The following is a 55,153-nucleotide window of genomic DNA, read 5'->3' on the forward strand; positions in this document are numbered from 1 at the left end:
GCCTTCATCGCCACCGAGGACTGGTTCTTCGCGTCGCATTTCCTGCCGATGGCGCGGGCGGCGGTGTCGATGGACTTCGACGTGACGGTGATTGCAAGGGTGCGGGCGCATGGTGCGATCATCGCCGCGACGGGTGCGAGGGTCGTCCCGTTGGAGGCGGAGCGGTCGAGTCTCAACCCCATGGCGGCGGGTTACGCGGCGGGGCAACTCGCCGCGATCCTCAAAGCCCTCAAGCCCGACATCGTGCATTGCATCGCCCTGCGCTCGATCCTCGTTGGGGGAACGGCGGCGGCGATGGCGGACATTCCGCGCCGCGTCTTCGCGGTGACGGGGCTTGGCCTGATCGGCGCCCGAGACGATCGGGTCGGTAAGGCGGCCCGTCTGACTCTTCGTGCGCTGATCCGCGGGCCGCTGGCCTCCAAGCGGACGCGCTTTCTGTTCGAGAACCCCGACGATGCCCTCGCTCTCGGGCTCGACCCGTCGGACCGTACGGTGACGGTCGTGGGAGGCGCCGGTATCGACCCAGCAGCGTACAGTCCCGGTCCGATGCCGCCGCAGCCTCCCTTGAAGGTCGCCGTGGTCGCGCGGATGCTTTGGTCGAAGGGGATCGACATCGCCGTCGAGGGCGTCCGCCTCGCCCGGAGCCGCGGTGCCCTGGTCGAGCTCTCGCTCTACGGAGCGCCCGATCCCGACAACCGCCGTGCGATCCCGGAAGCGACCCTGCGCGGTTGGACAGGGGAGGGGATCGCATGGCACGGGGCGACGACGGATGTGGAAGGGGTCTGGGCCGCTCATCACGTCGCCTGCCTGCCCTCCCGCGGCGGTGAAGGGTTGCCGCGCAGCCTGCTGGAGGCCGCTTCCTGCGGACGGGCCTGTGTCACCACGGACGTTCCGGGTTGCCGTGCCTTGGTGCGGGATGGGATCGAAGGCTTGCTCGTAGCCCCCGGCGATCCCGAGGCACTGGCGGCGGCCCTCGTTCGGCTCGCCGACGATCCCGCCCTCGTGGCCGAATACGGCGCGGCCGCGCGCCGGAGGATCGATACGGACGGTTTTTCCGAAGCCGCCGTCACCGATGCCACATGCCGTCTCTGGCAAGACCTTCTGGACGAGTGACCATGCCCCCGCTCGACGATCCGGAAGGCTTCATCACTGCCAATACGCGGGTCTTGCCCGTCCCGCATGCGCCGGAGATCCGTCTGCATGTCGCCGACGAAGCGACGGAGCTGTGGCAGCGGACGGAGGACGAGCTCCAGGAAATCGGTCTGCCGCCGCCCTTCTGGGCCTTCGCCTGGGCGGGTGGGCAGGCCCTCGCCCGCTACATCCTCGATAACCCGACCCTCGTCGCCGGCCGGCGTGTCGTCGATTTCGCCTCCGGCTCCGGGCTCTGCGCCATCGCCGCCGCCATGGCCGGCGCACGGCATGTGATCGCGAGCGATCTCGACTCCTTCGCGATCGCTGCGATCGGTCTGAATGCCAGGCTGAACGATGTGGCCGACTGCATCGAGGCGACCTCTACCAACCTGTTGGGGACGGACAGCGAGGCAGACCTCGTTCTGGCCGCCGACGTCTTCTACGAACGCGACCTCGCCGGAGCGGTCACGCAGTGGCTGTCCCGGATCCATGGCACGGGGTGTGCCGTGCTGATCGGCGATCCCGGCCGCACCTACCTCCCGAAGGATCGACTCGACTGCCTGGCCACATACACCGTGCCGGTGATGCGCAGCCTTGAGGATGCGGAGGCGAAGCGTAGCCACGTCTGGCGTCTGCGGGCCTGAAGCTCAGGCCGCTGCGCTTCGCATCACGCCGCCGATGCCCTACCTATTGTGGTGCGGCCCGAACCTTGCGCCACCGGCCCCACCTGACCCGAAGGTGTACCATCGTGACACTCCCGCCGCGCCTTCCCCGCGTCGTCGCATTCGCCGCCAGTGCCAAGCGTCCGGCCCGGTCGCGGTTTCTCGTGGAAGCCGTCGCGACGGAACTGTCGCGCCTGCGCCGGATCGATCTGCGGGTTTACGATCTTCTCGACGCAGGGCCCGGCCTCGGTGCTCCCCGGCGTGAGGATCTCACCCTGCCGGCGGCGCGCATGGTCGACGAGATCGAGAGGGCGGATGCCCTGATCCTCGGCACGCCGGTCTACCAGGGCGGTTATGCGGGGCTGTTCAAGCACGTTTTCGATTTCATCGAGCCGGCCAAGCTCGCCGGCAGGCCGGTGGTGCTGACCGCCACGGGCGGCGGGCTGCGCCATTCGCTGGTGGTCGAACATTCTATGAGGCCGCTGTTCGGCTTCTTCGCCGCCCATGTCGCCCCGACATCGATCTATGCCGGGCCGGATTGCATCGCCAACGACGCGGTGCTCGACCCCGCCATCGGCAATCGGATCGCGGCGGCGGCGTCTGAACTCTCAGCGCTGATCGACGTCGCCCGCGCGGCGAAAGCGGGTGCGGCTGCATAACGCGGGCCGCCATTTTCGCGGCGCTCTACCTGAGCAGTAGGCGAGCCGACACACCGTCGAAACATCGGCGGGCCACCGTGTTCATTGCACGACCGCTCACATGGCTCGGGGGCGGCGTGTCATCTTTCTCGGGGGCGGCATGTCTGGTTCCACGGCGACTTCGCGGCAAACGACCGGATCGGTTCTGCCGGCGACCTACGTGACCGCGGCGGGCATGCCCCGCTACAACCCAATCTCACAGCTCCTGCACTGGTTGACGGCCGCCTTCGCCCTCGCGGTGCTGCCGCTGGCCTGGGTCGCCATCAGCCTTCCGCCCAGCGAGACTAAGGGCGCGATGTTCGTCCTGCACAAGTCGGTCGGCATCACGATCTTCGCCATCGTGGCGATCCGCATCCTGTGGCGGGCAGTCCACCCGGCTCCCGCGGACCCGAACACGCCTCGGGCCCTGGAATTGATCGCTAGGGTCAATCATTGGTTGCTTTACGCGATCTTCCTGATCATGCCGGTTAGCGGCTATCTGCTCAGCGCCCTTTCCGGGCGGAGCACGCCGTACTTCTGGCTGTTCACGATCCCCGGACTCGAGAAGAACGAGTCGCTTCAGAAGACATTCGAGGCGATCCACGTCTTTGGGCAGTACGCGGTCTACCTGCTCGTGCTCCTGCACATCGCCGGCACCGTGTGGCACCTCGTGATCCGCAGGGACGGTATCCTGGAGCGGATGCTGCCGGTCCAGGACGGCCGCGGGATGCGCCGTTAATTCACCTGGTTACGGCTCGGTGCGGCGCAGGACGAGCGTCGTGCCGACCTCGGGGTCGCGCCGCCAGTTCCCCTCTCCGTTCGCGACGAGCTCGATCGTGTGGCCCCGCTTGGCCACAAGCGTCATCCGGCCGTTGGCGAAACGCCAGCGCACAGGATTGAACACCTCGATCCCCTCGTCCTGACATCCGGGGAGGAGCTTCACGATGCCGCCCTCTGCAAGGCCGAGGCGGCAGGTGCCCTGTTGGCGGAAGCGGTCGAGGGCGTAGGTGCCCGGCTGAGGGGCACCCTCCTGGACCAAAGGCCGTGCCGCCGGCTGGGGCGCGGGCGGGGCCAGGGCCGCCGGCTGAGCGAGGTCCGGAGCGGGCGCAGGCGCAGCCACCACGGCTTCGGCCTGGGGCGGCTCGGATCCGGGCGGACGCATTCCAATGATATCGAGGGGGACGAGGCTGTAGGTCTCCCCCTGCTCGGTGGCGACGTAGCTCCGCCGGTCCGGTCGCCGCTTGAACAGCAGGACGGGGCGGACGTTGGCATCGACCAAGCGAACGGCTTCATCTGAATAGAGCCAGCCGGCCACCGCTCCCATGAGCGGAAGAGCCCGCCGGCATCCGGCCGGGAAGTTCACCTTCTGCCCGGCTGGTCCGCGATCCCGCAGGAGGGTCATCACGCAACGCCGGGTCGTCCCGTCGCGGGACAGGTCCCACGTCCCCGGAACGTCCGCGACCTTGGTGGGCAACGTCTCCTCGGGGAAGGCGGGCGCGGACGGCGGTGGGCTGGCCGCCGGCATCGTCGCTCCCGGTGCCTCGGGCTGATCCTCCTGAGCGCGGCCCGGTACGGGAACCGCAGCCAGCAGGACGGACAGGGCCGCGGCGTGGAATCGCCTCACGTTCCGGGGCTCCAGGGAGTCTCGGCCACCGGTGTGATCGGCCCGCGTCCCTCGAACCACGACAGGACGTTATCGACCACCAGTTGCGCCATGGCGTTCCGCGTATGCTCCGAGGCAGAGCCGACATGCGGCAGAAGGACGGTGTTGTCCAAGGCCGCGAGGTCGGCCGGGACATGGGGCTCGTTCTCGAACACGTCGAGCCCAGCACCGAGGATCGTCCTGGCCTTGAGGGCTGCGATCAAAGCTGCCTCATCCACGACGCTGCCGCGGGCCACGTTGACGAGGATCCCTTCCGGCCCGAGCGCATCCAGCACGTCCGCATTCACGAGCCCCTTCGTCTCGGCCCCGCCGGGGGCCACCACAATCAGCACATGCACGGCCGCCGCGAGGCTGACCGGCGTCGCGTGATAGGTGTAGGCGACGCCGGCTTGGCGGGTTCGCCCGTAGTAGTCGATCGCCACATCGAATCCTTCGAGGCGCCGGGCGATGGCACGGCCGATCCGCCCGAGGCCCAGGATCCCCACCCTCCGGCCACGCAGGGACGCGGTGAGGGGGAACGGCGAATGGGGCCACCGGCCTTCGCGAAGGTAGCGGTCCGCCTGCGGAAGCCGGCGGATGGTCGCCAGGACAAGGCCGATGGCGAGGTCTGCAACCTCGTCGGTCAGCACGTCGGGCGTGTTCGTTACGATGATGTTCCGCCGGGCGGCAGCGCCCGCGTCAACGGCATCGTAGCCGACGCCGAAATTGGCGATGAGTTCGAGCTTCGGGAGCCGGTCCATCAGCGACCCGTCGATGGCGCCGCCGACGCATACGGCCCTGACGCGCGGGCCAACGCCCCGCAGCAGGGCGTCCGGGTCGGCGGCGTGCTCCAGGCGATGAACCGTGAAGCGGCTGTCGAGCGTTCGCTCGACCAGGGGATGCATCTTGCGCAGAAGCAGGATGTCGGCGGGCGGGGCTCCGGTCATCGGTGCTTAGCTCTTCCCAGAGTTCGATCCGGCGGGATCAGCGAGGCCATACGCCCTGGCGGGCCGGGGGCGCTAGCGTCAGGATGCACGCTTCCTGACAGACGCGACCCTTTCGCCCTTCAACTCTCCCCTGTGTAAGGCCGGCGCCCCTTTCGAAACGCGCCGCCGGTCCTTACTAAGGGGGCTCGGACAGAAGCGACAGCGCTGAACCGAGGCCATCTCCGAAGACAGCAAGACCATGACCAGCCCACGCACCCTCTACGACAAGATCTGGGACGAACACGTCGTCGATGTTCAGCCGGACGGCACGAGCCTCCTCTACATCGACCGCCACCTCGTTCACGAGGTGACGAGTCCCCAGGCGTTCGAAGGGCTTCGCGCCGCCGGCCGGAAGGTCCGGGCGCCGGCCAAGACGCTGGCCGTGGTGGACCACAACGTCCAGACCTCCGACCGCAGCAAGGGCATCGACGACCCCGACAGCCGCACGCAGCTCGAGGCTTTGGCCGAGAACGTCCGTGACTTCGGCATCGAGTTCTACGATGCCCTCGACCGGCGTCAGGGCATCGTCCACATCATCGGGCCGGAGCAGGGCTTCACCCTGCCGGGCCAGACCATCGTGTGCGGCGATTCCCACACCTCGACCCATGGGGCCTTCGGGGCGCTGGCGCACGGCATCGGCACGTCGGAGGTCGAGCACGTGCTCGCGACGCAGACGCTGGTGCAGAAGAAGGCCCGGAACATGCGCATCACCGTCGACGGCAGATTGCCGGCGGGGGTGACGGCCAAGGACATCATCCTGGCGATCATCGGCGAGATCGGCACCGCCGGCGGCACCGGCCACGTGATGGAATATGCCGGCGAGGCGATCCGCGCCCTCTCGATGGAGGGGCGGATGACGATCTGCAATATGTCCATCGAAGGCGGCGCCCGGGCCGGCATGGTCGCCCCGGACGAGACTACCTTCGCCTACGTGAAGGACCGGCCGAAGGCGCCGAAGGGCGCGGCCTTCGACCGGGCCCGGGCCTACTGGGAAAGCCTCGTCACCGACGAGGGCGCGCATTTCGACCGGGAGGTTCGCCTCGACGCGGCCAACCTGCCGCCGCTCGTGAGCTGGGGCACGAGTCCGGAGGACGTGATCTCGGTCCAGGGTCGGATCCCCGATCCGTCGGAGATCGCCGACGAGAACAAGCGGCAATCCAAGGAGAAGGCCCTGGCCTATATGGGCCTGACGCCGGGCACCCGGATCACCGACATCGCGCTCGATCGTGTCTTCATCGGATCGTGCACGAACGGCCGGATCGAGGATCTGCGCGAAGTCGCCCGGGTGGTCGGCGAGCGGAAGGTCCATCAGAGCGTCTCGGCGATGATCGTGCCGGGTTCGGGCCTCGTGAAGGCCCAGGCGGAGGCCGAGGGTCTCGACAAGATTCTGAAGGCGGCGGGCTTCGACTGGCGGGAGCCGGGCTGCTCCATGTGCCTCGGCATGAACCCGGACAAGCTCCGGCCGGGCGAGCGTTGCGCCTCGACCTCGAACCGTAATTTCGAGGGCCGGCAGGGACCCCGCGGGCGGACGCACCTCGTCTCGCCGGCGATGGCGGCCGCGGCGGCCGTGGCTGGACGCTTCGTGGATATCCGCGAGTGGCCCCACGCCTGACGACACGAAAATGACGGCGCGGCGGAATCGCGATTGACGCAGGGCCCCGCGCCGCCTAAACGAACCCGGTCGCCGGCCAAGGCCGACGGCATGCCCAGGTGGCGGAATTGGTAGACGCGCTGGTTTCAGGTACCAGTCTTGCAAGAGGTGAAGGTTCGAGTCCTTTCCTGGGCACCATCAGCCGCCTAAAGCGCTGATCCGCACGACATCATCAGAACAATTTGAGCGACGCAGGCACCATTCGGTAAGCGAATGCGTTCCCTGCCGTTGTGACGTCGTTTGGCCCTCACAGAGCCATTTACATGACGTCGATACACCTCATTTGAGTCCAATATTTTTTCAGATATGTTCGATATTAATGGGATTGTATAGGTTGCTTGACCAGAGCTAATCGGATGTTTTGCCGATCAGCGCGGCCATTGAGCTCAAAATTTGCGTAAACGAGTGATTTACGTACTCCGAACGACTTGCAGAATCGCTCGGTGTTCACCGAAGATGAGCTGAATATCATCTTTGCCGGAGCGATTCTTGCACCCCGCGATCCGCTCACTCGCCGCTGCGATCCTGGTCGCGGCGATCGCGACACCCTCCTTCGCCAGCCCACGCAGCGGCATGTCAAACCGTGGGCGAGATGCAATCGAACGGGATGGGGAGTCCGTCCTGGCCAGGGAGTCGGCGACGGTGGATCGCCAGGAGAAAATGTGGACGCACCTCTCGGCATCCATTTGCGTGGGATGTATCACCGCGGCCAACCGGGTCGCGCCCTCGACGTATGAGCGGACTGCCGCGAACCCCATTGCCGGGGCGAAGGTCATCGCGGCGGGGAATGTCGAGCATATCAAGACGATCCTCAGCCAGAACCCGACCCCGCGTCGGTTCGTCAACATGAAGAAGCGCGTGGCCAAGCTCCACCGGCGGGACCGCAGGCGCCTGGCGGCGCGGGCGCATCGGCTCCGGCTCGCCATGCGCGTGAAGCGCCATGCCGCCCACCTCGCAGCGTTCAGGGCTGCCCCGGCTACCCGGCCGCACCGGATCGGAGCCGTGCAAGCCATATTCCTCCCGGTCTACAAGGCGGGTATGGAAAGCCGCGTCTATCGCATCCCCGTGGACCAACCCTGGGCGCCGCAGGACGATGGGCGTATCTTCGAGACGTTCCGTCCCGTCCCCCCCCGTTTTCGGCGGAGTTGAAGGCGTACCCCGCTCCGGCGAAGGGGGCGGGCGTGATGCCGCGCAGAGGAACCCCACCCGGCATCGCTCCTTGACCGGTCACCGCACTGATGCGGTCGGAGCCCATGTGATGCGATATTCCCCGGCGGCTGCCCTCGGGCTGGCCTTCACCCTGCTGCCTGCCATCGCCCTGGCGCAGGGCAAGCCGCTGCCGCCGCCGTCGAGCGACGTCACGCCACCCATCGAGATGACGATCAGCATGAAGGATGGAAAGCCGGATTGCGCGCCGGCCGAACTCCTCGTTCCGGCGAACACGAACATCACGCTGACCCTCGTCAGCCATGCCGATGCCGAGGTGACGCTCACCATTCCAGGCCAATTCTCGAACGGTCTTGTGCTCCATTCGGACGGTGACTTGGTCCACGTTGAGAGCGAGAAAGGTTATCTCGTCAAGCGCAACGGCAAGGGCACCCTCAAATTGCGTACGGAAGCGCCCGGCAAGGTCGAATACGCCTGCACAAGCACGACGAACCAGAAGGCGCCGTTCATCGGCAATTACGTGCGCAAGTCGCCGAACGGTTGAGTGGAATAAGTCCTCAGAGATCGTCCGGACGCCGATTTAAGGCGACCTCCGGCTCGTCGTCACCCATGGGGATCGGCTCGTTCGTCATTCCGGCCTCGGCATCCGCTTCGGTCCCGGCCCGATCCATCGGGCCATCCTGAGCTTGGACGCCTCCAGTGACGGTGCCCCGCGGCGTGACGGCAAGCCCCTCCCTGTTTTGCGGGCCGCAGGCGGTGTTGCTGTTCGGGTCGGGGCGCATGGGGTCTTCCTGGCTCGTGCGGACGTCATGCCGTCAACATGCTGCGGCCGTCGGCGTTTCCCGAGGCCGCAGCGAGGCGAACGGTCCCGGCTCTGTAAGCGGAGCCCTCAACGTGACGGGTTACAGGTGGGGACGCTGCCGTCTGACCTAGCCTGAAAGGTCTTCCCCTTGTCGGCGCCCGGGATCTTGATCTCTCGAGGGACTGACTTCCCGTCCTTCGAGACCTCGGCTTCGAAGGCCTTCCCGCCGTCGGCCACTTGTTGCATCGGTTCGTGACCAGCCGGCGCCGATGCCGCCGGGGATCCTGATGGGATCCTAATGGGAACGGCCGCCTCTCCCTCTCGAACCCTCACGCGGTTCGCGGCCAGTATGGCCGTCGGCGGGGATCGGTCGCGGAATGGCCGCGGCGGCCCGCCGAACGGACTGCGTGACCATGCTCGATGTCGTTTTCATCGCCGGGGGGCTCGCTTTCTTCGCGGCCAGTGCCGGCTATGCCGCCCTGTGCGAGCGGCTGTGAGGCGGCGGCCATGACCCTCGACCTCGCCCTCGGCGCCCTCGTGACCGCCGGCCTCCTCGTCTACCTCACCTACGCCCTCGTCCGCCCTGAGCGGTTCTGAGCGGCCCGCCGGACCAAACTCCCATGACACTCAACGGCTGGATCCAGATCGCGCTCTTCTGCGTGGTCGTGCTGGCGCTCGTGAAGCCTCTGGGCTTCTACATGACCCGAGTCTTCACCGGGGAGCGCACCTTTCTCTCGCCCGTTCTCGCTCCCATCGAGCGCGGCCTCTACCGCGCGGCGGGCCTCGATGAGCGCCAGGAGCAGACGTGGCTCGGCTATGCCGGCGCCCTGGTGCTGTTCCACGTCTTCGGGTTCGTGCTGCTCTACGCGATTCTGCGCCTGCAGACGCTCTTGCCGCTCAATCCTGCGGGGCAGGGGGAGGTGGCGCCGGACCTCGCCTTCAACACGTCCACGAGCTTTCTGACCAACACCAACTGGCAATCCTACGGCGGGGAGACGACGCTCTCCTACCTATCGCAGATGCTGGGGCTGACGCATCAGAACTTCCTTTCGGCTGCTTCCGGCATCGCCGTGGCGGTGGCGATGATCCGCGGCTTCGGCCGCGCCTCCACCCGAACCCTCGGCTCGTTCTGGGTCGATCTCACCCGGGCGACCCTCTACCTGCTGCTGCCCCTCTGCGTGATCTACACGCTGTTTCTCGTCTGGCAGGGCATCCCGCAGACGCTGGGCGCCTCCGTCGATGCCACGACCCTGGAAGGGGCGACGCAGACGATCGCCCTCGGGCCGGTGGCGAGCCAGGTCGCCATCAAGATGCTCGGCACTAACGGCGGCGGCTTCTTCAACGCCAACGCCGCCCATCCCTTCGAGAACCCAACCGCCCTGGCGAACTTCGTGCAGATGGTCACGATCTTCGCGATCGGGGCCGGCCTGACGAACGTCTTCGGCCGGATGGTCGGAGACGAGCGTCAGGGCTGGGCGATCCTGGCGGCGATGGGGGTCCTGTTCCTAGCCGGCGTCGCCGTCACTTACTGGGCCGAGGCCCAGGGTAGCTCCGTGCTAAACGGGCTCGGCCTCACCGGCGGCAATATGGAGGGGAAGGAGACCCGCTTCGGCATAGCAGCCTCGGCCCTGTTCGCCGTCATCACCACCGCCGCCTCCTGCGGCGCGGTGAATGCCATGCACGATTCGTTCACCGCGCTCGGAGGGCTGGTCCCGCTCATCAACATGCAGCTCGGCGAGGTGATCGTCGGCGGTGTCGGCGCCGGCCTTTACGGGATGCTGATCTTCGTTCTGATCGCGATCTTCGTCGCCGGCCTGATGGTAGGCCGCACCCCGGAATACCTCGGCAAGAAGATCGAGGCGAAGGAGGTGAAGATGGCCATGCTTGGCATCCTCTGCCTGCCGCTGATGATGCTGGGCTTTACCGCGGTGGCGACGGTGCTGCCGGCGGGCCTCGCCGGCCCGGCCAATGCGGGGCCGCACGGCTTCTCGGAGATCCTCTACGCCTACACCTCCGCGGCCGCCAATAACGGATCCGCCTTCGGCGGGCTCACGGCCAACACGCTGTTCTACAACACGACCCTCGCTATCGCGATGCTGGTGGGGCGGTTCTTCGTAAAGATCCCGGCGCTCGCCATCGCCGGCTCCCTCGCGGCCAAGAAGACGCTTCCCGCTTCGGCCGGCACTTTCCCGACCCACGGTGGCCTGTTCGTCGGGCTGTTGGTCGGCGTGGTGCTGATCATCGGCGGCCTGACCTTCTTCCCATCCCTCGCCCTCGGCCCGGTGGTCGAACACTTGGCCGGCAGTGCCGGGCAGACCTTCGGCACGGGCGGCTGACCCCCCCCCCCGGGTCGCCGCCGCCCCATCCTTCCCCATTCGGACATCCGCCATGTCTCGTCCCTCGACGTCCCTGTTCAGTGCCGCCCTCGTCGGGCCGGCCCTCCTTGGAGCCGCCGCCAAGCTCGATCCCCGCGCCATGATCCGGAACCCGGTCATGTTCGTGGTCGAGGTGGTAGCCGCCCTCACGACGGTCCTGTTCCTCCGGGATCTGATCGCCGGGGGATCGGACCTGCTCTTCTCCGGCCAGATCATCCTCTGGCTGTGGTTCACCCTTCTGTTCGCCAACTTCGCCGAGGCCCTGGCCGAGGGGCGGGGCAAGGCGCAAGCGGAATCCCTCCGGCGCACCCGCACGGAGATGACCGCCAAGAGGCTGACCGGTGCTAACCGCAGCTACGAGACCGTTCCCGGCACGTCCCTGAAAGTCGGCGATCTAGTGCTGGTGGAAGCGGGCGACCTCATCCCCTCCGACGGTGAGGTCGTGGCTGGCGTCGCCTCGGTGAACGAGGCGGCCATCACCGGGGAATCGGCCCCGGTGATCCGCGAATCCGGCGGCGACCGGTCGGCGGTGACCGGAGGCACGCAAGTGCTTTCCGACGAGATCACCGTGCGCATCACGGCGGCGGCCGGCTCCACCTTCGTGGACCGGATGATCGCCCTGGTGGAAGGCGCCTCCCGACAAAAGACCCCCAACGAGATCGCCCTGAACATCCTGCTCGCTGGGCTCACCCTCGTCTTCGTCTTCGCGGTAGCGAGCATCCCGAGCTTCGCGAGCTATGCCGGGGGCAGCATCCCCGTGGTGGTGCTCGTGGCATTGTTCGTCACCCTCATTCCCACGACCATCGGCGCGCTGCTCTCAGCCATCGGCATCGCGGGCATGGACAGGCTGGTGCGGTTCAATGTGCTGGCCATGTCGGGCCGGGCCGTCGAGGCGGCCGGAGACGTGGACACGCTGCTCCTCGACAAGACCGGCACGATCACCCTGGGCAACCGGCAGGCGACGGAGTTCCGGCCGATCCGCGGCATCGGCGAGAAGGACCTGGCGGACGCGGCGCAGCTCGCCTCCCTCGCCGACGAAACTCCCGAGGGCCGCTCCATTGTGGTCCTTGCCAAGGAGAAGTACGGCATCCGCGCCCGGGATATGGGCGGTTTGAATGCCACCTTCGTGCCCTTCACCGCGCAGACGCGGATGTCCGGTGTGGACCTTCAGGGTTCGTCGATTCGCAAGGGCGCCGTCGAGGCCGTGATCGCGTCCTTGACCGAGCAGCCGGCCGCCGCCCGCGGACAGGGTGCCGGGCTCGCCGTCCTCGAGCGGGAGCCGGCCGCCGCCGCGGAGGTCCGGGCCATCGCCGAGGACATCGCCAAGGGCGGCGGCACGCCGCTCGCCGTCGCCCGCGACGGACGCCTGCTCGGGGTCGTCTACCTCAAGGACATCGTGAAGGGTGGCATCCGCGAACGCTTCGCCGAGCTGCGGCGGATGGGCATCCGGACGGTGATGATCACCGGCGACAACCCTATGACCGCCGCCGCCATCGCTGCTGAAGCGGGCGTGGACGATTTCCTCGCCCAGGCGACGCCCGAGGACAAGCTGGCGCTCATCCGCCGGGAGCAGGCCGAAGGCAAGCTCGTCGCCATGTGCGGAGACGGCACCAACGATGCCCCGGCCCTCGCCCAGGCCGATGTCGGTGTCGCCATGAACACCGGCACGGTCGCCGCCCGCGAGGCCGGCAACATGGTGGACCTCGACAGCGATCCCACGAAGCTCATCGAGATCGTCGGCATCGGCAAGCAGTTGCTGATGACCCGGGGTGCGCTCACCACCTTCTCCATCGCCAACGACGTGGCGAAGTACTTCGCCATCATCCCGGCGATGTTCCTCGCGCTCTATCCCCAGTTGCAGGCATTGAACGTCATGGGCCTCGCCTCGCCGCAGAGCGCGATCCTGTCGGCGATCATCTTCAATGCGCTGATCATCATTGCCCTGATCCCGCTCGCCCTGAAGGGCGTCGCCTACCGGCCGGTCGGCGCCGCCTCGCTCCTGCGCCGGAACCTCCTGATCTACGGCCTCGGTGGGATGATCGTCCCTTTCATCGGCATCAAGGCCATCGACCTCGCCGTCAGCGCCCTGCACCTCGCCTGATGCCCCGCCACCGTCATAGCCGCCCGGTGCGCGCGATGACGGCGAGGGGACTGAAACGACGCCAGTGAATCGTGAAAGCTTCCGTCATGCTCACCCATCTCCGCCCCACCCTCGTGATCGGCCTTGCCCTGACGGTGATCACGGGTCTCGCCTACCCCCTCGCCATGACCGGTCTGGCCGGGGCCCTTTTCCCCGCGAAGGCGGCCGGCAGCCTTATCGAGCGCGACGGTCGCGTCGTCGGCTCCGGTTTTATCGGCCAGAATTTCACGAAGGCCGGCTATTTCCACGGGCGTCCCTCGGCCACCACCGCGCCGGACCCGGCCGATGCGACCAAGACCTTGCCCGCCCCCTACAACGCGTCGAACTCCGCGGGCTCGAACCTCGGACCGACCAGCAAGGCCCTGGCCGAGCGCGTGAGCGGTGACCTCGCTGCGCTCAGGGCCGAGAACCCCACCGATGCCGTCCCGGTGGATCTCGTCACCACCAGCGGCTCGGGGCTCGATCCGGAGATCTCACCCGAGGCAGCCCTGTTCCAGGTACCCCGCGTCGCCAAGGCGCGCGGTGTTCCGGAGGAGAGTCTGCGCGCCCTGGTGACGTCGCGTGTCCAGGGACGTACCCTCGGCATCCTCGGCGAGCCGCGCGTGAACGTTCTGGCGCTGAACCTCGCCCTGAATGATCTCGCTCGCCCCTGAACCATGCCAGAGACCGGCCGCGACCCGAACCGCCCCTCGCCCGACGCCCTGCTCGAAGCAGTCCGTCGGGAGGAGCGGACGCGTGGCCGGCTGAAGGTCTTCCTCGGCGCCGCCCCCGGCGTCGGCAAGACCTTCGAGATGCTGACCATCGGCCGGGCGAGGCTGACCGCCGGAACCGACGTGGTGGTCGGCGTAGTCGAGACCCATGGCCGGGTGGAGACTGAGGCGCTGCTCGAGGGATTCGAGGTCATCACCCGGCGGAGGGTACCCTATCACGGTGCGACCCTGGAGGAGATGGATCTCGACGCCATCCTCGCCCGCAGGCCGGCCGTGGCTTTGGTCGACGAACTCGCCCACACCAACGCGCCGGGTTCGCGCCATCCCAAGCGCTACCAGGATGTGGAAGAGTTGCTGGATGCCGGCATCGACGTCCTGACGACCCTCAACATCCAGCATGTCGAGAGTTTGAACGACGTGGTGGCCTCGATCACCCGTATCCGCGTGCGTGAGACCGTCCCCGATAGCGTCTTGGACCGGGCCGACGACATCGAGGTCGTGGACCTCAACCCGGACGATCTCATCCAGCGCTTGAAGGACGGCAAGGTCTATGTGCCGGACAATGCCGAACGGGCGCTCAAGCATTACTTCTCCCGGGGCAACCTCACTGCCCTTCGCGAACTAGCCCTGCGCCGCACCGCAGACCGGGTCGATGACGAGTTGCTCAGCCACATGCGGGCCAACGCCATCGCCGGTCCCTGGGCGGCGGGGGAGCGCGTCCTCGTCTGCCTCGACGACGATCCCCGGGCGGGCAACCTTGTCCGGTATGCCAAACGCCTCGCCGACCGCCTGCACGCCCCCTGGACTGCCCTGGTCGTCGAAGGCCCGCGCTCGGCCGCGCACAACGACGTCCAGCGCGACCGCATCGCCGACGCCCTGCGCCTCGCCGACCGGCTCGGGGGCGACGCCGTCACGGTCCCGGGGGGGCGCCGGATCGCCGAGGACATCGTGGCCTATGCCCGGACCGCCAACGTCAATCACATCGTGGTCGGCAAGGCGTCCCGCTCGTGGCTGTTCGAACTGGTGAACGGCTCGGTGGTCCACGACCTCGTGCGGCTGTCGGGGGCGATCAGCGTCCATGTGGTACCCGGCGAGGCGATGGCGCTGGAGCCTGTGCGGCCCCGGAATATCGCTGTGGCGGAAACGGTGCGTGGCCCGGGCGCGGCGCCCTACGCCTTCGCGATGCTGGTCACGGCCATCGGCCTCGGCCTCGCCCTCCTGCTTCAGCCCTTCCTGGGGTCGGAGAACGCGGACCTGTTTCTGCTGACGGGGGTCGTGTCCGTGGCGATCCGCTGGGGCCTCGGCCCGTCCCTCGCCTCGGTGGTCGCGGCGTCACTCGCCTACAACTTCTTCTTCCTGCCGCCCCTTTACACCTTCACGATCGCCGACCCGTCGAACGTGGCGGCCTTTATCCTGTTCACCATCGTCGCCGTCCTCGTCTCCAACCTCGCGGCGCGCTCGCGCCTGACGGCGGTGATCAGCCAGTCCCGAGCGCGGGCGACCGAACGGCTCTACGGGTTCTCCCGGAAGCTCGCCGGCTGCGGGACCCTGGACGACGTGCTGTGGGCGACCTGCGCCCAGATGGCGGCGATGCTGAAGGTCCGTACGGTGATCCTCCTGCCTGAGGGCGATACGGTCACGGTCCGGGCCGGCTATCCGCCAGAAGACCGCCTCGACGGGGCTGACCTCGCCGCCGCCCGCTGGGCCTTCGACAACGAGTGTCCGGCGGGGCGCGGGGCCGACACGCTGCCCGGTGCGCGGCGGCTGTTCATCCCCATGCGGACCGGCCGCGGCATCATCGGCGTCGTCGGCCTCGACGCGGACAGGACGGGGCCGATCCTCACACCGGAGGACCGGCGCCTCCTTGATGCCCTGGCCGATATGGGGGCGCTGGCGATCGAGCGCGTGCGTCTCGTCGAGGACCTCGACCGGGCCGAGAGGGCTGCCGAGACGGACCGCCTGCGGCAGGCGCTGCTGACGTCGATCAGCCACGACCTGCGCACGCCCCTGTCGTCGGTGCTGGGGGCGGCGAGCACCCTGAGAGACCTCGATTCCGCCCTCGGGCCGGAGGCGAAGGCCGAGCTCCTGGGCACCATCATCGCGGAATCGGAGCGGTTGAACCGCTTCATCGCCAACCTCCTCGACATGACGCGCCTGGAAGCCGGGGCGGTGGCGCCGAATCTTGTGCCGCAGGACTTCGCCGAAACGATCGATACCGCCTTGCGCCGGGTCGAGAAGGTGCTCGACGGCCACGAGGTCGTCCTCGATATCGAGCCGGATCTGCCGGCTTTATCCCTTGATCCGGTGCTGTTCGAACAGGTGCTCGTGAACATCCTGGACAACGCCGCCAAATACGCCCCCGAAGGATCCGCCGTGACGGTGAAGGCCCGCGCCGATGCCGGCGCGGTGCGGATCGACCTGATGGACGAGGGCGAGGGGTTGCCCGACGAGGAGACCGAGCGGGTGTTCGATAAGTTCTATCGCGCCCGGAAGGGAGACCGTGTCCGGGCCGGGACCGGGCTCGGCCTCGCCATCTCGCGCGGGTTCGTGGAAGCCATGGGGGGCACCGTCACCGCCGCCAACCGGCGCGACCGCTCCGGTGCCTGCTTCACGGTGACCTTCCCGGTCCCGGCCGGAGCCGCCCGCAGGGATATCGCCGCATGAGCGCCACCGTCCTCGTGATCGATGACGAGCCGCCGATCCGCAAGCTCCTGCGCATGGGGCTTTCGACTCAGGGCTACGCCATCCTGGAGGCGCCGGACGGGCGTACCGCCCTCGACCTGCTGGCGCGGGAGGGGGCCGACCTTGCGATCCTCGATCTCGGACTGCCCGACATGCGCGGACACGACCTCCTAAAGGCGATCCGCGCCGCCTATCCGGCCCTTCCCGTCGTGGTGCTCTCGAGCCGTGATGATGAGACCGGAAAGGTCGAAGCCCTCGACCTCGGAGCCGACGACTACGTCACCAAGCCTTTCGGCATGGCTGAACTCCTGGCGCGCCTGCGGGCGGCTCTGCGCCACCAACTCGCCACGCAGGGCGAGCAGCCGATCTTCCGCGTCGAGGGTCTCACCGTCGATCTCGTGAGGCGCATCGTCAGGGTGGGCGAGGACGAGGTGAAGTTGACCCCACGGGAATACGATTTTTTGCGGGTGCTCGTGCTCCATGCCGGTAAGGTTCTGACCCATGCTCAACTGATGCAGGCGGTCTCGACCTCGTCCGATCCACAATATCTGCGGGTATACATGCGCCAGCTCCGTCAGAAGCTCGAAGCGGATCCCGAACGACCCCGCCTCCTCCTGACGGAGACCGGGGTCGGCTACCGTCTCCGCGCCCCCGATACGCCGTGACGTCGGTCAGGTGGCAAGCTCGATTTTGTCGTGGGAAATGATCACGGCGTCAGCCCGCCGCCCGGTCTCGCCCGCCGCGTAATGGCAGGCAGTCTTCCTGTCTTTGAACAGGCCGCCACCGCGTCCGTGGATCTCCACGGCGACCCATCGCCCCTGGGAATCCTGGCCGACGACGAAGCGGTTCTCCTCAGGGCGGATGGGCCGGGCGGGGATATCGCTGAGTGAAAGGGCGGTGGACATGAAAGTGAGGGGTTCGCGCGATCCTCAGGGGGCCGCGCGCAACACATGGCGTGGCCGGCATGAGCATTCGAGGGGGCGAACGGCGGCCAGGAATGAGGAAGTCGTGAGGACCGGCCCGTCGCATGTCGCTCGTGGACGTCACCGGGCACCGGATGCCGTCACAACGCGCGTTCCGGCTTTTTGCTCAACAGGCGTAGGCTCAGGGGCCGACCGGCGATGGCGCCCCCGAGACCATCGGTGATCTGCGCCGGAAGACAGCGCGACACGGCGCCCAGGGACGCCGCGATGAAGGCCCGCTGGTCCTCGCCGCTGCCGATGAGATGGGAATGGGTGATCCGCGGCTGGCCGAGGAGCGACCCATCCCGCCGGAGGCTGAACAGCACCGTCACCTCCGAGCCCGCAGCGCCCGGCGGCACGCCCTTCAAGCGGGCGCAGCCTCCGAGATAGGACCAGAAGCCGGCGAGGCTGTCGGCCGGGGCGCTCAAGGCGGGCATCGCGTGCGCCAAGGCGCAGAGCGCGCCTGCGATCACGCGGCCCCGGCCGACGCTGTCCATCGGTCTAACGGGGAGCCGCAGTCTGCCCGAACATGATCTTCTTGGCATCCTCGCTCATCGTCTTCCCGAAATCAGGGTTGATCCTCGGGGCATGGGCATAGGCGGCCTTGGTGCCGGGCCGCTCCGCGATGGCGTGGAACCAGCGCTTCAGGTTCGGATGCTCATCGAGGTTCTGCCCCTGCTTCTCCCACGGGACGATCCAGGGGTACGACGCCATGTCGGCGATGGTGTAGTCGGCACCCGTGATGAACTCCCGGTCGGCGAGGCGCCGGTCGAGGACGCCGTAGAGCCGGTTGGTCTCGTTGACGTAGCGCTTGATCGCGTAATCGATCTTCTCGGGGGCATACTGGTTGAAGTGATGGTTCTGCCCGAGCATCGGGCCGAGGCCGCCCATCTGCCAGAATAGCCACTGGAGCGTCTCGTAACGGCCGCACATCTCCTTGGGGAGGAAGCGGCCGGTCTTCTCCGCGAGATACAGCAGGATCGCGCCGGATTCGAACAGGCTGAGAGTCCCACCGCCCTCGGGCGCGTGATCGACGATGGCCGGCATGCGGTTGTTCGGAGCGATCTTCAGGAAGTCCGGTTCGAACTGCTCGCCCTTGCCGATGTTCACCGGCTTGATGGTATAGGGCAGCCCCGCCTCTTCCAGGAACATCGTGATCTTGTGGCCGTTCGGGGTCGGCCAATAATACAGGTCGATCATCACACGTCCTCGTTGCGGGCCGAAAGGCGGACCCGGACACTGACCGGCAGGAGGTGGGTCGAAGGGCGACCCGGATCAAGCGGACAGAACCGAATCGTGCCGGGGGACTTATTCTCCCGCCCGAGGCCGCCGAAGGCCACCCGGAGCGACGCCGAAGGAAAAACACCGATGCCGTGGTACGCCGTGCGTCCCCGCGATCCCGCCGACCCGCGCTGGCCCCTTCCCGGGAAAGACAAAATCGTCCTCAAGGCTGACAGCCCTGACGAGGCGAGGGCACGGTTCGAAGAGGCCTACCCCAGTGAGCCCTACGGCAGCCCCGCCGTTCCAGTCGCCGAATCCGGCCTCGGCAGCTTCCGCGGCGATGATGAAGCGCTTCTCGTGGAGCCGACGGACGAGCCTCCGCCACCGAAGGAGTGACAGCATGGACCGCAAGATCGCTGCCGTGCGCGTGACGCTCGACGGGCAACTGGTGGATTACTGGATGCGCGAGGCCGCCCGCCTCGACGCCCTCGCGGCGCAAGCCCGGTTCGGGTGGCAGAGGCGGCGGTTGGCTAGGAAGGCGGAGCGGGCACGCCTCCAGGCCGAGCGCAGCCGGATCCGCGAGACGGCCCGTGGCAGGCCGGCAAACGGCGCCACCATGGATTTGAGCCAAGGCTAAAGGGTATTCCCGTCGCTCGAAGCTTTGCCGTGGTCTTCCGAGGGGGCACTCGGATATGGACCGTGAGCCCTTCACACCGGTTCGGCCATGGAACGCTCGCAGCAAGCCGCCCTGCTCAGCGCAGGGATCGGCGTCGCCGTCACGGCGCTGAAATTCTACGCCGCATGGCTCACCGGGAGCCTCGCGCTCTATTCGGATGCGCTTGAGAGCATCATCAACGTGGTCGCGGCGGTGGGGGCGTTCATCGCCTTGCGCATCGCCGCCCAGCCGGCGGACGACGACCACCCCTATGGTCACCATAAGGCTGAGTTCTTCTCCGCGGTGATCGAGGGCGCGCTGATCGTCGTCGCCTCGCTGCTGATATTGCGGGAAGCCTATATCGGCTTCCTCGAACCCAAACCCCTCGACGCGCCGGCCTCCGGCCTTGCCATCAACGCCCTCGCCGGGGTGATCAACGCCGCCTGGGCCTGGGCGCTCCTGCGCTGGGGGAAGGAATGGCGTTCGCCTGCGCTGATCGCCGACGCCCGGCATATCTTCGCGGACGTCCTCACCTCCATCGGCGTGCTCGGAGGCGTCGCTGCGGTCTGGTTCTCCGGGGTGCAGGTGCTTGATCCGGCCATCGCCGGGCTCGTCGCCCTCAACATCCTCTGGTCCGGCTACCGCATGGTCCGCGAATCGGTCGATGGCCTGATGGACAAGGCTGCGGCGCCGGAGATCCTCGGCAAGGTCCGCGCGGTGATCTCAGAGCACGGCGAGGGGGCCCTGGAGGCGCACGACGTCCGCACCCGCTCGGCAGGTCAGGCGACCTTCGTTGATTTCCATCTGGTGGTGCCGGGGGACATGACGGTCGCCGACTCTCACATCATCTGCGACCGCCTGGAAAACGCCCTGGAGAGCTCGATCCCCGGGACCGTGGTGACGATCCATGTCGAACCGGGGGACGAGGCCAAGGCCCGTGGATTGCCGGTTCTCTGAAGGGATAGGCTAATTGGCTGCTGAAAGAGTCCTTCGGGGGCGACGAGGTCTTCTCAACCTCGACGTTCCGCCTCCCTGGATTGCTTCGCTGCGCTCGCAAAGACGGCGGCGCAGGCACGCTCGCCCGACACCCTGGGCGAATGATCTCCCCGTCGAACTCAAGCAGCAGCCGGCTGGAACAATCCGGATCAGGCTGCTGCGGCCGCCTCCGTCCCGGCGCGGGCAGCTTCCAGGGCGCGGACCCGTGGCAGGATCTCCCGGCCGAAATATGCGACGTCTTCCTGGAAATGCAGGAAGCCCAGCAGCACGAGGTTCGCGCCCGCATCCTTGAGGTCGATGATCCGCGCAGCGATCTGGTCCGGCGTGCCGATCAGGTTCGACCGGAAGCCGTCGTTGTACTGCACGAGATCGTCGAAGCTGGATTTTGCCCAGTTGCCCTCGCCCTCGGGGCTCGCCTTGCCGGCATTCTTCACTTCGTGTCCGAACGCCTTGACCGCCTCCGGATCCGCATGGGCGATGATGTCGTCCAGGACGGCCCGGGCCTCCTCCTCGGTGTCGCGGGCGATGACGAAGGCATTCACGCCGATCTTCGGCGCATCGCCCTGGGACGCCGCCTTGGCGCGGATATCCTCGACTTGCGCTTGAAGGCCCTCGGGAGTGTTGCCGTTGGTGAAGTACCAGTCGGACACCCGTGCGGCCATGTCCCGGGCCGCCCGGGACGATCCCCCCTGGAATATCTCTGGCAGGGCGTCGACGGGTTTCGGCTTCAATGTGTAGTTCGTGAAGCGATAAAAATCTCCGCGGAACGTGAAGGCGTCCTGCGTCCAGATTCCCCGCAAGCAGCGGATGAATTCCTCCGAACGCCGATACCGCTCGTCGTGATCCAGCCACGGTTCGCCGATGGCCCTGAACTCGCCGGAGAACCAGCCGGAGACGATGTTCACAGCGATCCGCCCGCCGCTCAGATGCGAGATGGTTGCGATCTGCTTCGCGGCGAGGGTCGGGTTCCACGGCCCCGGTAGCAGGGCCGCGATGACCTTCAGACGACTGGTCGCGGCCAGAAGGGCGTGGCTGAAGGCAACAGATTCATGCTGGTACTCGGCACCATAGCCGGCGGTGAAGCGGATCTGGGTCAAGGCATAGTCGAAGCCGGCCTCTTCGGCGATCTGAGCGAGCCTGCGATTGTAGTCGGCGTCCCAGCTCGTCCGCTGGGGAATGCGGCTGATCACGAGTCCGCCGGAGACGTTCGGCACCCAATAGGCAAAGCGAATGGGTTCGGATGGATCCCCTTGGATCCGATGATGATCGCTATGATTCGTCATGGCTAGCCGACAACCTTCGCACGCGAGACGTGTCGCCTTTGATCGATAAGTCGATCACTTTATTGGCGACAGATCTTCTTGTTCCTCGATGAACCAAGTATTCATAGCGAGGCAGGGGCTGTCAAAAGGACGATCAGTCGAATTTTGAGCTTTGCAGGTGAAGACATACCCCATCGGCCCCTAGGTCGGGGGCGGTTCGTTCTCCTGTCGGAATGAATGCAGAATATGCGGTATCAGGCCGGCTCGTGCAGGCGTCGCCACGCAAAGACGCCGAACACGCCCACGAGGCAGGCCGCGATGCCGAACCATGTGAATGCATATTGCAGGTGGTTGTTCGGCAGATCGACGCGGAGTTGCCCGCCGCGGGGCCAGGAGGTCTGGCCCGCCACGGCATCGGCCTCGACGAGGTAAGGCGCGACATCGCCCAGGCCGCGCGCCGCAGCGATCCCGGCAACGTCCCGGTTGAACCACTCGCCACGGACGGGATCCGGCGCAGGCACGAACATCGTCCGGGGTTCGCTCGCCCGGAGGATGCCGGTGACGGCCGTCTCACCTTCGATCAGGCCGGACGTCCGATCGCCCTGCGCCTTCAGCTCGGTCGGGACGAAGCCGCGGTTGACCAGGACCGTCCCCCCGTCATCCCGAATGAACGGGGTGATGACGTAGTATCCCTGCAAAGCCCGGCCCGGCGTCTCACCGGGCGCGAGCCCATGAACCAGCGTTTCCTTGTCGTTGAGGAAGTGCCCGCTCATGCGGACGTGGTGGAATTCGTCGCGCTGCGGGTCCCACGCCGCTCCGGGAGGCGGAGCGGTGGGCTCAGCCTTCGACTCTCGAACGATCCGCGCGATCAGATCTTCTTTCCACGCCTTGCGTTCGATCTGCCAGACGCCAAGCCCGAGAAGAATCGAAAGGGCAAGAAGGCTCGCGAGTCCCGGCGCGATGAGACTACGCCAAGCGCCAGATCGGATGGCGCTCACTGCTCGAAACGGCCTTGTTCCGCCTCGTTGGCGTACTGCAGGGCAATGAGGAGCCCCTTCAGCGGCCTGACCAGCAGCAGGCTCAGCCCGATCGAGAGCGTGCCGGCCACGAGGGCATGAACCCAAATGGGCGGCTCGTAACTGATCTCCAGCCAAAGGGCGGTGCCGACGACGATGAGCCCGACGATGGACATCACGAAGAAGGCGGGCCCATCAGCCGAGTCGAAGCTCGAATAATCGAGCTTGCAGGCTTCACAACGGGGCCTAACCGCCAGAAATCCCTGGAAGAGATGTCCCTCTCCGCAGCGCGGACAACGGCCGCGCAGGCCTGTCGGGATCGGCGGGGGGGTGGGCATGGCTGTCCGTGGTTCCTGCGAGCCGCGACCCGGATAGCCGATCGCCGTCCAACGAAGAAGGGGCGGCCGAAGCCGCCCCGACATGTGTCCAGATCAAGCAACCTGGAGTTTTGGCTGGAACGAGTTCCGGGACGACCCGTCAGTGGGCGGAATGGCCGAAGCCGGAGCCCCACACGTAGATGGCCGCGAAGAGGAACAGCCACACGACATCTACGAAGTGCCAGTACCACGCGGCGAACTCGAACCCGAGGTGCTGCTTGGGGGTGAACTGGCCGGCATAGGCCCGCATCAGGCAGACCGCGAGGAAGATCGTGCCGATGATGACATGGGCCCCGTGGAAGCCCGTCGCCATGAAGAAGGTGGACGAGTAGATGCTGCCGGCGAAGCCGAACTCCGCGTGGCTGTACTCATAAGCCTGACAGCCGGTGAACAGCACGCCGAGGATGATCGTCAGCCACAGGCCGTACTTGAGGCCCTTGCGGTCGCCCTCGAGCAGGGCATGGTGGGCCCAGGTCACGGTGGTGCCGGAGGTCAGCAGGATCAGGGTGTTCAGCAACGGCAGGTGCCAGGGATCGAATGCCTCGATGCCCTTCGGCGGCCAGACACCGCCGGTGAACTCCACCCGGGTCGCCTGGATCGGGTCGGCGGTGTAGAGCGCGGCCTCGAAGTAGGCCCAGAACCACGCGACGAAGAACATCACCTCGGAGGCGATGAACATCATCATGCCGTAGCGGTGGTGAAGCTGGACCACCCGGGTATGGTCGCCGGCATTCGCCTCGTGGGTGACGTCCTTCCACCACGAGAACATGGTGTAGAGCACGCCCACGGCGCCGAGACCGAACACATAGGGACCAGGGGTCAACGTGCCGATCTGCAGGCTCTTCATCCAGAACACGGCGCCGAACGCCATGAGAAAGCCGGAGAAAGCACCGATCAGCGGCCACGGGCTCGGGGCCAGGATATGGAAGTCGTGATTCTTGGCGTGCGCCTCGGCCATCGTCCCGTCGCTCCTCACCCGGCGGCGTAAGCCCTTTCGGCACCGCCGCTCTTGCCCAGCTTACCAGCAGCTTTAATCGCTGCGGCCCCTTATTGTCACGCGCCTGCGATCAGAAATCGCGTTTCGTCCCCGATGCCCCGGTCGCGGCGACCGCGGCGGTCACCGGCTGGCCGTTCTTCGAGGCGAAATAGGTATAGGACAGCGTCATCTCGGTGAGATCCGCCGTGTTCGAGTCGGTCCGCACGGCGGGATCGACGTAGAATACCACCGGGACGTCGATCGTCTCGCCCGGCTGCAGCGTCTGCTCGTTGAAGCAGAAGCAGGCGACCTTCACGAAATAGCCGCCCATCAAGCCGGGCTGGACGTTGAACGTCGCCACGCCCGTCGTCGGCTTGGGGCCGGTGTTCTTCACGCGGAAGAAGACAGTCTTCGTCTCGCCGAGCTTCGCTTCGACGCTGTTCACCTCCGGGGCGAACTTCCACGACAGGCCAGGCGCCACGTTCGTATCGAAGTGCACGACCATGCTGTCGGTGCTCTGCGCCGCGGCGACCGAGAGCGCCGGGCCCTGCCGGGGCGTGCCGTCATAGCCCGTGGCCTTGCAGAAGGCGTTGTAGAGCGGCACCGACGCATACGCGAGACCGACCATGCCGAAGGCCACGCCCGCGCAGATCACCGCCGTCCGTGCCGCTCCGCGAGAATGAGCGGATGGTGTTGTAGGGGAGGGGGATGTCATCGCGTCACCCTCTACAGCGGCCGGTTGAGGACCTGAGGTCCGAGTTTTGCAATCGTCAGCACGAAGAACAGGAGGACCATGGCGCCCAGCGCGAGGGCGATGGCCACGGACCGCTTGCGGCGGCGGGCCTCTTCCTCCGGTGTCAGCGCGCGATACTCGATCTTCGGATCCTGCTGCATGGGATCAGGCCAGGACCGAGTGGAACAGGCCTAGGCTCTGTTCCGCCAGAAGGGCCGAGAACAGGGCGAAGAGGTAGAGGATCGAGAAGCCGAACAGGCCCATCGCCGCCTTCTTCTCCGCCTCGCCCGTCCGGTTGTGGAGGACCCGGAAGCTCAGTGCCACCATGCCGACGCCGCCTACCGTTCCGATGACGGCATAGAGCAGGCCGCCGTAACCAAGGGCGACCGGGGCGAGGCCGAGGGGCGCCAGGAAGAGCGAATACCAGACGATCTGGCGACGGGTGGATTCCGGGCCAGCCACGTTCGGCATCATCGGGATGCCAGCGCGGGCGTACTCGCCGGCCTTGATGAGGGCGAGCGCCCAGAAGTGCGGCGGCGTCCAGATGAAGATGATCGCGAAGAGGATGAGGGACTCGACCCCGAGCCGTCCATCGACCACGGCCTGGCCGATGACCGGGGGGAGGGCGCCGGCCGCGCCGCCGATCACGATGTTCTGGGCCGTGGAGCGCTTCAGCCACATCGAATAGATGACCGCGTAGAACACGATCGTGAAGGCGAGCAGCGCCGCCGACAGCACGTTGGCCGCGAGACCCAGCACCAGCACTGACGCTACAGAGAGGAATAGGCCGAAGCCCAGTGCCTCGCCGGAGGTGATGCGGCCGGCCGGAATGGGGCGGCTAGCGGTCCGGGTCATCACGGCGTCGACATCGGCGTCCCACCACATGTTGAGGCAGCCCGACGCCCCCGCGCCGACGGCGATGGCAAAGAGGGAGATCGCGCCGATCGCGGGCGAGACATGGCCGTGCGAGACGCTCATTCCGACCAGTGCCGTGAAGATCACGAGCACCATGACCCGCGGCTTGAGCAGGGCGAAATAGTCCGGAACGTCACCGCCGACCGTCGAGAGGGCGGGGTTCAGGGTGTGGCTGGCGCTTGTCATCAGGTCCGCTGCTGTTCGGCCCGTGCTCCGGTGGTACGGCTCACGACAGGATCGTCCCCCGGGATTCGGTCGGGTCAAGGTGTCGCGCGCTGCGACCCGCATCCCCGGCTTTCGCCCCGGGGCGCCCTTGCCGGGAGGTCGCGCGGGGCGGCCTCCGGGAAAGGGCGGGGGCCGCTAGCGGCCCCCGGCTACTCGTCTCAGTGTGCGCCCGGCTCGTCGACGATGTGGGGCAGCGTCTCGAACTGGTGGAAGGGCGGCGGGGAGGACAGGGTCCATTCCAGCGTGGTCGCACCCTCGCCCCACGGGTTATCCGCAGCCCGCTCCTTCGACCGGAACGCCAGGACGACGCCGATGACGAAGACAAACATGCCGAGCCCGAAGATATGGCCGCCGTAGGTGGATACCTTGTGCCAGCCGGCGAAGGCCTCCGGATAGTCGGCATAACGGCGCGGCATGCCGGCGAGGCCGAGGAAGTGCATCGGGAAGAACAGGACGTTCGCACCGATGAAGGCCAGCCAGAAGTGCAGCTTGCCGGCCCATTCCGGGATGATGCGGCCGGTCATCTTCGGGAACCAGTAGTAGATACCCGCGAAGATGATGAAGACCGCGCCGAGCGACAGCACATAGTGGAAGTGCGCGACCACGTAGTAGGTGTCGTGCAGGTACTTGTCGACGGCCGAGTTGGCGAGGACGACGCCGGTGACGCCGCCGACGGTGAAGAGGAAGATGAAGCCCACCGCCCAGTGCATCGCGGCGGTGAAGCGGATCGAACCGCCCCACATGGTCGCGATCCAGGAGAAGATCTTCACACCCGTCGGCACCGCGATGACCATCGTCGCGAAGACGAAGTAAGACTGCGTCTGGAGCGACAGACCCACCGTGTACATGTGGTGCGCCCAGACCACGAAGCCGACCACGCCGATGGCGACCATCGCGTAGGCCATCGCGAGGTAGCCGAAGACCGGCTTGCGCGAGAACGTCGAGATGATGTGCGACACGATGCCGAAGGCCGGCAGGATCATGATGTACACTTCAGGGTGACCGAAGAACCAGAACAGGTGCTGGTACAGGATCGGATCACCGCCGCCGGCCGGGTCGAAGAACGTCGTGCCGAAGTTGCGGTCCGTGAGCAGCATCGTGATTGCGCCCGCAAGCACCGGCAGCGAGAGCAGGAGCAGGAAGGCGGTCACCAGCTCGGCCCAGGCGAATAGCGGCATCTTGTGCAGCGTCATGCCCGGGGCGCGCATGTTCAGGATGGTGGTGATGAAGTTGATGGCGCCGAGGATCGAGCCCGCGCCGGACAGGTGCAGGGCGAAGATCGCAAAGTCGACGGCCGGGCCGGGATGGCCGGCGGTGGACAGGGGCGGGTAGACGGTCCAGCCGGTGCCGGCGCCGTTCGCGCCGGGAGCGCCCTCGACGAACAGCGAGCACAGCAGGGAGCAGAAGCCCGCCACCGTCAGCCAGAAGGAGATGTTGTTCATCCGCGGGAACGCCATGTCGGGCGCACCGATCATCAGCGGCACGAACCAGTTGCCGAAGCCGCCGATGAGCGCGGGCATCACCATGAAGAACACCATGATGAGGCCGTGACCCGTGACGAAGACGTTATAGGTCGCGGGGTTCGAGAAGTACTGCAGGCCGGGCTGTTCCATCTCCATGCGGATGCCGAAGGAGAGGAAGGCGCCGATCATGCCCGCGCAGAACGCGAACAGCAGGTACAGGGTGCCGATATCCTTGTGGTTCGTGGACAGGAACCAGCGCGCGAAGAAGCTCGGCTTGTGATCGTGGGCCTCGTGGGCCCCGGCATGGGTGGCGGCTGTTGCCATCTGAGACGTGCCTTGCAGGTGGATGGGGTGCCGTTCGGGATGCGGACGCGTCTCAGCGCGCCTCAGCGAAGCTCTTGCCGTTGTCGATGGCGGCGTACTTGGTCTTGGCGTCCTTCAGCCATTCCGCATAGGCTTGGTCGCTGACGACGCGCACGACGATCGGCATGTAGGCGTGGCGCTGGCCGCACAGCTCCGAGCACTGGCCGTGGAACGTGCCTTCCTTCTCGGCGCGGAACCACATCTGGTTCAGGCGGCCCGGGACGGCGTCGATCTTGAAGCCGAAGGCCGGCATCGCCCAGGAATGGATCACGTCGGCCGCCGTCACCTGGACCTTCACGATCTTGCCCACCGGCACGACCATCTCGTTGTCGGTCTGCAGAAGGCGGGGCTGCTTGTCCTCATCGATGTTGGCATCGAACGTGAAGCCGCCGCCCTGCTCGGTCTGGGGATACTCGTAGGACCAGTACCACGCGTGGCCGATCACCTTCACGATCATGTCCGCCTTCGGGTCGCCGAGCTGCGTGCGCAGCAGGCGGAAGGACGGGATCGCGACCGCGACGAGGATCAGCACCGGCACGATCGTCCAGGCGACCTCGATGGCGGTGTTGTGGGTGAAGCGCGAGGGCGACGGGTTCCGCTTCTCGCCGAAGCGGAAGATGCACCACAGGATCAGGCCCAGCACGAAGAGCGAGATCGCCAGGGAAAGCCAGTGGAGCCCGATCTCGAAGTTGAGAATGTCGCGGGCATTCTCGGTGACGGGGATCTGGCGGCTCATCTCCCAGGGGACAGGCTGGCCGAAGCCGGCGGCCGATGCCTGCAGGGTACCGGCCAAAGAAGCGCCGATGAACGGGATGGTCCAGAGACCTCTGGTGATCGTCCGCACCGTGCGCATTCCCCTCATGGCTCCCCGTCCACTTGTTTCAGCCCGGGCGCCCCATCTTGACTGTGCGGGGACCATCACCGACCTGACGGATAGCCCGACCAATCGCAGATCGGGCCTCCGCGTGTGGCTTCAGATCACAAGGACGAGCGTGGTGCAACCACCCAAGCGTCGCATGGGCGGCTTTCCGGCCCGGTGGCACACGGCACTTTGGCATGGGGGAAGGGTGGTCGGCTCATGACCTCGTCGCGAGCAGAGCACGACGCCGCTCCGGACGGAATGCCATTGTCGGTGGAGGTGCCCATTGCGGTCGTCGCCTATGACGAGGGCGCGTCCCGCGAAGGTTCGAGACCTATCGCCGTGGAGGCCCCGGTGAACCTCGTCTACGGCAGCGTGCCGCACGCCGTGATGATGGCCACGCCCGGCGACCTGGAGGATTTCGCCTACGGCTTCAGCCTGACGGAAGGGATCATCGAGGAAGCGGCCGAGATCCGGAGCGTCCGGGTGGAGGCTGCGGAAGGCGGGTTGCGTCTGCTCGTCGAACTCGCCCCTGGCCGGCTGCGCGAGCACCTCGCCCGGAAGCGGGCGATCAGTGGTCGCACGGGCTGCGGTGTCTGCGGTATCGAGGATCTGGACGCCCTGCCGCGGGCGGTTCCCCGGCCGGCGCCCAACTCGATCCTTGGGGTGAGGGCGATCGCCCGGGCGCTCACGGCCCTGGAGGCCGAGCAGCATCTCGGCGCCACGACGAGGGCCGTCCATGCGGCGGCCTGGGCTCGCCTCGACGGGTCGCTCCTGGCGGTGCGCGAGGATGTCGGCAGGCACAATGCCTTGGACAAGCTGATCGGCGCCCTCATCAGAGTCGGGGCCGACCCCGCCGACGGCTTCCTGATCATCACGAGCCGCTGTTCGTTCGAGATGGTCGAGAAGGCGGCTCGTCTGGGTGCCGGAGCCATCGTGGCGATCTCCGCGCCCACTTCCCTCGCCCTGGAGCGGGCGAAGGCCCACGGGCTCACCCTCTGCGCCATCGCGAGGTCCGACACCCTCACCGTCTTCACCGGCGGGGAGCGGCTGGTGCGGGGGGACTGAGGGGGCCTTCGCGCCGCGCGCCGGGGCTAGGGCTGCGCCGGGGCCGATTCGCCTTCCTTGCCGGGCGTCCCCGGCACGACGGTCGCGCCGCCGATGACCCGGACCGGACGCTTGCCCTCGCTGGGCGGGTCCTTCCAATCCTGCTTCGGAGGAGCCGTCGAGGCGATGGGCTTCGGCTCGGTTACCGGGGCTGGCGCCTTGTCCGGTGCTTCGTTCGCGTTGGCCGCAGGGGTCGCCGGCGTGTTCTCCGGCTTGGCCGTCTCGGGAGCAGCCTTCTCGACGGCCGCTTTGGGAGACGGCGCGGGTGGGCTTACCCGGAGTGCGGGTTTGTCGGGCGTCCGCGTCGGGCTTGTACGGGCGATCCGCCGCGGCGGATCGGCGCGGTGGTTGCCGTCGGGATTGAGGCCGAGGGGGTTGGGCTCCGTCGGGCGCGCGGCCTCCGAGCCGGGGCGGCGGAGGGCACGGGCCGCGGGGCCGGGTTCGGACGTGAGGGGGCGGGCGACGTCGTCCTCCGTCCAGCCGTAGCCCGGCACCGGACGCGTGGGCGGGCGTTCAAGGCGGGCATAGACGTCCTGCCCCTGCACCCGCTCCCGGCCTACGATGACGCCGTTGGCCGGATCGAGGACGAGACGCACGGGCAAGCCCGCCGGGCTGATGGCATCGACGACGTAGAACCGGCCATCGAACCGCGGTCGCGAGACGCCGGTGAAGCCCCGGTCCGCCAAGCGCCACGCGATGACCCGCGGCGGAAGGACGTCATCCTCGAAGAAAGTTCGCCCGAAGCCCTGGGCTTCCGCAGCACCGGTCCCTGTCAGCGGAAAGCAAGGCAACAGAAGGCCCGCGGAGAGGAGTCCCGCGCGCAGGGCACGGTTCCACGGCATGGCGCTCTGGCTCATCGATACTCGTTCCCGTGTCTGGAGACCCGGTCGGGTAGTCCGGTTCCGGCATGGCCCCGCCCGGTTCGCCCGGGTCGTCGGCCATGCCGGCGGAGTCGTTGCCCCGCATGCCGCTTGTGCTCGGCGGCTTCCGTAGACCCGTCGATTCGGGCGACATTGCGAAGAGCGATACCGGTGCGACGCCGCCGCTCCCCTCGTGCGGGGGGCAGAGGATGCGGCAACCTGCTGCGGCCCTTGCTGAAACCATTTCAATCTGCCACCTTCACTATTTAGGACAGCACCACTGTCCCATTCGCCTCGATCGCGTGTCGCGCGCGGGCGCAACTGCCGGCAGAAGAGACCGCGCCGCCTTCGTGCGGGCGGGCCTCCGGGCACCGCCACACGGGGCGGCCCGCTGCGTCTTTTGCGCCCCGGCCGGTCGAAGGTGTTATCGAGGCACGAAACCTGCTGGCGGAGCCCGAACGATCGGGCGCGGCTCGCGACGAGGGAAGGAACGAGAGGAAGCATGGCTGGACGCGGACACGCCCCCGAGCCGAACGCTCCCCGCGGCGCCAAGGCGCCGCTCATCGTGCGTGACCCTGCGCTTCCCAAAGCCCAGGGCGCCTACGATCCTGCCCATGAGCGCGACGCCTGTGGCGTCGGCTTCATCGCCGACATGCACGACCGGCGCAGCCATTCGATCGTCGAGCAGGGGCTGAAGATCCTTGAGAACCTCGACCACCGGGGCGCCGTCGGCGCGGACCCGAAGATGGGCGACGGTTGCGGCATCCTCACGCAGATCCCCCATGCCTTCTTCGCGGAGGAGTGCTCGCGGCTGGGCTTCGAGCTTCCGCCGGCCGGGCACTATGCCATCGCGCAGCTCTTCTTGCCGAAGGCCGAGCAGCCGCGCCGGGTCATCGAGGGGATCGTCGCCTCCACCCTCGCGGCCGAGGGTCTGCCCCTCCTCGGCTGGCGCGACGTGCCGGTCGATTCGTCCGACCTCGGCAAGGCCGTGCTGGCCACGGAGCCCTGCCACCGGCAGGTCTTCATCGGCCGCCCGGCTTCGGCGGGGGATCAGGATGCCTTCGAGCGGCGGATCTACGTCGCCCGCAAGGCGATCTCGAACACCATCTATGGTCATGACGACCAGCGGATGAAGGAGTTCTACCCGGTCTCCGTCTCGACCCGCACCATCGTCTACAAGGGCATGGTGCTGGTGAACCAGCTCGGGAACTACTTCCTCGACCTCAAGGACGAGCGGTTCGTCTCGGCCCTGGCCCTCGTGCACCAGCGCTTCGCCACCAACACCTTCCCGACCTGGCGCCTGTCGCACCCGTACCGCTTCGTCGCCCATAACGGCGAGATCAACACGCTCCGCGGCAACGTGAACTGGATGGCCGCCCGGCAGGCGAGCGTCGATTCGGAGCTGTTCGGCAACGACATCTCCAAGCTCTGGCCGATCTCCTACGAGGGCCAGTCCGACACCGCCTGCTTCGACAACGCCCTCGAATTCCTGGTGATGGGCGGCTACCCGCTCGCCCATGCCATGATGATGCTGATCCCCGAGGCCTGGGCCGGCAACCCCCTCATGGACGAGGAGCGGCGTGCCTTCTACGAGTACCACGCCGCCCTGATGGAGCCGTGGGACGGCCCGGCGGCCGTGGCCTTCACAGACGGGCGCCAGATCGGCGCGACGCTGGACCGCAACGGCCTGCGTCCGGCCCGCTACATCGTCACCGATGACGGGCTCGTCGTGCTCGCCTCCGAGGCCGGCACCCTGCCGATCCCGGATGAGAAGATCGTCCAGTCCTGGCGGCTTCAGCCGGGCCGGATGCTGCTCATCGACCTGCAGAAGGGCCGGATCGTCTCGGACGAGGAGATCAAGGGCGAGCTCGCCAAGGCGCACCCTTATGCCGACTGGGTGCGCAACACGCAGATCGTGCTGGAAGACCTGAAGCCGGTCGTGCCGCGGGAGAGCCGCAGCGACGTCGACCTGCTCGATCGCCAGCAGGCCTTCGGCTACACGCAGGAAGACCTCAAGCTGCTGATGCAGCCCATGGCCGTGACCGGCCAGGAGGCGGTCGGCTCGATGGGCACGGATACGCCGCTCTCGGCGCTCTCCGAGAAGTCGAAGCTGCTCTACACCTATTTCAAGCAGAACTTCGCGCAGGTGACGAACCCGCCGATCGACCCGATCCGCGAGGAGGCCGTGATGAGCCTCGTCTCGTTCATCGGCCCGCGGCCGAACCTGCTCGACATGGAAGGCGCGTCCCGCCGGAAGCGGCTCGAGGTGCGCCAGCCGATCCTGACGAATGGCGACCTGGAGAAGATCCGCTCCATCGGCCATTTCGAGGACCGCTTCGACACCAAGACCCTCGACATGACCTACCCCGCCGAGAGCGGTGCGGCGGCCATGGAGGGGGCCCTCGACCGGCTCTGCGACCGGGCCGAGGCGGCGGTGCGCGGGGGCTACAACATCATCGTGCTCACCGACCGGGCCGTGGGGCCGGATCGCATCCCGATCCCGGCGCTGCTCGCGACGGCGGCCGTCCACAACTACCTGATCAGGAAGGGCCTTCGCACCTCGGTGGGCCTCGTGGTCGAATCGGGCGAGCCGCGGGAGGTGCACCACTTCGCCTGCCTCGCCGGCTACGGTGCCGAGGCGATCAATCCGTACCTGGCCTTCGAGACCCTGCTCGAGATGAAGGACGAGTTCCCGCCGGACCTGACCGACGACGAGATCATCTATCGCTACATCAAGGCGATCGATAAGGGCCTGCTCAAGGTGATGTCCAAGATGGGCATCTCGACCTATCAGTCCTATTGCGGCGCGCAGATCTTCGATGCGGTCGGCTTGAACTCGGCCTTCGTGGCCCGGGACTTCTTCGGTACGGCCACCACTATCGAGGGCGTCGGCATGGCCGAGGTCGCCGAGGAGACCGTGCGCCGTCACCGGGACGCGTTCGGCGACGCCCCAGTCTACCGCAACGCGCTGGATGTGGGCGGCGAGTACGCCTACCGCCTCCGGGGTGAGGCCCACACCTGGACGCCCGACACCGTCGCCACCCTGCAGCACGCGGTGCGCCTCAACGTGCCCGAGCGCTACCGGGAATACGCCAAGCTGGTGAATCAACAGGAGAACCAGCTCAAGACCCTGCGCGGCCTCTTCCGTATCAAGTCCGCCGAAGAGCTCGGCCGGGCCCCGGTGCCGCTCGACGCGGTCGAGCCGGCCGCGGAGATCGTGAAGCGCTTCGCCACGGGTGCGATGTCCTACGGTTCCATCTCCAAGGAGGCGCACGAGACGCTCGCCATCGCCCTCAACTCGTTCGGCGGACGCTCGAACTCGGGCGAGGGCGGCGAGGAAGTCGAGCGGTTCAAGCCCCTGCCGGATGGGCGCTCACGACGCTCTTCCATCAAGCAGGTCGCCTCGGGCCGCTTTGGGGTAACGACGGAGTACCTCGTCAACTCCGACATGATGCAGATCAAGGTCGCCCAGGGCGCCAAGCCCGGGGAGGGCGGCCAGCTGCCGGGCCACAAGGTCGATGCCAAGATCGCCAAGGTCCGCTACGCGACGCCGGGGGTGGGCCTGATCTCCCCGCCGCCGCACCACGACATCTACTCGATCGAGGATCTGGCCCAGCTGATCTTCGACTTGAAGAACGTGAATCCTTCGGCCGACGTGTCGGTGAAGCTCGTCTCCGAGGTCGGGGTGGGCACCGTCGCGGCGGGCGTCGCTAAGGCGCGGGCCGACCATATCACCATCTCCGGCTTCGACGGGGGCACGGGCGCTGCGCCGCTCACTTCCCTGAAGCATGCCGGCGGCCCGTGGGAGACCGGTCTGGCCGAGACCCAGCAGACGCTGGTGCTCAACTCCCTTCGCGGCCGTGTCGCCCTCCAGGCCGATGGCGGGCTGCGCACCGGCCGGGACGTGATCATCGCGGCGCTGCTCGGCGCGGACCAGATGGGCTTCTCGACCGCCCCGCTGATCGCGGCCGGCTGCATCATGATGCGCAAGTGCCACCTGAACACATGCCCGGTGGGCGTGGCGACGCAGGACCCCGTCCTGCGCAAGCGCTTCAAGGGCACGCCCGAGCACGTGGTGAACTACTTCTTCTTCGTGGCCGAGGAGGTCCGGGAGATCCTGGCGTCGCTTGGCTTCACCAAGATGGAAGAGGTGGTCGGCCGCTCGGATATTCTCGACAAGGTCGCGGCCATCTCCCACTGGAAGGCCCGGGGCCTCGATTTCTCCAAGCTGTTCCACCGGCCGGACGTCGGCCCCGAGGTGGCGATCCGCCATGTCGAGAAGCAGCATCACCCCATCGAGCATGTCCTCGACCGGCGGCTGATCGAGGGCGCTCGCAACGCCATCGCGACCGGCGAGCCGGTGGTGCTCACCGACACGATCCGAAACTCGGACCGTGCGGCGGGTGCCATGCTCTCCGGGGAGGTCGCCAAGGCCCACGGGCATGACGGGCTACCCGACGACACGATCAAGGTGCAGCTCTCCGGCACCGCCGGCCAGAGTTTCGGCGCCTGGGCGGCGGCTGGGGTGACCCTCGAACTGACCGGCCACGGCAACGACTACGTCGGCAAGGGTCTGTCCGGCGGCAAGCTGATCATCCGCCCGAGCGACGCGCTGAAGTCGCCGGTGGATCGGACCATCATGGTCGGCAACACGGTGCTGTATGGGGCCATCGCGGGCGAGTGCTACATCCGCGGTTCGGCGGGCGAGCGGTTCGCCGTGCGCAACTCAGGCGCCATCGCGGTGGTCGAGGGCATGGGCGACCATGGCTGCGAGTACATGACCGGCGGCGTGGTCGTCTCGATCGGCGAGACCGGGCGCAACTTCGCGGCGGGCATGTCGGGCGGCCTCGCCTATGTCCTCGACGAGGACGGTTCGTTCTCGAAGCGTTGCAACCTGTCGATGGTCGACCTCGAACCCGTCGAGGAGGAGGACGACCTGATGCGTCGATTCCACCAGGACGGCGACCTCGAGACCAAGGGCCGGGTCGACATCCTCGCCGACATGTCGGGTCACGACGAGGAGCGGCTGAGCCAGCTCATCACCAACCATCTCAAGTACACGGGTAGCCCGAAGGCCAAGGCGATCCTCGACGATTGGGCGAATTATCGGACCAAGTTCGTCAAGGTGATGCCGGTGGAGTACCGTCGGGCGCTCCGCGAGATGGAAATGGCCCGGATGCCGGTGGCTGCGGAGTAGGGACGCTCAACGGCCTCCCGCGATCGTGCGCATCACCTTTGATCCTGAAAAGCGCGCTCGCATTTTCGCGAGCGCGGATTGGCCTTCGTGAGGTGCGGTGAGATCTTTGACGGTACCGAACTGACCCACCGGGATACGCGGGGCGAATACGGGGAGACGCGGTGGATCACCGTCGGCTATCTTGAGAACCGCCTGGTGGTGACGGTGTGGACCGAAAGAGACGGCAATCGTCGGGTTATCAGCTTGAGGAAGGCCAATGAGCGCGAACAAGGCCGGTTCGGCGCCCGACTCAGGTCGGACGATGTCGCCGGATGAAATCGGTTGGGACCCGGACGACGCGCCCGAACTCGACGATCGCTGGTTTGCGGAAGCCGAGCTTCGGATGAATGGGACTCTCGTTCGTCGGGAGCGTCTGACGCGGGAGACAGAGCAGGTTCCGCTCCCCGCAGATGTGGTTGCAAAGTTCCGCGCGCGCGGAGCCGGTTGGCAGGGCCGGATCGAGGCGGCCCTGAAGGAATGGATGGCGGAGCACCCTGAGCGGGTGTGACCCGAGGCATCACGGACGCATGTCCGGCCGGTGCAGGTCGATGTGATCTAGGACGAGCGGGCAGGAAGAGACGAGGACGATGGGCAAGATCACGGGCTTCCTCGAATTCGATCGGCAGGAGCAGAAATACCAGCTAGCCGCCGACCGGGTCCGGCATTTCCGCGAGTTCACGCTCCCGCTGGACGAGCATGACCTCACCAAGCAGGCCGCCCGCTGCATGGATTGCGGCATTCCGTTCTGCCATGGCCCGACGGGCTGCCCGGTCCACAACCAAATCCCGGACTGGAACGACCTCGTCTTCCAGTCGGACTGGGAGGAGGCGTCCCGCAACCTCCACTCGACAAACAACTTTCCGGAATTCACCGGCCGCATCTGCCCCGCTCCCTGCGAGGAAGCCTGCACCCTGAACCTGGAAAACCAGCCGGTTGCCATCAAGACGATCGAGCAGGCCATCGCCGACCGCGCTTGGAACATGGGCTGGATCAAGCCCGAGCCGTCGGAGATGCGCACCGGCAAGCGCGTCGCCGTGGTGGGCTCCGGGCCGGCAGGGCTCGCGGCGGCTCAGCAGCTCGCCCGGGTGGGTCACACCGTCCACGTGTTCGAGCGCGAGCCGAAGGCCGGTGGCCTGCTCCGCTACGGCATCCCGGACTTCAAGATGGAGAAGCGCCATATCGACCGGCGCGTGAAGCAGATGGAAGGCGAAGGCGTCGTCTTCTACTACAACCAGAATATCGGGGTGACGAAGCCCGTCGAGGAACTGAAGGCCGAGTACGACGCGGTGATCTTCTGCGGCGGCGCCGAAGATCCCCGGAATCCGAACCTGCCGGGCCAGGAACTGGAGGGCGTGCACTACGCCATGCCTTACCTCGTCCAGTCGAATCGGCGGGTCGGCCAGGAGTCCATGCGGGGGAACGGCGAAGCGCCGATCCTCGCGAACGGCAAGAACGTCGTGGTGATCGGCGGCGGCGATACGGCCTCGGACTGCGTCGGCACTGCATTCCGGCAGGGTGCCCTGTCGGTGACGCAGCTCGACATCCGCCCCCGCCCCCCGGAGCGGGAAGACAAGCTCACGGTGTGGCCCTACTGGCCGACCAAGATGCGGACGTCGTCCAGCCAGGCCGAGGGTGCGGAGCGCGAGTTCCAGGCGGCGACGCTGCGTCTGGAGGGCAACAAGAAGGGCGTGCTCACCGGCGTCGTCTGCGCCCGCGTGGATGCGAAGCGCCAGCCGATTCCCGGCAGCGAATTTGTCATGCCCGCCGACCTCGTCTTCATGGCGATCGGCTTCGCCGGCTCCGTGCAGAAGGGCCTCGTGGAGCAATCCGGCGTCACCGTCACGAAGCGCGGCAACATCGACGCCAACGAGGAGGATTACCGCACCTCCGATGCGAAGATCTGGGCGGCGGGAGACATGCGCCGGGGCCAGTCCCTCGTCGTCTGGGCAATCCGCGAGGGCCGTCAGGCCGCCCGCGCCATCGACGAAGCGCTGATGGGCGCGAGCGTCCTGCCGCGCTAAGCCTTACGGGGGCGCCCGCAGTCCCCCCGGCAAGGTCATCCCGGCGGCCAGCGGAAATCGTCGGCCCGCCCCGGTTGCGGGGCGGGGGCATTCCCGCGCAACAGCGTGCGTTCCACGGTGCCCATGGAGTCGCCGTCGAGGGGGCGACCGGTCACCAGGGCGCCGCCGGGCGATGTTTCGCTGCGCGAGAGCGGCACGACGGGCCCGGCAGCCGGCTTGACCGGGAGGGCGGGGATCCCGGCCGGTTCCGGGAGGCTCGGGAGCATGGCCGTGATCTGGCGGTCGATGGTGGCCGTGTCCGATGACGCCTCGCTGCCATCCAGGCTGGCCCCCGGCACGGCGACCGGGGTCCCCGGCGTCACCGACGCCGTCGCGGGCTGATCGGAGACGGCGGGGACAGTCGTGCCCATCAGGCGCTTCAGTTCGATATCGGCGAAATGGGCGAGCTTGCGGTCGCCCGCCTTGGTGAAATGCACGCCATCGGACGTCCGGAGCTTGGCGATCTGCCCTTCCGGATCAGGGCCGGAGGCGGTGTAGCGGTCGCGGTCGTCCACGAAGCCCGGCCAGATGTCGACATAGGTCGCCCCCGCCTTGGTCACGGCCTCACGGACCACGTCGTTGATGGCGGCGAGATCCCGTGTCAGGCTCTGGCTCTGCATCGGCGGCAGGCCGACCCAGATCAGCGGGATCTTGTGATCGGTGAAGGGCTTCACCATCGCCTCGACACGCGCCCGGTAGAGTTCTTTCCATCGGTCCGTCAGCGGATCGACCGTGGTGTCCCCGTCGCGGATCGCTTGGCGATCGTTGGCGCCCATCATCACGAGGCCGTAGCGGACCTTGGGATTGGCCTGAAGATAATCCTCGGCCACCTTCGGCCAGTCGACCAAATCCTTGCGCACGAGGCCGCTGTCGCCTTTCGCGCGGTCGATCACCGCCACGTCCGAATTGTCCTCGAAGACGTCGTCCAGTCCTTTGGCCAGGTGATCGGCGAGGGAATCGCCGAATACGGCGATCTGCATGCTCGGATCGGTCTTGGCGGTGGCTGCCTTCGGCGGCTCCGGCGCGCGAACGGGCCGCTGCCGCCGCCGGATCGAAGGACGCTGGCTGTCGGCGGTTCCATAGCCGCGCTGGCGTGGGGGCGGGGGACGATAGGCCCGCTCCGGGGGCGGAGCGGCCTGCTGGGGGCGATCCTCCCAAGGCCAGTAGAATTGACGCGGAGCCTCCTGCGGCGGCGCATAGCGCGGTGGCCGGGCGTAGGGCCCGTCGTCACGGTAATAGGCATCGCGCGGGCGGCGGCGCGGGGGCGCTTGATAATAGCCACCCCGGGGATCGGTATAGCCGTCGCCCCATTGCGCCATCGCCGGCACGGGCACGAGGGCCGTGAGGCCGAGAAGCGCGCTGAGAAAGGCGCCCGGCCGAAGGATACGGCCTCGCCGGGAACGCGGCAGAGGGAAAGAAGAAGAGCCCGTCATTCACCCACAACGTTCGTGTTCACCCGCAGGCTAGGGTCACGATAGCGGAATGCGCCGCCGCCGTCTAAGCGACCTACCGTTCAGTGAGCGTGAAGGTGGCTTAGCAAGGCAGGGGTCGCGTAGCCGTCCACGGGGAGGCCGGCGTCGAGCTGGTATCGGCGCACCGCTTCTCGCAGCTTTGGCCCAGCCCGGCCGTCGGCGTCGCCGCGGTAGAAGCCTTTGGCAGTCAGGCCCTCCTGCAAGGCTTTGATGCCGGCGCCGTCGAGGCGAGGCGCTTTGGTGGGCCAGGGGGCGGACAAGGGGGCGCCACCGGCAAGGCGATCCGCGAGATGCCCCACGGCGAGGGCATAGGAGTCCGAGGTGTTGTAGCCGCGGATCACCTCAAAGTTGTCGGTCAGAAGGAAGGCCGGTCCGCCGAGGCCGCCGGGGAGGAACAGGCTCGCCTTGCCCGCGGCGGGGAGCGCTGCACCGTCCGTGCGGGCGACGCCGCGGGCAGTGAAATCGGAGAGGTCGCCCGCATAGCGGCCGAGGTCGAAGCCCACGGGCAGGCGAACCTCGTAGCCCCAAGATAGACCGGGTTTCCACCCCAGATCTTTCAGGTATGAGGCAATGGAGCCGAGGGCATCGGCATCGTCCCGCCAGATGTCCCGCCGTCCGTCGGCGTCGAAATCGACGGCGTGGGCGAGATAGGTCGAGGGCAGGAACTGCACTTGTCCCATCGCCCCCGCCCAGCTCCCGCTCATGGCGGAGGGCGTCACATCGCCCCGCTGAAGGATCGTCAGGGCATCGAGCAGTTCGTCACGGAACAGCATTCCGCGATGCCCCGAAACGGCGAGGGAGGCCAGGGCGCGGATCGTCGGCACCGTGCCGGGGCTGGCGCCGAAATCGGATTCGACCCCCCAGATCGCCAGGACGACGGATCGGGGGACGCCGTAGCGCGCTTCGATGGCGCGGAGCGTCGCGGCGAGGGCCTGCCCCCGGGCGGTCCCGCGGGCGATCCGGGCCGGCGTGACGGCGCCGACCAGATAGTCCCAGACGGGGCGGCTGAACTCGCCCTGGCGGCGGGTCCGGGCGATGACCGCGGGGTCCGGCCCCTTCACATCCCGGAAGGCGCCGTCGAACGTCGCTTCCGAGACGCCCCGGGCCAGGGCATCGCGCTTGAGGCCAGCGACGAACTCGTTGAACGATGCATCTCCGCCCGGAGCTGAAATTGCCGGGCGGGCGATGATGAAGACGAGGGTGGCAAGAGCCGCCGCGAGCCGTCGCACGCCTCAGACCCGATTGCGTTTGGAAAGGTGATCCTCCCAGGCCAAGGCCTGAGTCACGATGGTCTGCAGATCATCGTAGCGCGGGACCCAACCGAGATGCGCGCGGATCCGGTCGGCTCCGGCCACGATCCGGGCAGGGTCTCCCGGCCGGCGCGGGCCGATCCGCACGGCGAAATCCTTGCCGGAGACGCGCTTCACCACCTCGACGACCTCAAGCACCGAATAGCCGCGGCCGTAGCCGCAATTCAGCACGAGGCTTTCGCCGCCGCCGTGCAGGTGATCGAGGGCGAGGCGGTGCGCTTCGGCGAGATCGGTGACTTGGATGTAGTCCCGCAGGCAGGACCCGTCCGGGGTCGGGTAATCCGTGCCGTAGACGTCGAGGCGGTCCCGGTGGCCGAGGGCCGCCTGGGTGGCCACCTTGATGAGATGGGTGGCGTTGGGCGTCGACTGGCCGGACCGGCCCTGCGGATCTGCGCCCGCGACGTTGAAGTAGCGCAGGATGACGTAGGTGAAGCCGAGGGCCGCCGCGGCGTCGGCGATCATCCATTCGCTCATCAGCTTGGAACGGCCGTAGGGGTTGATGGGGTTCAGGGGAACCGTTTCCATCACCGGAACGGTTTCCGGCTCACCATAGACCGCCGCAGTCGAGGAGAAGATGACGTGTCGTACGCCGGCGCCCACCGCCGCCTCTATCAGTGCGCGGGTCTTTACAGTGTTGGCAAGATAATAGCCGAGGGGATCCGACACCGAATCGGGAACGACGATTTTGGCCGCGAAATGTGCGAGGGAGTCGATCCCGTGTTCGCGGACGGTGCGCGCTACGAGATCCTGGTCCGCGACGTCCCCGACAACGAGGTGCACGCCTTCCGGAACCGCCCAGTCGAAACCCGTGGAAAGGTCGTCCAGCACGACGACGTCCTTATGACCGGCATCGAGAAGTGCCAGCACCATGTGGCTGCCGATATACCCAGCACCACCCGTAACCAGGACTGCCATCTCGCCTCCACTGCCCCGCTTGGGATTTCGCCCGACAGGTAACGTCCGACGATAGATTTACACCGGACTGCTTGTCAGTATCACGTCCCGGGCCTTGCGGCGGACGGCGCTGTCTGTCTCATCGTCCTGGGCATTGTTCAACTCCCTCGTTTCAAGGCCATCGCTCGATGAAACCAATCCGCAAGGCCGTCCTCCCCGTCGCGGGTTTGGGCACGCGTTTCCTGCCGGCGACCAAGGCCGTACCGAAGGAGATGCTGACCGTCGTGGATCGGCCGGTCGTCCAGCATGTGGTGGACGAGGCGCGGGAGGCCGGCATCGAGCATTTCATCTTCGTCACCGGCCGCGGCAAGGCGGTGATCGAGGATCACTTCGACATCGCCTTCGAACTCGACCGCACCTTGGTCGAACGCGGCAAGCAGGCCGCCTACGACGAACTCAAGAAGGACCTCCCGCAGGCCGGTCAGACGAGTTTCACGCGCCAGCAGGCACCTCTCGGCCTCGGTCATGCGGTCTGGTGCGCCCGGGAGATCGTCGGCGACGAGCCCTTCGCGGTCCTTCTGCCGGACATGCTGAGCCGTGGATGCATGGCGCAGATGCTCGCCGCCTACGAGCGGCACGGCGGCAACGTTGTGGCCGTGGAGGAGGTCGCCCCCGAGGAGACCCATCAGTACGGCATCGTGAGTGTCGGCGAGACCTACGGCCAGACCTTCGAGATCACCGGCATGGTGGAGAAGCCGAAGCAGGGCACCGCTCCTTCGAACTACATCATCTCCGGCCGCTATATCCTCCAGCCCGAAATTTTCGGGATCCTCGAGCACGGCAAGAAGGGCGCAGGCGGTGAGATCCAGCTCACCGACGCCATGATCGACCTGATGGCGGAGCAGTCGTTCTACGGCATGCGCTACGAAGGGCGAACCTACGATACCGGTTCGAAGCTCGGCTTCCTCACGGCCAACGTGGCCTATGCCCTGGAGCGTCCGGACCTCGCTGGCCCGCTGAAGGCCGAGATCGCCAAGCTGCTGGCGGATCAGTGACGAGCCCCGCACCCCGGGGCAGGGAGGCATGCGCATCAAGCGGGGTCGGCAAACATTTTGACCCTTGCTTTTTGTGCGACGCACTTTAATTTGTGCATTGCAGGAACGCGATGGCGTCGCGATCCTGCTGCCCTTCTTGGGCGTTTCCTCCCTAGACTTCGGGCCACTCCTTCGGGGGTGGCCTTTTTTCTTTGCGCAGACACGATGACTGCGCGTAGTCGCCCCCGCCGACGGCCTATTCGGCGGCCATGCGAGGAGCCGGCATCTCACCCGGCCCGTTCGCCACCGCCGCGACGATGGCCGTGAGGCTTTCCATCAGCCTGGGAAAATCGGCCGTGAGGGCGAGGCTCGACTCGTTCATGTAGAGCGCCCGGTTCACCTCGATCTGCAGGGCGTGCCGCCCGAGACTGGGCTCGCCGTAATGCTCGGTGATGAAGCCCCCGGCATAGGGCTTGTTGCGGACGACCCGGAATCCATGCGCCTGGAACTGCGCTTCGAACGCATCGATCAGCATCGGCGCACAGGCCGTCCCATAGCGGTCCCCCAGGATCACATCGGCCTTTACGTCGTCGCGCCCGAGGCTCGTCGACGGCATGGAATGACAATCGATCAGGACGCACGAGCCATGCGCCTTTGCCGTGCGCTGGATCAGGCTTCGCAAGGTTCGGTGGTATGGCTTGTAGAGGGTCTCGATCCGCGCGACCGCCTCCGCGGCGGCGATCCGGCCCGGGTAGATTTCCTGCCCATCGGCCACGACCCGCGGCACCGTGCCGAGCCCCCCGGCGACGCGCATGGAGCGCGTGTTGGCATAGGGGGGAAGCCGGCCCTCGAACATGCGCGGGTCGAGTTCGTAGGGCTCCCGGTTCACATCCAGGAACGCGCGGGGAAAGTTCGCCCGGAGCAGCGGCGCGCCGAGGCGGACCACCGGCGCGAAGAGGCGATCCACATGGGCGTCTTCCGAACGGCGAAGGCTCAGGCCATCGAGTCGCGATGCCGCGAGGAAGCTCGGCGGATAGACCGCCCCGGAATGTCCGGTGTTGAAGACGTAGGGAAGGGAGTGGCAAGCCGGCTCATCCACCTCGAAAGGCGGATCGAACAGGTTTGCAGGCCCTGCAGGCCCTTGGGGGTCGTTGGCGGAGATTGTCATCGACGGCGTGGACGCTCCGATCGCGATCCCGTATCCCGGCTGCTGCACAGTCTGGGGCGGAGACCCGCCCCTGTCCACTGGCTGGTGGGTGAAACGAGGCGACCCGTCCACTCGCGGCTTCGTCAATGCCGCCAGCCTTTTCGGTTACCCGTTATTTACCAAACCGTCCCTTTATGGGATCAACGCTTCGATTCGAGGGTCCGGAACCGTTCGATGAAAATTCTGCTGGCGGAAGACGACAATGACATGCGCCGGTTCCTTGCGAAGGCGCTGCAGAACGCAGGCTACGACGTGCTCTCGTTCGACAACGGTCTCTCGGCATACAACCGCCTGAGGGAAGAGCCGTTCGAGCTGCTTCTGACCGACATCGTGATGCCTGAGATGGACGGGATCGAGCTGGCCCGCCGGGCTACCGAGCTCGATCCGGACATCAAGGTGATGTTCATCACCGGTTTCGCGGCGGTGGCACTGAACCCCGATTCCAAGGCGCCGAAGGACGCGAAGGTTCTGTCGAAGCCGTTCCACCTTCGCGATCTCGTCAACGAGGTCGAGAAGCTTTTGGCGGCCTGAGGTCTTTCGGGATCGGGCGATGCCTGGCGTGACCGTGCTGCCATAGGCAACGTCCGCAGGAAGACCCTATATGGGGGATCTTCCGCGCGGGACGCAGCCGACATGCAGCCGGTGACGATCTATACGACATCCTGGTGCCCCTATTGCGCGGCGGCGAAAAGCCTGCTGTCGCAGAAGGGCGTCTCCTTCCAAGAGATCGACGTCGAGCGGGTGAGCGGCTCCCGGGCGACTATGGTCGAGCGGGCCGGCGGCCGTACCAGCGTTCCGCAGATCTTCATCGGAGACACCCATGTGGGTGGCTGCGACGATTTGTACGCCCTCGACAAGTCCGGAAAACTCGATCCGCTTCTGAAGGCGTCCGCCGATGCCTGAGCAATTCGTCGCCGCCTGCGTGCAGATGCGCTCCGGGCGAGACCCGGCCGTCAACCGAGACGCTGCGGTGGCGGGTGTCCGCGAGGCGGCGTCCCGGGGGGCGCACTACGTGCAAACCCCTGAGATGACCTCCCTGGTGGAACGCAGCCGGGAAAGGCTTTTCGCGGTCGTCACGGACGAGGCGTCCGATCCGACCCTCTCGGCCCTCCGCCAGACGGCGAGTGAGTTAGGGGTGTGGGTTCAGATCGGCTCCATCGCCGTCCGGAACAGCGACAAGATCGCCAACCGCGCCTACCTGATCGGTCCGGACGGTGGCGTAGTCGCCTCGTACGACAAGCTGCACCTGTTCGATGTGGACCTCCCGAGCGGCGAAAGCTGGCGGGAATCCTCGACCTACACAGGGGGCGGTTGTGCCGTGGTGGCCGAGACCGCCCTCGCCGCCGTCGGCTTGACGATCTGCTACGATGTTCGCTTCGCTGCGCTTTATCGGGCGCTGGCCGAGGCCGGGGCCGTGATGCTAACCGCCCCTGCCTGCTTTACACGGCAGACGGGTGAAGCCCACTGGAGCGTTCTCCAGAGGGCACGGGCCATCGAGACCGGCTCGTTCATGGTGTCGGCGGCCCAGGGTGGCGTGCACGAGGATGGCCGCGAAACCTACGGCCATTCCATGATCGTCGATCCGTGGGGTCGAGTGCTGGCGGAGGCGGGTACCGAGCCGGGTGTGATCCTCGCGGAGATCGACCTTTCGCTGGTGGCGGATGCGCGGGCGCGTATCCCGGCCTTGCGCCATGCCCGCCCCTTCACCGTCGAGCGTGTTGGCGACCGCTCCTGAACTCCATTCGATTGGGCAATGATCCGGTACAATCTGGTTTGCGAAGCCGCTCACAGCTTCGAATGTTGGTTTCCCTCGTCGGAGTCCTACGACACGCAGATCGCCCGTGGCTTGGTGAGCTGCCCGACCTGCGGGACCACGACCGTTTTTAAGGCGATGATGGCCCCCAGGGTGGCGCGGAAGGACAGGGTGCCGCCCCCGGCTACGTCCGGTCCTCTGCCCGAAAGACCCGTCACCCTGATCTCCGAGCCGGAGCGCACGTTGCGGGAGGCGATTAAGGCGCTCCATGCCCATGTGGCGGCCACATCGGAGCATGTCGGCGCCCGGTTCGCCGAAGAGGCACGGAAGATCCATTACGGCGAGGCGGAAGGCCGTTCGATTCACGGACAAGCGAGCCTCGACGAGGCCCGCGCCCTGTTCGATGAGGGCATCGAGGTCGCCCCCCTGCCGTTTCTACCGGACGACCGAAATTAGCCTGCGTCCTACGATCCTGTGATTTTAGGACCGGCGCCAGGGATGATTCCCTCAGACTCGAATCGGCCGAATCCCTCCATCAGCCCATTCCGTCATTGCGAGCAGGGTGAAGCAATCCAGGGAGCCGCTTCGATCTGAAGTGTTTCGCCGCCCTGGAGTGCTTCGCTGCGCTCGCAAGGACGGCGAGAGTTTTCTTGTCGGATCGGATCTCGACGGACCTCGCTTTAACGCCGCAACGCAACAGTTCCGGCGAGGGAGGCGAGGGCAAACGAAATTACGGCGCTCCACCCGGCAAGGGACACACCGACCACGCGAAAGGCCGCCACGGAGCAGTCGACGACGTGAGCGGACTTGAGCGCGTTCATGAAGTCCCCCACCGCCGCAGGGTTGGCGCCGGTGCCGCCCCCGCAATCCGTCGGTCCCGGCCAGAAGCCCCATTCGGCGCCCGCATGGTAGACGCCGACCCCCGCGCCATAGAGCAGGCCGATGGCGGCGAGGCCAAGGGCGAGGCGGGCGATCCGCTCGGGGGCGAACAGCGCCATCAGCCCAAGGGGGATCGCCGCATAGTAGGGAAGCCGCTCGATCAGGCACAGTTTGCACGGCACGTAGCCGTAGACGTACTGGAGCACGAGGGCCGCACCGACCGTGAGGGCGGCGACGATGGCGACCCAGAGGGCGGCGGTCTTGATGCGGAGGGCGGCCTTCGTATCCAGCGTCACAGGATCACCTTGAACAGGATGAAGCCGAGGATGATCACCGCCACGGAGATGGCGGCGACAACGTTGAGATGCCTGTCGAGAACACCCCGGATCTGCACGCCGTAGCGGCCGAGCAGGGCAGCGAGAATGAAGAAGCGCGCGCCGCGGGTGATGATCGACAGCACCGTGAACCAGAACAGGCTGTAATGGGCAAAGCCGGAGGTAATGGTCACCAGCTTGTACGGAATCGGCGTCAGGCCTTTCAACAAGATGACCCAGTGACCGTATTCCGCGTAACTGTGCTGGAACGCCTCTGCTGAATTCTGCAAGCCATAGAGCTTGATCAAGGTTTGCCCGATGGAGTCGAACAGCAGGGCGCCAATGGCGTAGCCCACGAGCCCGCCGATCACCGAGCACGTCGTCGCCACGGCAGCATAGAGCCAGACCTTGTCCGGTCGGCTAACGGCCATGGGCACCATCATGGCGTCCGGCGGCAGGGGAAAGAACGAACTTTCCGCGAAAGCCACCGCCCCGAGGGCGTAAGGCGCGGAGGGCCGGTCGCTCAGGGCCAGGATCCAGGCGTAGAGCCGGCGGAGCATCAAATCTTCCGGGGAGGAGGGGAGGGAGGTGGCGCCCCTTCAAGCACAGGCCACCGCCCAAGGCCAGAGAGGGGCTCCTTCAGAAAAGTCTTGGCCCGGCAGGCCTACCTGTGCCATGAGCCCCGGCGCGCGGGTATGGCGGAACTGGTAGACGCGGGCGACTCAAAATCGCCAGCCGCAAGGCGTGGGGGTTCGATTCCCTCTACCCGCACCATCCTCAGATGGAATGACTGGCCTCGCGGCGCGTGGGGCGCACTCACGCAGATCCGGCTATCCAGACGCAGATCACACTGGATCGGTTCAGGGGTTCGCGGCGATAGCGCATCGCGACGTCGAGCCGATCGTCAGCCGCGATCCTCTGTGATGTCGCGGAACTCCATCTGAACGTTGCTGTAAAGACGCTTCAGCCACATCTGCGCTTCGGCCAGCTTGGCCCGGCTCAGCTCGGTTTCTTGTTCCGCCCGGCGTGCCCGGGCATCGGCCATCTTCGCCGCCAGTTCCGCGCGTTCCGCCCGGAGATGCGCGTCCCGCGCCGTAGATTCCGCGAGCCGCAAGCGGCGTTCGGTCTCTTCCAGGCGATGCCGGGTCGCGTCGATCATCGCCTGCGAATGCTGGACGACGTCCTGCGTGAAACGCCGTGCCTGACGGATCCGGGCGCCGACGTCGCGGATCAGCTCGATCGCCGCCGGCCAGTTGGGCGGATTGCTATCGGGGCCCGAAGCGGGGCAATCCGGAAACAGCTGCACGACGCCGGGCCGTTCGCCGGCACTTTTCACAGGGGTGAGAAGCTGGCGCAAGGTCGGGCGCATGGCGTCGTCGGAGACGGGCTGGACGGCCCCCTTCTGGCCCCCTTCGGCAACCGGACGCCCCTGTGCGCTTAGCGGCATCAGCCTTGAACCTCGTCCGGAATCGAGAACTCATCCACGATCGTGTCGTGAACTTGCCGCAGCCATGCCTCGCAGGCGCGGGCTCGATCCTCGGCGATCCTGGCCCGCTCTTCAAGGGACCGGATCCGCTCCGCGGCGGCAGCTTCTGCCTGCGAGGCCTTCGCCTCGGCGGCACGGACCCGCTCTTCTGCGACGCCCATATCGGCACGGAATCGTTCGACCATCTTATCGAACTCGAGTTCGCGTTCGCGCGCCTGCGCTTCCACTTCCCGCACCCGGCTTGCGCTCAATCGAATTCTGTCGATCAGCATCGACCAATCGGAACCGGGCTCGCGCATCGTCGTCCTCGGCGAATCGTCGTCGATCGAAGATCCAAAGGCCTTGAGGATCGTCGCAATGCTGGCCGCCGGACGAGTCGCTAGAGGCGTAATCGTAGTATCGGCGTCAGAATACTTATTCCGCTCCTGTCGCAGCGCCATCTCGGAATTGATATGGGGAAGCATGACTGGCGGGCCTGTAAGAACGCACTGCTCAACCCTGAGCCGTGTCCTTAATTTTGTCTAAAGCGTCGGCTGACTCAAGTCCCAAAAGGATTGCTGCGCGGCGTTTTCCCGAATTTCGCCGGGCTGTGCCCTTGACATTCGTCGAGACAGTTAATGGCTGCGCAGTCGAACCCATTTTATAAAAGACCACGCCGTTGCGCGAGTGGAACATCAAAGGATCGATTTCAGTCATCCGTCATCGCCATGGTGTTCTTGATGCAGATGTGGAAACGGGCCGGCGACGACCTACCCCGTAATGGTGAAAGGTGTCATTCACCCTGATAGGGCTGCGGTCGGTCGGCCGTCTCGCCTGCCCGGCTAACGGTCACCGCGCGGGGAGGGACGGCGATTGCTGCGAGGGTCATCGCGGGTTCGGCAGGGATGAACACCTATGCAATCGGAGATATTCACGGTTGCTACGATGGTCTCCGGCTTCTTCTGGAGCGGATCGCGGGGCATGCCGCAGGCGAACCGCACCGGGTCGTGCTGTTGGGCGATTACGTCAATATCGGCCCGGATACGGGCAAAGTCCTCGATCTGCTGATCGCCAACCTCTCGATCACCGTTCTGCGGGGCGATCATGAAATGATGTTGCTGGCAGCCGCCCGCGGCGATGCCCGCTCCAATTGGAATTTCGACTATCACGGGGGTGGCGAAACCCTGCGAAGTCTTGGTGTGACCAAGGCTTCAGCGATCCCTGAGCGCTATACCGCGTTCCTGCGCCGGAACCTCGTGCGGTACGTCGAAGACGATCAGCGGGTGTTCGTCCACGCCTCGATCGACGCCACCATCGCCGAGATGGCCGACCAGGACGACACGACCCTCCTGTTCGCCAGGACGCCGTTGTCGCCTGCGCCCGGCCTCTTCTTCCGGTACCTCGTGCACGGGCATTTCCCGCAGGCCGACGGACTGCCCGAGATCCTGTCGCACCGCTGCAACCTCGACACGGCCGGTTGCGTAACCGGCGTGTTCACTTGCGGCATATTCGACGACAGCCAGCCCGATCCGATCGACATCATTCAGGTCCGTTAGGGCGGGTTAAGAAAAGGTCCGGCACAGGTTGCAATTATGCAACAAGCAGAAAAAGCTTGGCCACGCACTGTTTTCGGCATTCGTCAGTTGCGACGGAGACTGAAATTTGCTTGAGAAAGCGCGAGTTCCACCATCGCCAGCTTGCTCGATGAGCCCGAACGAGGATCGCTCCGCCCCGCTCGACAACGTCGGTGGATGTTCTGGATGTCCGGACGCGACCGGGGCGGTCTGGTCTTGCTGCCGGTAAGTCAATAGGGTCTGACGAGCGCTATCAGCGAGGAGTGGGCCACATGGCGGCTGAGCGCCAGGGAGATCGGGCAATGGCTTGGATGCCGATCAAGCGCCTGCTCGGGCAGGGAGCGGGATCGTCGGAATCGTCTCGGGATGCGGGAGCGCCTCGATCCGATTGGCTGTCCGATATCGATCAGAATGTGGTCCTACCGCCGGAAAGTTCGCAGCGCGCGTCGACAGCCCCTGCACCGCGTCCGCCCCTGCAGCAGCGCCGCCCGCAGGCCCAATATGCGCAGGATCAGGCGTCCGGGCCGGCCCAGGAGGCTGATCGCGATCAGGCCGAGGTTCGGAAGGCCGCCCATACCCAGGCCCGCCAGGACAGTGTCGAGGCGGCCCAGCACCCCTACAGCGCCTTCGACGCGATCGGGCAGCGCAACGAACTGGTGCGCGTGCGCATCAGCCAGATGATGGAGCGCCTGGACGACCTGAAATCCCTCCAGGCGGATTTCTCGCAGATCCTCGAACCCCTGGCGGTGGTGGCCGACGAACTGCCCCAAGCCAAGATTCGCATCGCCGAGCTTGAGGTTCTTCTGGCGCGCGAGCAGGAGCACATCCGGAGCGTGCGCCGGGAACTCGGCGAGGTGAACAGCCGCGCCGCCACCAGCGCCAACGAGTTGGCCGCCGCCTCCACGGAGTTGCAGCGCCTTGAAGGGCAGCTGCGCGAGCGTGAAGCCGAGGCCGAGGAGCTTCGCGTCCGGGTCCGGGACCGGACCGTGGCAGTCGAGAACATGGAGCGCCAGCTCTTCGCCGAGACGGAGCAGGTGCGGGCCCTCACCGGCGAGAACAAGTCCCTTCGCCTCGAAGCCCAGGCCGCCGACCAGGCGATGACCCGGGCCGAGCGGGAATTGAACGACCTCGGCGAGCGGCTGAGCCTAAGTGAGCAGGATGCCCGCCGGCTTCAGGCACTGGCCAGCGAGCAGGCGGTCCGCCTCTCGGAGGCCGAAGCCCGGGTCGTCGAGTTGACGCAGCAGGTCGAGCTTCTGCGTCAGCGCAACCGGGATCTCGAGGCACAGCTTGCCGCCGAGACGTCTGCCCGGGAACGGGGCGAGGGTCAGTTCGAGACCGAGATGGCGACGATCCGGGCGGACCGGGCCAACCTCGCCATGAAGCTCGACGCGGCCCTGGGCCGGTCCGGCACCCTGGAGCAGTTGCTCGGCCAGGTCCGCAGCCAGCTCCGGGAGCGGGAGGAGGCGGCCCGCACCGCCGACAGGGCGCTGAAGGAATTCCAGATCGAGCGGACGACCCTCGATCGGCGTCTGGAGGGTCTGCAGGGCGAACTGCAGCGCCAGACTGAGCGCGTCTCCGAACTGCAGCGCCTCCGTGGGGATGCGGACAGCCGAGCGGACATGCTGACCAAGGCCCTGGCGGCGAAGGAAGCCGCGATGGATCAGGCCCAGACCCGGGTCGCCACCCTGGCAGACCGTATGGAGCAACTCGGGCGCCGTCATGAGGCCGAGAAGGGCGAGCTCCAGGCCGCGAACCGCCGTCTCGTGGAGGAGTTGCAGAACGAGCGCTCCGAACGGGCCCTGGCGCAGGGCGCCCTCGACATCGCGCGGGAAACCCGCTCCTCGCTCCAGAAACAGCACGAAGCGCTCAAGCGCGCGGTCCGCAACCTGCACGGGGTCGATCCGGCCGCCCTCCTGGGGATTGCATCCCCCGAGGCGAAGGCCGAGCGTGCTGAGGAAAGCAACGTCACGCCGTTCGTTCCGCCGGAGCGGGACGGTCGAGAGGGACGGTCGAGTGCCGACGCGAACACATGAATAGGTCACCATGATGGAACCAGTCCGCATGCCCGCCGAGGACGAGACCGAGTCTGCGGCCTACGCCGCCCTCAAGGCCCACGCCCCGGTGGGGGCAGAGGGCATCCCGCATTTCGAGCCGGTCCCGGTGAACGGCACCGTCTCGTTCTTTCCCGCTCAGCCCCCTATCCAGGAGGGCGGACCGGTTCGGGACTTCAAGTCGGCCATCGACCTCATCAAGGAGGCGAGCGAGGCCATTCGGTTCTCGGAAGAGCGGGCCGGCGAACTGGAGCAGCAGCTCCATCAGGTCAGTCACCGTTCGGCGGAGCAGGTGAAGGCCCTGGAGCTTCAGGTCGCCACGCTCGAGCGGAGGCTGATCAAGGCCGAAGAGCGCGCCCGCGCTGCCGAAGTGCGCGCGAACGACGCCGAAACGTGGCTGTCCCGGCTTCACGACACGATCATCACCAGCTTCCGCCGGCCGCAACATCCCGGGGAAGGCGAACTGAACTAAGTGGCGCCCCTTCGGATGGGAATGGTACCGCCGCGCGCATCGCCGTAAGGGAACGGATGGTGCGGGCTGCGGTCCGGATCGGCACGGCCATCGGGCGAGTTCAGTGCGATCCATGCTCCGAGGGGGGCGGCCGTAATTCGATCGACGGTGCGATCCTGAGCGGAGCGGGACGGTGACTGAGATCAACCTCAAGGTCGGGACGCGGGATAGGACCATGGAACCGGTTCAGCTTTTGATGACACCGACCATGCGCAAGGAGCTTCAGGCTCTGACCCCCACGGACCGGCCGACGGGTTCGGACCTCGCCAAAATCGGGGGCAAGCGCTTCGGTCAGGAGGAATGGGCGGCCGTCTGCGAGCGCATTCAGGATGCCGCCGAGTACATCCAGGAGATCGAGGCCGGCCGGCATCAGCAGGAGATGCAGGCGCAGAAGATCTTCGCGACGTTGCAGGACGAGATCGCCACGGCGAACGCCCGTGCGGCCGCGGCCGAGCGGATGTTGCAGGAGGTGCAGCAGCGGGCGACCAACGTGGTCAAGACGCTGGAGGACAAGCTCCAGGCCGCAGAGGAACGAGCCAAGGAGGCCGAGGATTGGCTGGCGCGGATTTCCGAGGCCGTCCGCTCCAATCTCAACTTTTCCTGATCGGCGAGCCCGTCAGGCCGCCTTCACCCGGCCCGGTTTCGTCTCGATCGCCATGGCGTTTCCCCGCCAAACGACGTCGCTGCGCAACCACGCAAAGCCCCAGACGAAGGGGATGAGCAGGTCACGGACGATGAAGGCGGCCAGGAGGGCCGGGGAGCGCAGCCATCCGGCCCGGAGCGCCAGGGCGTATTCCCCCGCGTAGACGACGGCGACCAGGGCCGCGAGGCCGAGGGTGACATCTTCCGTGCTGACATAGAGCGCCGTGGCGAGGCAGGGCAGCAGCACGCCGCTGGCGATCTCGGGAGCGAAGAACAGCGCGAAGGTCACCCGGCGCAGACGGGCCCAGCGGAGCTGCCGGGACCAGATCTCTCCGTACGTCCGATGGCCGAGCGGTTGCGCGAACGGAGCGGCGACGAGGTTGACCCGCTTGCCGGCCGCCCGGACGAGCTTCGTGGCCGCCGCGTCCTCAGCTATTTCGGCGGCCAGGGCGCGGATGCCGCCCTGGCTGTCGAGGAAGGGGCGGTGCCAGAGCATGCTCTTGCCCTGTGCGAAGCCGATGCCGATGGACTCCGCCGCGTATTGCCAGCGGGCCTGCAGGGTATTGAGGAACGCGCATTCCACCAGAGCCCAGAAGTTGTCGGGCCGGGCGCCGATGGGCGTCGCGCAGACGAGGCCGGTATCCGGCCGCCACGCGGCTTGAAGGGTCTGAAGGTAGTCCGGCGGCATCAGGACGTTGGAGTCGGCCAGCACGATCCAGTCATGGGCCGCCGCGTCCCAGCCGCGGACGCAGTTGTTCAACTTCGGATTGTCGCTGACCCGCTCTTCGCCAACGATGATCCTAGAGCGGATCCGCGGATGGCGGGCAATCAGGCGCCGCACGAGGGGGAGCACGGGATCGCCCGCATCGGCCACGCAGAAGATCAACTCGTAGTCGCTGTAGTGCAGACGGAACCCGCTCTCCAGGGTCTCCTCGCTGAACCGCTCCAGGCCGCAGACCGGTCGGATGAGAGACACGGGCGCTCCCTCCGGGAAGGCCGAACGCGGCATGGCGCGGCGGAGCCGCATCCCCGCGAGTGCCAGACTGCCGAGGTGCACGAGCACCATGGCGAGGCAGGCGACGAGGGCGAGGAGAGGGCCGTCTTGCGCGCTGATCATCCAGGGGCAGGCCGTCGGCGCCGAACCGGGCGCGTCGTGGGGGCGCAGCAACGCCCGCGGCCGGCGGGTAACAGCAGCAGGGTATCAGTTGTATGACACGGTGAATCGCAATCTCGCGCTCCAGGGCGGCATGCCTCCCCCCATCTGCTTCCACCCGGCCTACGAGGCTCCGCTCCCCGACGGCCATCGCTTTCCCATGCGCAAGTACGGGCTTCTGGCGGAGATCCTCCGCAGCCGGGGGCTCGTCCCAGACGGCTTCGTGGAGCCTGAGCCGGCGAGCGCCGCGATGCTCGAGAGGGCGCACGAGGCCGATTATGTCGCCGCCGTGCTGGATTGCGCCGTGTCCCGGCCCATCGAGCGGGAGATCGGCCTGCCCGTGACCGAGGCATTGGTCCGGCGTTCCCGGGCGAGCGTCGGAGGCACCGTCCTTGCCGCCCGGCTCGCCCTTGCCGGGGGATTGGCGGGAAGCGCGGCGGGCGGCAGCCACCATGCCCGCCGTTCCCAAGGGGCAGGCTTCTGCGTGCTCAACGACGTCGCGGTGGCCGCATTGACGCTCCGCGCGGAGGGACTGATCGGGCGCGCCCTGATCGTCGATCTCGACGTGCACCAGGGGGACGGCACGGCCGATTGCCTGTCGCGGGAGCCGGACCTGTTCACCCTCTCGATCCATTGCGAGAAGAATTACCCGTCCCACAAGATCCCAAGCGACCTCGATATCGGCCTGCCGGATGGGCTCGGCGACGGAGAGTACCTCGCGGTGCTCGAAGCCCGTCTGCCGCCGCTGCTCGATGCGCTGCGCCCGGATATCGTGTTCTACAATGCCGGCGTGGATCCGCACCGGGACGACAGGCTCGGCCGGCTCAACCTGAGCAACGAGGGTTTGTACGCCCGGGACCGGTTCGTGGTGCGCTCCGCACGGGCGCGGGGGTTGCCCATCGTGGGGGTGATCGGCGGGGGCTACTCGGCCGATGTCGAGGCGCTGGCGGCCCGTCATGCCCTGGTCTTCCAGGCCCTGGCCG

The 55,153-nt window shown here is 66.9% G+C and carries 57 protein-coding genes and 2 tRNA genes (1 of these 59 cut by a window edge); 33 read left to right on the forward strand and 26 right to left on the reverse strand.

Annotated elements, in window-relative coordinates:
* From MFF22_RS09945 to MFF22_RS09960, 4 genes are all read left to right on the forward strand, one after another.
* Positions 1 to 1,113 (forward strand): glycosyltransferase family 4 protein (locus MFF22_RS09945; protein ID WP_238248815.1); only part of this gene is annotated, 1,113 nt, incomplete at its 5' end.
* Positions 1,114 to 1,115: 2 nt separating this feature from the next.
* Positions 1,116 to 1,775 carry a class I SAM-dependent methyltransferase gene (locus MFF22_RS09950; protein ID WP_238248816.1) on the forward strand — a complete coding sequence of 220 codons (660 nt, stop codon included), beginning with the start codon at positions 1,116 to 1,118 and terminating at the stop codon, positions 1,773 to 1,775.
* Between the two features lie 104 nt (positions 1,776 to 1,879).
* Positions 1,880 to 2,452: an NAD(P)H-dependent oxidoreductase gene (locus MFF22_RS09955; RefSeq protein ID WP_238248817.1), complete on the forward strand. Its 573-nt coding sequence runs from the start codon at positions 1,880 to 1,882 to the stop codon at positions 2,450 to 2,452.
* 139 nt (positions 2,453 to 2,591) lie between these two features.
* A complete protein-coding gene (locus MFF22_RS09960; RefSeq protein WP_238248818.1) occupies positions 2,592 to 3,209 on the forward strand; it encodes a cytochrome b in 618 nt (205 codons plus the stop codon).
* A gap of 9 nt (positions 3,210 to 3,218) precedes the next feature.
* Here the strand turns inward: MFF22_RS09960 and MFF22_RS09965 are convergent, their stop codons facing one another.
* Positions 3,219 to 4,094, reverse strand: coding sequence for an AprI/Inh family metalloprotease inhibitor (locus MFF22_RS09965; RefSeq protein ID WP_238248819.1), 876 nt, complete (start codon positions 4,092 to 4,094; stop codon positions 3,219 to 3,221).
* The gene (locus MFF22_RS09970) at positions 4,091 to 5,059 is read right to left on the reverse strand and encodes a 2-hydroxyacid dehydrogenase (RefSeq protein ID WP_238248820.1); all 969 of its coding nucleotides are present in this window, start codon (positions 5,057 to 5,059) and stop codon (positions 4,091 to 4,093) included. Before MFF22_RS09970 ends, MFF22_RS09965 begins: the two co-directional genes overlap by 4 nt.
* Before the next feature lie 238 nt (positions 5,060 to 5,297).
* Between MFF22_RS09970 and leuC the strand changes: the two genes are divergently transcribed.
* From leuC to MFF22_RS09990, 4 genes are all read left to right on the forward strand, one after another.
* Positions 5,298 to 6,710, forward strand: a complete 1,413-nt coding sequence (leuC, locus tag MFF22_RS09975; RefSeq protein WP_238248821.1) for a 3-isopropylmalate dehydratase large subunit — start codon at positions 5,298 to 5,300, stop codon at positions 6,708 to 6,710.
* A 92-nt stretch (positions 6,711 to 6,802) separates the two neighbouring features.
* Positions 6,803 to 6,887 (forward strand) — tRNA-Leu (locus MFF22_RS09980).
* 522 nt (positions 6,888 to 7,409) lie between these two features.
* Complete coding sequence (locus tag MFF22_RS09985; RefSeq protein ID WP_238248822.1) at positions 7,410 to 7,898, forward strand: hypothetical protein; 489 nt, start codon at positions 7,410 to 7,412, stop codon at positions 7,896 to 7,898.
* A 109-nt stretch (positions 7,899 to 8,007) separates the two neighbouring features.
* Complete coding sequence (locus MFF22_RS09990; RefSeq protein WP_238248823.1) at positions 8,008 to 8,460, forward strand: cupredoxin domain-containing protein; 453 nt, start codon at positions 8,008 to 8,010, stop codon at positions 8,458 to 8,460.
* Between the two features lie 13 nt (positions 8,461 to 8,473).
* Here the strand turns inward: MFF22_RS09990 and MFF22_RS09995 are convergent, their stop codons facing one another.
* The gene (locus MFF22_RS09995; protein ID WP_238248824.1) at positions 8,474 to 8,698 is read right to left on the reverse strand and encodes a hypothetical protein; all 225 of its coding nucleotides are present in this window, start codon (positions 8,696 to 8,698) and stop codon (positions 8,474 to 8,476) included.
* Positions 8,699 to 9,225: 527 nt separating this feature from the next.
* Here MFF22_RS09995 and MFF22_RS10000 point away from each other — a divergent pair.
* From MFF22_RS10000 to MFF22_RS10025, 6 genes are all read left to right on the forward strand, one after another.
* Positions 9,226 to 9,315: a K(+)-transporting ATPase subunit F gene (locus tag MFF22_RS10000; protein WP_017484418.1), complete on the forward strand. Its 90-nt coding sequence runs from the start codon at positions 9,226 to 9,228 to the stop codon at positions 9,313 to 9,315.
* Between the two features lie 23 nt (positions 9,316 to 9,338).
* Positions 9,339 to 11,054, forward strand: a complete 1,716-nt coding sequence (gene kdpA, locus MFF22_RS10005; RefSeq protein ID WP_238248825.1) for a potassium-transporting ATPase subunit KdpA — start codon at positions 9,339 to 9,341, stop codon at positions 11,052 to 11,054.
* A gap of 52 nt (positions 11,055 to 11,106) precedes the next feature.
* Entirely contained in the window at positions 11,107 to 13,194 is a 2,088-nt protein-coding gene (kdpB, locus tag MFF22_RS10010; RefSeq protein ID WP_238248826.1) for a potassium-transporting ATPase subunit KdpB, read from the forward strand.
* Between the two features lie 86 nt (positions 13,195 to 13,280).
* Positions 13,281 to 13,886 carry a K(+)-transporting ATPase subunit C gene (locus MFF22_RS10015; RefSeq protein ID WP_238248827.1) on the forward strand — a complete coding sequence of 202 codons (606 nt, stop codon included), beginning with the start codon at positions 13,281 to 13,283 and terminating at the stop codon, positions 13,884 to 13,886.
* 3 nt (positions 13,887 to 13,889) lie between these two features.
* Positions 13,890 to 16,607, forward strand: coding sequence for an ATP-binding protein (locus tag MFF22_RS10020; protein ID WP_238248828.1), 2,718 nt, complete (start codon positions 13,890 to 13,892; stop codon positions 16,605 to 16,607).
* Entirely contained in the window at positions 16,604 to 17,290 is a 687-nt protein-coding gene (locus MFF22_RS10025; protein ID WP_238248829.1) for a response regulator, read from the forward strand. The genes MFF22_RS10020 and MFF22_RS10025 overlap by 4 nt, the downstream gene beginning before the upstream one ends.
* Before the next feature lie 6 nt (positions 17,291 to 17,296).
* Here MFF22_RS10025 and MFF22_RS10030 read toward each other — a convergent pair whose 3' ends face one another.
* The 3 genes from MFF22_RS10030 to MFF22_RS10040 all read right to left on the reverse strand — a co-directional run bounded on the left by MFF22_RS10030 (position 17,297) and on the right by MFF22_RS10040 (position 18,787).
* Positions 17,297 to 17,530, reverse strand: a complete 234-nt coding sequence (locus MFF22_RS10030) for a hypothetical protein (protein ID WP_238248830.1) — start codon at positions 17,528 to 17,530, stop codon at positions 17,297 to 17,299.
* A gap of 158 nt (positions 17,531 to 17,688) precedes the next feature.
* The gene (locus MFF22_RS10035; RefSeq protein WP_238248831.1) at positions 17,689 to 18,084 is read right to left on the reverse strand and encodes a UCP034077 family protein; all 396 of its coding nucleotides are present in this window, start codon (positions 18,082 to 18,084) and stop codon (positions 17,689 to 17,691) included.
* A gap of 4 nt (positions 18,085 to 18,088) precedes the next feature.
* On the reverse strand, positions 18,089 to 18,787 hold the full coding sequence (locus MFF22_RS10040) for a glutathione S-transferase N-terminal domain-containing protein (protein WP_238248832.1): 699 nt from the start codon (positions 18,785 to 18,787) through the stop codon (positions 18,089 to 18,091).
* 168 nt (positions 18,788 to 18,955) lie between these two features.
* Between MFF22_RS10040 and MFF22_RS10045 the strand changes: the two genes are divergently transcribed.
* The 3 genes from MFF22_RS10045 to MFF22_RS10055 all read left to right on the forward strand — a co-directional run bounded on the left by MFF22_RS10045 (position 18,956) and on the right by MFF22_RS10055 (position 20,420).
* Positions 18,956 to 19,204 carry a VOC family protein gene (locus MFF22_RS10045; RefSeq protein ID WP_238248833.1) on the forward strand — a complete coding sequence of 83 codons (249 nt, stop codon included), beginning with the start codon at positions 18,956 to 18,958 and terminating at the stop codon, positions 19,202 to 19,204.
* Between the two features lie 4 nt (positions 19,205 to 19,208).
* Positions 19,209 to 19,445 (forward strand): hypothetical protein, encoded by a 237-nt coding sequence (locus MFF22_RS10050; RefSeq protein WP_238248834.1) that lies wholly within the window; start codon positions 19,209 to 19,211, stop codon positions 19,443 to 19,445.
* An 87-nt stretch (positions 19,446 to 19,532) separates the two neighbouring features.
* Entirely contained in the window at positions 19,533 to 20,420 is an 888-nt protein-coding gene (locus MFF22_RS10055) for a cation diffusion facilitator family transporter (RefSeq protein WP_238248835.1), read from the forward strand.
* A gap of 188 nt (positions 20,421 to 20,608) precedes the next feature.
* Here the strand turns inward: MFF22_RS10055 and sfnG are convergent, their stop codons facing one another.
* The 9 genes from sfnG to coxB form a co-directional block, all read right to left on the reverse strand.
* Positions 20,609 to 21,742: a dimethylsulfone monooxygenase SfnG gene (sfnG, locus tag MFF22_RS10060; protein WP_238248836.1), complete on the reverse strand. Its 1,134-nt coding sequence runs from the start codon at positions 21,740 to 21,742 to the stop codon at positions 20,609 to 20,611.
* Between the two features lie 233 nt (positions 21,743 to 21,975).
* Positions 21,976 to 22,719: an SURF1 family protein gene (locus tag MFF22_RS10065; protein ID WP_238248837.1), complete on the reverse strand. Its 744-nt coding sequence runs from the start codon at positions 22,717 to 22,719 to the stop codon at positions 21,976 to 21,978.
* Positions 22,716 to 23,075 carry a DUF983 domain-containing protein gene (locus MFF22_RS10070; protein WP_238248838.1) on the reverse strand — a complete coding sequence of 120 codons (360 nt, stop codon included), beginning with the start codon at positions 23,073 to 23,075 and terminating at the stop codon, positions 22,716 to 22,718. The genes MFF22_RS10065 and MFF22_RS10070 overlap by 4 nt, the downstream gene beginning before the upstream one ends.
* A 139-nt stretch (positions 23,076 to 23,214) precedes the next feature.
* Complete coding sequence (locus MFF22_RS10075) at positions 23,215 to 24,072, reverse strand: cytochrome c oxidase subunit 3 (RefSeq protein ID WP_238248839.1); 858 nt, start codon at positions 24,070 to 24,072, stop codon at positions 23,215 to 23,217.
* A 109-nt stretch (positions 24,073 to 24,181) separates the two neighbouring features.
* Positions 24,182 to 24,805 (reverse strand): cytochrome c oxidase assembly protein, encoded by a 624-nt coding sequence (locus tag MFF22_RS10080; protein ID WP_238248840.1) that lies wholly within the window; start codon positions 24,803 to 24,805, stop codon positions 24,182 to 24,184.
* Between the two features lie 11 nt (positions 24,806 to 24,816).
* A complete protein-coding gene (locus MFF22_RS10085; RefSeq protein ID WP_238248841.1) occupies positions 24,817 to 24,984 on the reverse strand; it encodes a cytochrome c oxidase system small membrane protein in 168 nt (55 codons plus the stop codon).
* Positions 24,985 to 24,988: 4 nt separating this feature from the next.
* Entirely contained in the window at positions 24,989 to 25,924 is a 936-nt protein-coding gene (locus MFF22_RS10090) for a heme o synthase (protein ID WP_238248842.1), read from the reverse strand.
* 197 nt (positions 25,925 to 26,121) lie between these two features.
* Positions 26,122 to 27,750, reverse strand: coding sequence for a cytochrome c oxidase subunit I (ctaD, locus tag MFF22_RS10095; protein WP_238248843.1), 1,629 nt, complete (start codon positions 27,748 to 27,750; stop codon positions 26,122 to 26,124).
* A 52-nt stretch (positions 27,751 to 27,802) separates the two neighbouring features.
* Positions 27,803 to 28,642 carry a cytochrome c oxidase subunit II gene (gene coxB / locus MFF22_RS10100; RefSeq protein ID WP_238248906.1) on the reverse strand — a complete coding sequence of 280 codons (840 nt, stop codon included), beginning with the start codon at positions 28,640 to 28,642 and terminating at the stop codon, positions 27,803 to 27,805.
* Positions 28,643 to 28,867: 225 nt separating this feature from the next.
* Here coxB and fdhD point away from each other — a divergent pair, with 225 nt between their 5' ends.
* Positions 28,868 to 29,716: a formate dehydrogenase accessory sulfurtransferase FdhD gene (gene fdhD, locus MFF22_RS10105; protein ID WP_238248844.1), complete on the forward strand. Its 849-nt coding sequence runs from the start codon at positions 28,868 to 28,870 to the stop codon at positions 29,714 to 29,716.
* Positions 29,717 to 29,742: 26 nt separating this feature from the next.
* Here fdhD and MFF22_RS10110 read toward each other — a convergent pair whose 3' ends face one another.
* A complete protein-coding gene (locus MFF22_RS10110; protein WP_238248845.1) occupies positions 29,743 to 30,612 on the reverse strand; it encodes a hypothetical protein in 870 nt (289 codons plus the stop codon).
* 505 nt (positions 30,613 to 31,117) lie between these two features.
* Here MFF22_RS10110 and gltB point away from each other — a divergent pair.
* The 4 genes from gltB (at position 31,118) to MFF22_RS10125 (ending at position 37,872) form a co-directional block, all read left to right on the forward strand.
* On the forward strand, positions 31,118 to 35,812 hold the full coding sequence (gltB, locus tag MFF22_RS10115) for a glutamate synthase large subunit (protein ID WP_238248846.1): 4,695 nt from the start codon (positions 31,118 to 31,120) through the stop codon (positions 35,810 to 35,812).
* A gap of 87 nt (positions 35,813 to 35,899) precedes the next feature.
* Complete coding sequence (locus tag MFF22_RS24820) at positions 35,900 to 36,127, forward strand: BrnT family toxin (protein WP_370877527.1); 228 nt, start codon at positions 35,900 to 35,902, stop codon at positions 36,125 to 36,127.
* A complete protein-coding gene (locus MFF22_RS10120) occupies positions 36,069 to 36,359 on the forward strand; it encodes a BrnA antitoxin family protein (protein WP_238248847.1) in 291 nt (96 codons plus the stop codon). The genes MFF22_RS24820 and MFF22_RS10120 overlap by 59 nt, the downstream gene beginning before the upstream one ends.
* A 79-nt stretch (positions 36,360 to 36,438) precedes the next feature.
* The gene (locus MFF22_RS10125; RefSeq protein WP_238248848.1) at positions 36,439 to 37,872 is read left to right on the forward strand and encodes a glutamate synthase subunit beta; all 1,434 of its coding nucleotides are present in this window, start codon (positions 36,439 to 36,441) and stop codon (positions 37,870 to 37,872) included.
* 35 nt (positions 37,873 to 37,907) lie between these two features.
* Here the strand turns inward: MFF22_RS10125 and MFF22_RS10130 are convergent, their stop codons facing one another.
* From MFF22_RS10130 to galE, 3 genes are all read right to left on the reverse strand, one after another.
* Entirely contained in the window at positions 37,908 to 39,230 is a 1,323-nt protein-coding gene (locus MFF22_RS10130; protein WP_238248907.1) for an SGNH/GDSL hydrolase family protein, read from the reverse strand.
* 194 nt (positions 39,231 to 39,424) lie between these two features.
* Positions 39,425 to 40,555 carry a lytic murein transglycosylase gene (locus MFF22_RS10135; protein WP_370877528.1) on the reverse strand — a complete coding sequence of 377 codons (1,131 nt, stop codon included), beginning with the start codon at positions 40,553 to 40,555 and terminating at the stop codon, positions 39,425 to 39,427.
* Positions 40,556 to 40,615: 60 nt separating this feature from the next.
* The gene (gene galE, locus MFF22_RS10140; protein ID WP_238248849.1) at positions 40,616 to 41,608 is read right to left on the reverse strand and encodes a UDP-glucose 4-epimerase GalE; all 993 of its coding nucleotides are present in this window, start codon (positions 41,606 to 41,608) and stop codon (positions 40,616 to 40,618) included.
* A 167-nt stretch (positions 41,609 to 41,775) separates the two neighbouring features.
* On the opposite strand from galE, the gene MFF22_RS10145 reads away from it, so the two are divergent.
* Positions 41,776 to 42,642: a UTP--glucose-1-phosphate uridylyltransferase gene (locus MFF22_RS10145; protein WP_238248850.1), complete on the forward strand. Its 867-nt coding sequence runs from the start codon at positions 41,776 to 41,778 to the stop codon at positions 42,640 to 42,642.
* A 235-nt stretch (positions 42,643 to 42,877) separates the two neighbouring features.
* Here the strand turns inward: MFF22_RS10145 and MFF22_RS10150 are convergent, their stop codons facing one another.
* Complete coding sequence (locus tag MFF22_RS10150) at positions 42,878 to 43,789, reverse strand: N-formylglutamate amidohydrolase (protein WP_238248851.1); 912 nt, start codon at positions 43,787 to 43,789, stop codon at positions 42,878 to 42,880.
* 213 nt (positions 43,790 to 44,002) lie between these two features.
* Here MFF22_RS10150 and cpdR point away from each other — a divergent pair, with 213 nt between their 5' ends.
* From cpdR to MFF22_RS10170, 4 genes are all read left to right on the forward strand, one after another.
* Positions 44,003 to 44,359 (forward strand): cell cycle two-component system response regulator CpdR, encoded by a 357-nt coding sequence (cpdR, locus tag MFF22_RS10155; RefSeq protein ID WP_003603128.1) that lies wholly within the window; start codon positions 44,003 to 44,005, stop codon positions 44,357 to 44,359.
* A 102-nt stretch (positions 44,360 to 44,461) separates the two neighbouring features.
* Positions 44,462 to 44,731, forward strand: coding sequence for a glutaredoxin 3 (grxC, locus tag MFF22_RS10160; protein WP_238248852.1), 270 nt, complete (start codon positions 44,462 to 44,464; stop codon positions 44,729 to 44,731).
* Positions 44,724 to 45,563 (forward strand): carbon-nitrogen hydrolase family protein, encoded by an 840-nt coding sequence (locus MFF22_RS10165; protein ID WP_238248853.1) that lies wholly within the window; start codon positions 44,724 to 44,726, stop codon positions 45,561 to 45,563. Before grxC ends, MFF22_RS10165 begins: the two co-directional genes overlap by 8 nt.
* Before the next feature lie 18 nt (positions 45,564 to 45,581).
* On the forward strand, positions 45,582 to 46,037 hold the full coding sequence (locus MFF22_RS10170; protein WP_238248854.1) for a DUF1178 family protein: 456 nt from the start codon (positions 45,582 to 45,584) through the stop codon (positions 46,035 to 46,037).
* A gap of 224 nt (positions 46,038 to 46,261) precedes the next feature.
* Here MFF22_RS10170 and MFF22_RS10175 read toward each other — a convergent pair whose 3' ends face one another.
* Both MFF22_RS10175 and MFF22_RS10180 read right to left on the reverse strand, forming a co-directional pair.
* A complete protein-coding gene (locus MFF22_RS10175; RefSeq protein ID WP_238248909.1) occupies positions 46,262 to 46,750 on the reverse strand; it encodes a disulfide bond formation protein B in 489 nt (162 codons plus the stop codon).
* Positions 46,751 to 46,752: 2 nt separating this feature from the next.
* Positions 46,753 to 47,334 carry a YqaA family protein gene (locus MFF22_RS10180; protein WP_238248855.1) on the reverse strand — a complete coding sequence of 194 codons (582 nt, stop codon included), beginning with the start codon at positions 47,332 to 47,334 and terminating at the stop codon, positions 46,753 to 46,755.
* Between the two features lie 129 nt (positions 47,335 to 47,463).
* Here MFF22_RS10180 and MFF22_RS10185 point away from each other — a divergent pair.
* Positions 47,464 to 47,548: transfer RNA gene (locus tag MFF22_RS10185), tRNA-Leu, on the forward strand.
* Positions 47,549 to 47,678: 130 nt separating this feature from the next.
* On the opposite strand, the gene MFF22_RS10190 is transcribed toward MFF22_RS10185, so the two are convergent.
* The 3 genes from MFF22_RS10190 to MFF22_RS10200 all read right to left on the reverse strand — a co-directional run bounded on the left by MFF22_RS10190 (position 47,679) and on the right by MFF22_RS10200 (position 48,956).
* Positions 47,679 to 48,143: a hypothetical protein gene (locus tag MFF22_RS10190; RefSeq protein ID WP_238248856.1), complete on the reverse strand. Its 465-nt coding sequence runs from the start codon at positions 48,141 to 48,143 to the stop codon at positions 47,679 to 47,681.
* Between the two features lie 77 nt (positions 48,144 to 48,220).
* Complete coding sequence (locus MFF22_RS10195) at positions 48,221 to 48,724, reverse strand: hypothetical protein (protein ID WP_238248857.1); 504 nt, start codon at positions 48,722 to 48,724, stop codon at positions 48,221 to 48,223.
* Positions 48,725 to 48,752: 28 nt separating this feature from the next.
* Positions 48,753 to 48,956: a hypothetical protein gene (locus MFF22_RS10200; protein ID WP_238248858.1), complete on the reverse strand. Its 204-nt coding sequence runs from the start codon at positions 48,954 to 48,956 to the stop codon at positions 48,753 to 48,755.
* 188 nt (positions 48,957 to 49,144) lie between these two features.
* Here MFF22_RS10200 and MFF22_RS10205 point away from each other — a divergent pair, with 188 nt between their 5' ends.
* The 4 genes from MFF22_RS10205 (at position 49,145) to MFF22_RS10220 (ending at position 52,979) form a co-directional block, all read left to right on the forward strand.
* The gene (locus MFF22_RS10205; protein ID WP_238248859.1) at positions 49,145 to 49,795 is read left to right on the forward strand and encodes a metallophosphoesterase; all 651 of its coding nucleotides are present in this window, start codon (positions 49,145 to 49,147) and stop codon (positions 49,793 to 49,795) included.
* 320 nt (positions 49,796 to 50,115) lie between these two features.
* On the forward strand, positions 50,116 to 51,846 hold the full coding sequence (locus tag MFF22_RS10210) for a chromosome partitioning protein ParA (protein WP_238248860.1): 1,731 nt from the start codon (positions 50,116 to 50,118) through the stop codon (positions 51,844 to 51,846).
* Between the two features lie 10 nt (positions 51,847 to 51,856).
* Complete coding sequence (locus MFF22_RS10215) at positions 51,857 to 52,336, forward strand: hypothetical protein (RefSeq protein ID WP_238248861.1); 480 nt, start codon at positions 51,857 to 51,859, stop codon at positions 52,334 to 52,336.
* 172 nt (positions 52,337 to 52,508) lie between these two features.
* Positions 52,509 to 52,979 (forward strand): hypothetical protein, encoded by a 471-nt coding sequence (locus MFF22_RS10220; RefSeq protein ID WP_238248862.1) that lies wholly within the window; start codon positions 52,509 to 52,511, stop codon positions 52,977 to 52,979.
* Positions 52,980 to 52,991: 12 nt separating this feature from the next.
* Here MFF22_RS10220 and MFF22_RS10225 read toward each other — a convergent pair whose 3' ends face one another.
* On the reverse strand, positions 52,992 to 54,134 hold the full coding sequence (locus MFF22_RS10225) for a ceramide glucosyltransferase (RefSeq protein ID WP_238248863.1): 1,143 nt from the start codon (positions 54,132 to 54,134) through the stop codon (positions 52,992 to 52,994).
* 130 nt (positions 54,135 to 54,264) lie between these two features.
* Here MFF22_RS10225 and MFF22_RS10230 point away from each other — a divergent pair, with 130 nt between their 5' ends.
* On the forward strand, positions 54,265 to 55,153 hold the 5' portion of the coding sequence (locus MFF22_RS10230) for a histone deacetylase family protein (protein WP_238248910.1). It continues 20 nt past the right edge of the window; the window shows 889 of its 909 coding nt (coding positions 1–889); it begins with the start codon at positions 54,265 to 54,267; the stop codon falls past the right edge of the window.

The sequence above is a fragment of the Methylobacterium persicinum genome (assembly GCF_022179525.1).
GTDB classification, from domain to species: Bacteria; Pseudomonadota; Alphaproteobacteria; order Rhizobiales; family Beijerinckiaceae; genus Methylobacterium; species Methylobacterium persicinum.

Coding starts and splice junctions, on each gene's coding strand:
- coxB (WP_238248906.1), bottom strand. CDS start 28,642: ATGCGCACGGTGCGGACGATCACCAGAGGTCTCTGGACCATCCCGTTC.
- MFF22_RS10030 (WP_238248830.1), bottom strand. CDS start 17,530: ATGTCCACCGCCCTTTCACTCAGCGATATCCCCGCCCGGCCCATCCGC.
- leuC (WP_238248821.1), top strand. CDS start 5,298: ATGACCAGCCCACGCACCCTCTACGACAAGATCTGGGACGAACACGTC.
- grxC (WP_238248852.1), top strand. CDS start 44,462: ATGCAGCCGGTGACGATCTATACGACATCCTGGTGCCCCTATTGCGCG.
- MFF22_RS09985 (WP_238248822.1), top strand. CDS start 7,410: ATGTGGACGCACCTCTCGGCATCCATTTGCGTGGGATGTATCACCGCG.
- MFF22_RS10150 (WP_238248851.1), bottom strand. CDS start 43,789: ATGACAATCTCCGCCAACGACCCCCAAGGGCCTGCAGGGCCTGCAAAC.
- MFF22_RS09990 (WP_238248823.1), top strand. CDS start 8,008: ATGCGATATTCCCCGGCGGCTGCCCTCGGGCTGGCCTTCACCCTGCTG.
- MFF22_RS10080 (WP_238248840.1), bottom strand. CDS start 24,805: ATGACATCCCCCTCCCCTACAACACCATCCGCTCATTCTCGCGGAGCG.
- MFF22_RS10190 (WP_238248856.1), bottom strand. CDS start 48,143: ATGCGCCCGACCTTGCGCCAGCTTCTCACCCCTGTGAAAAGTGCCGGC.
- MFF22_RS10145 (WP_238248850.1), top strand. CDS start 41,776: ATGAAACCAATCCGCAAGGCCGTCCTCCCCGTCGCGGGTTTGGGCACG.
- MFF22_RS10205 (WP_238248859.1), top strand. CDS start 49,145: ATGAACACCTATGCAATCGGAGATATTCACGGTTGCTACGATGGTCTC.
- MFF22_RS09950 (WP_238248816.1), top strand. CDS start 1,116: ATGCCCCCGCTCGACGATCCGGAAGGCTTCATCACTGCCAATACGCGG.
- gltB (WP_238248846.1), top strand. CDS start 31,118: ATGGCTGGACGCGGACACGCCCCCGAGCCGAACGCTCCCCGCGGCGCC.
- kdpB (WP_238248826.1), top strand. CDS start 11,107: ATGTCTCGTCCCTCGACGTCCCTGTTCAGTGCCGCCCTCGTCGGGCCG.
- MFF22_RS10200 (WP_238248858.1), bottom strand. CDS start 48,956: ATGACTGAAATCGATCCTTTGATGTTCCACTCGCGCAACGGCGTGGTC.
- MFF22_RS10195 (WP_238248857.1), bottom strand. CDS start 48,724: ATGCTTCCCCATATCAATTCCGAGATGGCGCTGCGACAGGAGCGGAAT.
- MFF22_RS10050 (WP_238248834.1), top strand. CDS start 19,209: ATGGACCGCAAGATCGCTGCCGTGCGCGTGACGCTCGACGGGCAACTG.
- MFF22_RS10015 (WP_238248827.1), top strand. CDS start 13,281: ATGCTCACCCATCTCCGCCCCACCCTCGTGATCGGCCTTGCCCTGACG.
- MFF22_RS09970 (WP_238248820.1), bottom strand. CDS start 5,059: ATGACCGGAGCCCCGCCCGCCGACATCCTGCTTCTGCGCAAGATGCAT.
- cpdR (WP_003603128.1), top strand. CDS start 44,003: ATGAAAATTCTGCTGGCGGAAGACGACAATGACATGCGCCGGTTCCTT.
- kdpA (WP_238248825.1), top strand. CDS start 9,339: ATGACACTCAACGGCTGGATCCAGATCGCGCTCTTCTGCGTGGTCGTG.
- MFF22_RS10020 (WP_238248828.1), top strand. CDS start 13,890: ATGCCAGAGACCGGCCGCGACCCGAACCGCCCCTCGCCCGACGCCCTG.
- MFF22_RS10225 (WP_238248863.1), bottom strand. CDS start 54,134: ATGATCAGCGCGCAAGACGGCCCTCTCCTCGCCCTCGTCGCCTGCCTC.
- MFF22_RS10000 (WP_017484418.1), top strand. CDS start 9,226: ATGACCCTCGACCTCGCCCTCGGCGCCCTCGTGACCGCCGGCCTCCTC.
- MFF22_RS10180 (WP_238248855.1), bottom strand. CDS start 47,334: ATGCTCCGCCGGCTCTACGCCTGGATCCTGGCCCTGAGCGACCGGCCC.
- MFF22_RS10025 (WP_238248829.1), top strand. CDS start 16,604: ATGAGCGCCACCGTCCTCGTGATCGATGACGAGCCGCCGATCCGCAAG.
- galE (WP_238248849.1), bottom strand. CDS start 41,608: ATGGCAGTCCTGGTTACGGGTGGTGCTGGGTATATCGGCAGCCACATG.
- MFF22_RS10125 (WP_238248848.1), top strand. CDS start 36,439: ATGGGCAAGATCACGGGCTTCCTCGAATTCGATCGGCAGGAGCAGAAA.
- MFF22_RS09960 (WP_238248818.1), top strand. CDS start 2,592: ATGTCTGGTTCCACGGCGACTTCGCGGCAAACGACCGGATCGGTTCTG.
- MFF22_RS10045 (WP_238248833.1), top strand. CDS start 18,956: ATGCCGTGGTACGCCGTGCGTCCCCGCGATCCCGCCGACCCGCGCTGG.
- fdhD (WP_238248844.1), top strand. CDS start 28,868: ATGACCTCGTCGCGAGCAGAGCACGACGCCGCTCCGGACGGAATGCCA.
- MFF22_RS10110 (WP_238248845.1), bottom strand. CDS start 30,612: ATGAGCCAGAGCGCCATGCCGTGGAACCGTGCCCTGCGCGCGGGACTC.
- MFF22_RS10035 (WP_238248831.1), bottom strand. CDS start 18,084: ATGGACAGCGTCGGCCGGGGCCGCGTGATCGCAGGCGCGCTCTGCGCC.
- MFF22_RS10085 (WP_238248841.1), bottom strand. CDS start 24,984: ATGCAGCAGGATCCGAAGATCGAGTATCGCGCGCTGACACCGGAGGAA.
- MFF22_RS10075 (WP_238248839.1), bottom strand. CDS start 24,072: ATGGCCGAGGCGCACGCCAAGAATCACGACTTCCATATCCTGGCCCCG.
- MFF22_RS10055 (WP_238248835.1), top strand. CDS start 19,533: ATGGAACGCTCGCAGCAAGCCGCCCTGCTCAGCGCAGGGATCGGCGTC.
- MFF22_RS10130 (WP_238248907.1), bottom strand. CDS start 39,230: ATGGCGCAATGGGGCGACGGCTATACCGATCCCCGGGGTGGCTATTAT.
- ctaD (WP_238248843.1), bottom strand. CDS start 27,750: ATGGCAACAGCCGCCACCCATGCCGGGGCCCACGAGGCCCACGATCAC.
- MFF22_RS10120 (WP_238248847.1), top strand. CDS start 36,069: ATGAGCGCGAACAAGGCCGGTTCGGCGCCCGACTCAGGTCGGACGATG.
- MFF22_RS10215 (WP_238248861.1), top strand. CDS start 51,857: ATGATGGAACCAGTCCGCATGCCCGCCGAGGACGAGACCGAGTCTGCG.
- MFF22_RS10210 (WP_238248860.1), top strand. CDS start 50,116: ATGGCTTGGATGCCGATCAAGCGCCTGCTCGGGCAGGGAGCGGGATCG.
- MFF22_RS10090 (WP_238248842.1), bottom strand. CDS start 25,924: ATGACAAGCGCCAGCCACACCCTGAACCCCGCCCTCTCGACGGTCGGC.
- MFF22_RS09995 (WP_238248824.1), bottom strand. CDS start 8,698: ATGCGCCCCGACCCGAACAGCAACACCGCCTGCGGCCCGCAAAACAGG.
- MFF22_RS10165 (WP_238248853.1), top strand. CDS start 44,724: ATGCCTGAGCAATTCGTCGCCGCCTGCGTGCAGATGCGCTCCGGGCGA.
- sfnG (WP_238248836.1), bottom strand. CDS start 21,742: ATGACGAATCATAGCGATCATCATCGGATCCAAGGGGATCCATCCGAA.
- MFF22_RS10040 (WP_238248832.1), bottom strand. CDS start 18,787: ATGATCGACCTGTATTATTGGCCGACCCCGAACGGCCACAAGATCACG.
- MFF22_RS10070 (WP_238248838.1), bottom strand. CDS start 23,075: ATGCCCACCCCCCCGCCGATCCCGACAGGCCTGCGCGGCCGTTGTCCG.
- MFF22_RS10170 (WP_238248854.1), top strand. CDS start 45,582: ATGATCCGGTACAATCTGGTTTGCGAAGCCGCTCACAGCTTCGAATGT.